This window comes from Acetobacter sicerae, from assembly GCF_011516765.1.
Taxonomy (GTDB): domain Bacteria; phylum Pseudomonadota; class Alphaproteobacteria; order Acetobacterales; family Acetobacteraceae; genus Acetobacter; species Acetobacter sicerae.
In genome coordinates, this window is the sequence record NZ_JAAABN010000006.1 from 114825 (window position 1) to 172495 (window position 57671).

A 57671-nucleotide genomic window follows, 5' to 3' on the forward strand; every position below is an offset into this window, starting at 1 on the left:
GCGCTGTGACGGCCACCGCCTGCTATCTGGGCAGGCGCTTCAGATGCCCGGCCCTGAAGACCGTCGGCACGGCAAGCGGCCTGTTCTTCGGATTCTGCCTCTACTTCTTCCGTGACCCGGAACGTATTGCTCCGGCGCGGGAAGGTCTGGTGCTGGCGCCAGCTGACGGACGGATCGTGTCGATTGAAAAGATCGCCCCTCCTGTCGAGCTTGGCATGGGCGAAACGCCGGTCTGGCGTGTGGCGACCTTTCTGTCCGTGCTGGACGTGCATGTGAACCGCATGCCCGTCGCCGGAACCGTCACGCGCATTGCCTATCATGAGGGCAAGTTCCTCAACGCCAGTCTCGACAAGGCTTCGACGGACAACGAGCGCAACGCCATGAGCATCACGCTGCCCGATGGCCGCATGGTCGCCGTTGTGCAGATCGCCGGGCTGATCGCACGCCGGATCGTCTGCTCCGTCAAGGAAGGCGAGCGTCTGGAAGCCGGTGAGCGCTTCGGCCTGATCCGCTTCGGCTCGCGGACAGACGTTTATCTGCCCCCGGGTGTCGAGCCGCTGGTGGAAGTCGGTCAGACCATGATCGGCGGCGAGACGGTCGTGGCCGAGCTTGACGCCTGATCCAGTGCTGACCCGTCTCTTCCCCGCGACGCGGGAGCATTTCGTTCATGGCTGAAACAACAAGGCGCAGACGCCGTCGTCTGCGTGGCAGCCGTCCTGCCCGGACACGTGTGCGTGGACCGTCCTTCAACCGGCTTATCCCTAACCTGCTGACAATGCTGGGGCTTTGCAGCGGTCTGATGGGGATGCGTTTCGCGCTTGATGGTCGTTTCCATCATGCCGCCCTCGCCCTGCTGGCTTCGGCGATCATTGACGGACTCGACGGCCGGATTGCGCGCCTCCTGCGCGGCTCCACCCGCTTTGGTGCGGAGTTCGACAGTCTTTCGGACTTCCTCTGTTTCGGTGTAGCCCCGTCTTTCGTCCTGTATCTCTGGGCCATGAAAGACGCCGGCCGCTATTCTTTCCTGCCCGGCATTCTCTTCACGGTCTGCATGGCGCTGCGTCTGGCCCGCTTCAACGCCAGCCTCGACGGCGAGGAAGAACGTCCGAAATATGCGAGCAACTTCTTCACGGGCGTCCCGGCACCAGCAGGCGCAGGACTGGCTCTTTTCCCGCTTTTTCTGGGACTGGAAGCAGAAAAACTCGGCTATACCAGCCTTTACGAGATGACCCGCCTGCCCTGGCTGCCGATATTGAGCCTGATTGGGACCGGGTTTCTTCTGGTGTCCACCCTGCCGGTCTGGTCCTTCAAGAACTTCAAGGTTCCCGCCAAATATGTCCTGCCGATGATGCTGGGCATGGGAGCTTATCTCGTCGCGCTCGTAGCCGACCCCTGGGGTGTTCTGGCGGGGATGGGCGTTGTTTATGTCGCCCTGCTTCCTGTCAGCAGAATGAGTTTCCAGAGGCTCAGAAGAGCTGCCGAAGCTCTACAGGAAGATGAGGACGAAACACCACTCGCCGAGCATGCTACCCACCAATAAGGGCGGAACCCTGATATCGACCCGATCAGCGCACTGACAACGCCCGCTGGTCGGACTTACGCCTCCATGATGGGCGCAGGGGTCGGGGAAAGAAGGCTCACAATTCCCTGCAGGATGGCGTCAGGCGTCGGCGGACAGCCGGGAATGGCGCAATCCACGGACGCCCGCTTTTCCAGCCCGCCAAGAACAGCGTAATTCTCGGCAAACGGCCCTCCGTCAATCGCACAGGCTCCAACGGCAAGCAGACCCTTGGGCTGCGGCATCGCTTCCCATGCAGCCTTGACCACAGGGGCCATCATGCGGGTGCAGGTGCCGGTCACGAGCAGCATGTCAGCAACCCGGGGCGCGTCTGTAAACACAATCCCCGCTTCAGCCAGACCGTAATCGCCCTTTCTGAGCGCTTCCACCTCAAGGCTGCACGCTTCACAGCCACCGCTGTCCACATGAAAGAAAACCAGCGGAGAACGGGAGACAACCGGCGGCAGCGCAGGACCGGCAGGCGCAAGCAGGGATGTGAACAACGCGCGGATCAGAACAGTCGACACGGTAACCCCCTCCCTCTTGGCCTGTCACAGAAATGTGGCGGCAGCCGAACTATTCTTACAGATCAACGGCCGCGACAGAAACACCGAACGAACAACGCACGGCATCAAATTTAGAGGGGCTGCATCCCTGAAGCGCCGTTTCCTGCACGCTCTGCAGCACACCGGCCGGTTCTGCAATGAACGTACGCTCCACCTGTCCTGCCTGTAAAATCACGACATGACAGATCAGCCCGTCCGGCCCTTCAACGGCGGCATATCCCTCACATCGTTCTTGAGGAACCTGCACCGGCGTAAAAAATGAAGCACGCTCCGCTTCATCTTCAGCCGTGAACATGGCGCTGAAAGCGGCAATCATCCGCAGGCTTTCCGCAATGTCTTCGAAACGGATCCGACAACGGGCGGCGGCATCGCCTTCAATCGCGACAGGCGTGCGGATTCGCACACCCGAATACGCTTCCATGGACTGGCGCAGGTCGGCTCCCCTGCCGCAACTCCGGCCAACCGCACCGCCCAGCATGAGAGCGTCAGCCAGAGACCTCGGAACCTGTCCCTCGCCGACCAGAGCAGATGTCACAACGCCGGTTGCCCGCCAGAGCGCCTGAATATCAAGGAAATCTCCCGTTCCGAAGACGGCGATTTCCTCGCAGAGGGTTCTGAGCCCCTCCAGCACGACGTCTTCATGCAGTTGCTCATGCCCGGCAATGGCGAGCGTGACACCGCCCGGCGCCACACAGTCGAGCAGCAGACGTCGCCCGATGGCCGCCTGACAGACGCGGGAGAGGATATCGCGCGCCTTATACAGCCGGGCCGCCAGCATCTCCGCTCCAGCGGCATCCGCCGTTCGCGCCAGACAGGTGAGATGGGTGTAAATCCTCTCGATCTCACACAGCATCGCACGGATGTGCCCGATCATCGGCGCGACCGTCATGCCGACCGCCTGCTCGACCGCAGCGCTAAAGGCCCATTGATGGGCCAGCGTCGCGCCCACATGGATTCGTCCACTCAGTCCAGCCGCATCAGCGAGCGAGACACCCGCCATCCGCGCTTCCATCCCCCGATGCGCAAAGCCGGTCAGCGTCTCAACAGTGCGGACCCGCCCGTTTGCAACACCGAGGCGAAAATGCACGGGTCCCTCGGTCCCTCCGGATGCCGGTCCACGCGAAAAAACCATTCCCTGTGCAGCGACCAGCGGATCAGGCGTGGAAAACTCGGGCATATCGGTCATGCCCGAGGCGGGGACCGGACGTTCCGCCAGCGGGGCCGTCACCGTCCACGCACCACGATCCACCAGCGGCCGCGTGTCGGCCGCGTCCATGGCCTCGATCCCCCAGAGATCGCGGATCATGCGTTCGAAGGGCGCTGCGCGGCGACGGATCGCTGAAAATCCGCGATAGCGGGGTCCCTCCAGCGCCAGAGACGCCATCAGCGGCCTGAGACCGACCTCACCTCCCGGCACGCCACCTTCATTGAAAAAGGCATGCACAGCCTTGCCGTCACACCAGAGGCCCAGCAGAACCGCCGGATCGTCACGCAGGCATTCCACCAGATCAAACCATGCGTCTTCGGTCAGCTCAAAACGCCAGGCCGTTTCAGTCTTCTGGCCGTTGCGAACGAGCGCCCGCACTGAAGGTCTGGACGACTCCTGCGTTACAAGAGCGCCGCCGAACAGGATGGGTGGGATACTCATGAGCGTCCTTCCCTGCTGTCTGATCTGGCGCCACTGACTTTGGGAAGCACTACGCCTGACGGGAAGAGTCGGACACCAGGCCGCAACGCGGGCCATATCGCCGCAATCAGCAGCAGGGCGAGCGGCAGGGATGTTCCCGCCACCAGCATCACAGCCAGAAGCAACGCTGCGAATCCCGGCAGAAGAAACGCCCTGTCCGCCAGCAACGTCACACGAGAATCCGGTCTTCCGGACAGCGAAAGCCATGGCGTGGCGACAAGTGGACCAAACACAGCCAGATCAGCCACCAGAGGATGCGCAAGCCCGGCAGAAACGGCGGCAAGTCCCATCGAAGCCTGTGTCAGCAGCGAGGTCGCCTGTGCGGATCTCAATCTGAGACGTAAAGCTGCCAGCGCCAGAGTGGCGAGACCAGCCGCAAAGAGCAGCCCCCGCAGACCCAGCGCAGTCACCGGCAGCAGGGGGAAGGTCACCAGCAACGCCACTACGGCCAGCGTTGCGGCATTGGCTCTCAGGATTTCCGATGAGTCGCCTGTTCGGTCTTTCCGTGTCGCATTTAGTGACAGCGTGCAAGGAAACAGGCTTGCGAGCAGGCAGAAGCCACACCCGGCGAGCATCCCTTCGATGATCGGATCAGGGTGCAGAAAACCGCTACAGACCAGCAGGGCTCCCGTGGCGGTCCGCCGCAGGGTGTTCCAGCCCGAAAGCGCACGGCCCGCGCCTGTATTGAGCAGAATGACGGCCAGAACGGGAGCCGACAGCAGCATGGCCGCCCGCGCGACAGGTTCCGAAAGCATCATGGCCAGAGACAGCAGCCCGGTGGTCCAGAACGGCACGGCATCCCGTGCAACCAGAGCCCGTTCCTCTTCGGGCAGCGGTGGCGCGAAGCACTGTGACACCAGACTGACATGCAGGATCAGACAACCGACCGTAGCCAGCGGCGCTTCGATCATCCATCCCAGTTCAACGCCCTGTCCGGTAGTGGCCAGATAAATCGAAAGCGGCACATTGAGCGCAGCAAGTCCCACCGCGACAAGGGAGAAATTCGCGGCAAGCTGGGAGAACCGGCTTTTCGTCTCCTCATCACCCGTCCGACTTTCCGGACCGAAGGCCGCGATGATCGCACCGGCAAGAAATGGCCAGACAAGGCTGAGAAACAGGATGATATCCGCTGTGATGATCATCAGAATCCGCCCTCCCCGCGTTCTGTGGATTTCAGTCGCAGAAGGGACAGACGTCGAACCAGCCAGGTTCCGGCCCCGGCGAGCAGGAGAACGCACACACCGATGAGCCAGCCCGCATAGGGGTTGCGAATGTTGGCTGCTGTCAGCAGCAGGCCGTTACAGGCCGTCAGAAGACCAGCAAGCTGGTAGCGTGCGCCGGAACGCAGCGACAGCGTGGCCAGACCGATAAAGGTCACACCAAGCGCCACCGTCACCACTGCCGCATCAATCGGAATAAATGGCGCTGCGAGAAGCGCTGGATTCTGGAGCATGTCCTCCGATGGAAGACTGAGGCTGCCCGCAATCAGAAGCGCCAGAGACAGGACCACCGCTCCAGCCACGCGCGACGGACCGGTTTCGTCCGTATAGCGTCCCAGCCACCATGCCGGACCGATCGAGAGAATCAGCGCGCTCACCGCCGCGAAAAGGATGACGGCAGGCAGAGGTTCGGACGTCGCATGACGCAGAAGCAGGATGGAAAGAGCCGTCAGAAGCCCCGTCGCTGGCGTCACCATCAGCCCGGCGAGAAGCGTCAGTAGAGCCAGCAGAGGCAGAAGGGCAAGCGCGAGCGTCATCGTTTTTCGATACCCGTTCGACGGATGGTGGGATGCGCCGAGGGTGTATTTTCTGAAACCCTATTGTCCTCCGGCATGACGCCGACCGGCGGCATGAGACGGGCGGCGGTCATCAACTGAAGCGCCAGCACCGCCAGCAGCAGCGCGGACGCCGCCCGCAGACGCACCGCAGCCAGATCTCCAAGCGCGAAAGCCCGGCCGGTCGCAAGAATGACCGCCAGTAGAAAACTACGCAGAAGCCAGCACAGAACGCCGAGCGCCAGCGCACCGCAGCCACTCAGAAAAGAAGAACAATCAAGGACCGAGGCCAACGAGCCGGGCCACATGAAATCCCCGGCCAGAGTAAGCCATGTGAGTGCCGCCATGTCCCGCGACAGCATCAGAAGCGCCCCATCGCTTCCCTGCTCTTCGGAAGCCGACTTTGCCACTGGATCGACAGCCGCCAGCATGGCCGCTCCGGCCAGCACAAAGGGCGCGCCTTCCACAAACGGGTTTTCATGGCTCATGCCCGCCAGCACGGAAGCGAGGTCGGTCGTCGCTCCAGCGCTGAACAGAAGCGCCACCAGCAGAAACAGGCAGGGCAGCACCAGCGCCAGTGCGACGGCCCGCCCGAACGCGAACGTGGCGAGCTCCGCAGGTTGGGCCAGTTCGGGCAGCAATGCGGTAAAACGGGCCAGCACCAGCAGCAGTCCCACGAGCAGCAGATCAGACCATGAGCGCGTCAGAAGCCCCAGTGTGAAGGCTGGAACAAGCAACGCTGCGCACACGGCGGCGGCCAGAGAAAACGGCGCAACAAGCCCGGCGATCATCCCGGTGACCAGCGGCGGCGCATCACTGTGCGGAACAGGCGGCGCATGCCCCCATTCACGACCGATAACGAACCAGCGACGCAGCACAGGCGGGGCCGGAACACCCGCCATCCTTGCCGAGATGAAACTGCGGAACCCGCTCAGAAGCGGCCCGACGAGCACCACCAGCGCCAGTTGCAGCACCGTCAGCAGAGCGGAAAGGACGATCTGAAGGAGGGTCATGACATCAGCGCCGACAGAGAAATGCCCAGTGCGACCAGAACAAGCACCACGGCGGTCGCGTGGTCCGCAAGAGGAGCGGTTCCCCGGAGCATCCGTCTGAGACGATGCAGCCAGCGTGCGCCGCAACGCAACATCCGGGCACGGGACATGATCCTGCGACGTCCCCGCAGAAACAGCACCGAGCGCAACGAAGACGGGGCCATATCGACACCCGACCAGATCAGCGGTTCGCCAAAGGGCAGCCAGGGAGCACGCGTCGTCAGCCCACCCAGCCACGGCGTCGTCTCACCGGTGTGAATGTCGGACAGAATTTCGCGTTTCAGCACGGGAGCACTGGTCCGTGAACGAAGAGCCTGCTGCTGCGCCATTCTGATGACCAGCACGACCATCAGCAGAAGCGCTGTGACGCCAACGGGCATCCACGACGACAGCCCATCGGGTGCAACCAGTGTAAAGAAAGGTTGTGGTGTCAGACGGGGCGCGGCCGTCAATTGCTGCAGGACAGGCTCGGCCAGACGCAGCACACCGCCCGGCACAAACCCGGCCACAACGGCAAACAGCAGCGAGCCGGAAACTGGCGCCAGAGCGGGCCAGATCGCATCCGGGCAGGCCGCCATGCGGGGACTGCGTGCGCTGCCCAGCAAGAGGAGTGCCGCCAGTCTCAGCGCGGCCAGTCCGGTCAACGCAACAAGCACGCCAAGAGCCAGCAGAAAAGCGAGCGATGGCAGGGCGGCGGCAAATCCGTCCGGCAGCAGACCAAGAGCCGTCTCAACCAGCAGCCACAGGATGGTAAAACCACCCGCAGGCGGAAGAAAAGTGAGAATCAGCAGCGTTGCGGCGAATAGCCCCGCCAGTCGCGGCGCAAACAGGATCAAACCACCCAGACGGCCGAGATGGTCCGAACCCGCGCCTTCTGCGATCAGACCACCGGTGCGCAGAAACGCTATGGCGACAGGCCAGAGCGTCACCAGCCCCAGCACAAGCGTGCCGGCTGCCGCATGCGCCGTCAGGGCAGACCCGGAAGCACCGGCAAGAAACAGCAGTCCAAGAGAAGTGATGCTCAGCGCGGCGGGAAGACCGGCCAGCCCCGCATTTGCGGTGCTGCCTTTTCGCGTGGTGAGCGTGGAGAACACGCGCACGAACGCCAGCATCATCCCACCGGCAATCAGCGTCGCAGTCATGGCGGGCGTGATCACGCTGTCGGACCTGAGAAGAATGCGACAAAGCAGCAGCAGACCACAGCCGGATTCCAGCATCGGGGCGACCGCAAAATCAGGCTGGCGACGCCCCGCCCCCGCCGCACAGACCAGAGCAGCGACGATGGCCATCCACTCAGAGCCGTGGACCGCGCCGGGTGAGCAGGCCGCCGCGAAAAGAAGAGCCCGCAGACATCCGGCTGATGCCTTCTGACGTTCCGGAAACGCCAGCACCAGCGCCAGACAGCCCGTCACCATCAGGGCGGCGGTATCACTGGCGAAAGCGGCCAGACACGCGGCTGCACAGGCGAGCGGCAGACGCCCTCCGGGCCTGATCCATCGCTCCGAACAGCAACCGAGGATGGCGAACACTCCCAGAAACAGACAGCCGAGCGGGTCCAGCGTGAAGAAGGGCAGAACAGAGCGCGCATCGCCCGCGCTCCACGGCAGCACGACCAGCGCACCCAGCACCGCGACCAGCCACATCCCCTGACAGGCCAGCCGCTGCTGCCCTGACGGCAGCCCGATCCATCGCTCCGCCGTGACCGAAAGCAGGCAGGCGAGGAGAACCGGCAACAGGATGAGGATCGTCAGGATGGGGAAATGTCCTGCATGATGCGAACCGACGCGATGCTGTGCGGGCTGTCAGCCCGCAGGGAAATCTCAGGCTTTCTTCATGGCCCATGGCGGGGCCGCCTTGCCGGTGGCGGCCCGCTTGCCGACCCACGGCTCAAGCTCGGCGAAACCGCGCACCCGCACGGCTCCCGGCCAGAGCAGCCCTTCTACGGCACTGAACACAACAGCCTGACGCAGACCGAGTTTCGCGCCGCCATCCGGGTATTTCTGGAGCGTGACGCCCAGCCCCTTCGTCATGACGGGTAGCTGATCGACGGGGAAGACCAGCAGCCGCTTGTCGCCGCCATAGACCGCGACGTGATCGCCCTGTGCCGGGATGCAGAGGCGCGCGCTTTCGTCGCCCTTGAGGTTGAGGACCTGCTTGCCGCTGCGCTTCTCGGCGGCGAAGTCGGTATCGGCCACGATCATGCCGCGTCCGACGCTGGAGGCGACGAGGCGCTTTTTGCCGTCCTCGATGACGAACACGGAGAGGATGTCTTCGTCGTTGGAGAGATCCATGAGCAGACGCACGGGCTGACCGTCGCCGCGACCGCGCGGGAGGTCGCCCGCGTTGACGGTGAAGGCGCGGCCGTCCGTGGCGAAGAAGCAGATGCGGTCCGTGCTCTGGCAGGACAGCGCGAGGAGAAGGCTGTCGCCTTCCTTGAACTTCTGGGCGCTGGCGTCGATGCCGTGGCCTTTCACCGCACGGACCCAGCCCTTTTCGGACAGGATCATGGTCAGCGGCTCGCGCTCGACCAGCGTGGCGGCGGACAGATCGATCTGCGGCGGTGGTGCGCCGAGCGTGCTGCGACGTTCGCCCAGCGCTCCGGAGCCGAAGTTCTTGCCGATCTCCTTCACCTCGGCGGCGATACGGGACCAGCGGAGTTTCTCGTCGCCCAGCAGAGCACGGAGTTCGTCGCGTTCGGTGGAGAGAGCGGTGTGCTCCTTGCGGATCTCGATCTCTTCCAGCTTGCGCAGGCTGCGCAGACGCATGTTGAGGACGGCTTCGGCCTGCATTTCGGTGAGGCTGAAGGTCGCCATCAGGCTGGCCTTGGCGTCGTCTTCCTCGCGGATGATGCGGATCACCTCGTCGAGGTTGAGATAGACGGCGAGGAAGCCTTCGAGGATTTCGAGGCGTTTCTCGACGGCCGCGAGACGGTGGGCGCTGCGGCGCTCCAGCACTTCGTGGCGATGGTCGAGCCACGCCTGCAACACGGAACGCAGATCCAGCACGCCGGGGGCGCGATCCGGGCCGATGACGTTCATGTTGAGCGAGAAGCGGCTTTCGAGCTGGGTCGCCTTGAACAGCGTCTCCATCAGCACTTCCGGCTCGATGGTGCGGTTTCTCGGCTCCAGCACGAGACGGATGTCGGACGAGCTTTCGTCGCGGATGTCAGCCAGCAGAGGCAGTTTCTTCTGCACCAGCAGGTCGGCGATCTGCTCGATCAGGCGGGATTTCTGCACCTGATACGGGATTTCGGTGACGACCACCTGCCATGTGCCGAAACGGCCCTGCTCGACTTCCCAGCGGGAGCGGATGCGGAAGCCGCCACGCCCGGTTTCGTACGCTTTCAGGATCGCGTCAGAATCCTCGACGATGATGCCGCCAGTCGGAAAGTCCGGGCCGGGCATGTGCTGGAGGAGTTCGGCCACGGTGGCGTCGGGCTTGCGGATCAGCAGACCGGCGGCGGCGCAGATTTCACCGGCGTTGTGCGGCGGAATGCTGGTGGCCATGCCGACGGCGATTCCCGCAGCGCCGTTGGCGAGCAGATTCGGGAAGGCGGCGGGCAGGACGACCGGCTCGGCGTCCTCGCCGTCATAGGTGGGGCGGAAATCGACGGCGTCGTCATTGATGCCTTCGAGCAGCGCCTGCGCGACCTTGGTCAGACGGGCTTCGGTGTATCGCATGGCGGCGGCGTTATCGCCGTCCACGGAACCGAAATTGCCCTGCCCTTCCACAAGCGGGAATCGGACGGCGAAGTCCTGTGCGAGCCGCACCAGCGCTTCGTACACCGAGGCGTCGCCGTGCGGATGGTATTTACCGATCACGTCACCGACGACACGTGCACACTTTTTAAACCCGGATGCGGGATCAAGGCGAAGCTGGTGCATGGCGAAGATAAGACGACGATGCACCGGTTTGAGACCGTCCCGCACGTCCGGCAACGAGCGGGACATGATTGTCGACAGCGCGTAAGCCAGATACCGCTCGCTCAGGGCGTCGGTAAGTCGGGTGTCCTCGATATGGCCTGCGAACGTGTCACTCATGTCCTGTGTCCTCCGTCGTGCGCACCCATAACGGAGAGATACGCTTTGGCCAACGTCCTGACCGGTTTTTCACGCCGTCCGGCATTTCGATTTGCCTCTCTTTTCGCCGCTCTGGGCAGCCTTGCCGCCTGTTCACCGGCGGATCGCTACCTCCGAACCGATGAACAACTCGCTTACAGCGGCTTTACCGCCCATCCCGCGGACACCACCGCCCGTTACGAACTCATGAACATTCTGCCCGCCGGGATGCTGACCTATCGCCCCACCAGCACCGGGCCTGTCTATCTTTACGCCGACCGCATCGGCTGTGGCTGCGTCTATATGGGGAGTCAGGCTGCTTTCGTGGATTATTCGCATAAAACACTGAAAGGGGTGCCGAGTCAGGCCGCCATGACCGCAGAAATCAACCAGCACCCGGGCTGGGACTGGACTGTCTGGTCAGAAAGTGCCGATCCGGGCCCAAATCAGCCGAAACATATGATCGGCGCTGAGTGGTAATCGGCTCCAGACGGGCAGAACCAGTCGGATCCGACAGTCTTCCAGCCTTTTCCAGCACCTGATCAGAAAACTGTCCGCTGATGCACAAGAGGCCCGCCAAAAATTACTGACGAAGGATCTGTTTCATTTTTCAGGCGAAAAGCCAGTTAAAACCGGGAATCACCGGATTTCCACTCCTTTCGCCTTTCGTCTGACCGGATTAACGCATTATAAATCGCTACAAAGTTTTACATCCGGATACAGACAGGTTCATGCCCGAAAACCATAGCAATCCGACGAACTCCCTTACACTGGCGCGCACCCTGCATGTCGTCCGCAAAGGCGAAGCTCCTCCCATCATTTCGCTCCCCTCCCATTTCATCCCGGATTCGGAAGAGGCCGCCTATGATGTGCAGAATCACGTCGTCGCTCTGAGCGGCCCCGTGCGTGGCTGGAAAGTCGGAGCATCCGGGCCTGATGCAGAACCTTCCGCCGCTCCGCTGCACGCTGAAACATTGTTCTCGGATGGCGCCGTTCTGCCTGCGGATTTTTTCCATCACCGCGGTGTGGAAGCTGAGATCGCCTATCGCTTCGACAGAGCCGTAGGTCCGGATCTGTCACCGGATGCCGTGCTGTCCGCCGTCGGCAGCGTGCATCCGGCCATTGAGGTGGTGGACACACGTTTCATCGAACCCGGCTGCCAATCCAGTCTGACGCATATGGCCGACCAGCAGAACCACGGTGCGCTTATTCTCGGTCCGGCTTTCTCAGACTGGCGGAAATTCGATCCGGCGCAGGAAAAGTTTGTGATGAGGATCGACCATCGCCGCGTATCCGAACAGGTCGGCGGTAACGCAGCCGGTGACCTGACGCGGTTGCTGGTCTGGCTGGCCGGTCATGCAGCCCGACGCGGACTGCCTATCGAAGCGGGAACAGTTGTGACAACCGGCTCTCTTTCTGGCGCGTTTTTTGTGCCGCACCGGACGCATGTCAACGTGCGGTTCGATACACTCGGTACGGTCACTGCGTTTCTTGAATAGCCTGTTATTTCAGCCAGCTATATGTTTTTCAAACACGAAAAGATCTGTCTTCGCATCTTCTCGTCATCTGCTGAGAGAGGCTTCGGGACTCCGCCCCTTGCCTCGGCCAAAGGCTCGCCTTTGGTAAACGCAACGCACCAACCGAAATATCCGATCAGTCGCCCTCCGGACCTGTCACAAAAGACTGCACAACATCCGCCAGTCTGATTCGTGCCGCAGGGAGTGGACGATGAAGAGGACCAAAAACGTCTCGCGACAGGAAATGTCCTGTCAGACGCAGACCGTCCCGCCAATCCTCCGCTGTGCCATAGTCCGATTCATCAAGTAGAAAAGCGGGTAATGGCAAAAGACGCGAAGCCCATTTTCCCGCGCCTTCCTGAGACACAGCGCGCCCTGTGCGGGGTGAAACGTAAATCAGATCGTCCGTCTGCCCTGTAACGGCGCAGCAGGACAGATCCAGTGCAAAACCAAGATCCCGCAGCAGGATCGTCTCCCATCGGATGAGAGTCGGGATTTCTACCTCAGGCCCCTGTGTTCCAAGCATCGCAAGCACCTGCGCGCTGTCCTGACATAGTCCGGGATAAGGCTCACCCTCCGCCAATGCGCTATCCGCAACAGCGCAAAGAGAAGTCAGGCAGGCAAGGCTGGAACGTGACGACAAAGCACGGGCCGCATTGGGTCCTGCCATTTCGCCAGTGACAGTCCCGAGTTGCCCCTGAATACGCGTCCGCCACTGGGCCTGCACAAGGTTGCCGTTCTGCCACGTCGCGGCATTCCGGCGACCAAGGCCGCCTTTGACCAACCCATGGGAAACGCCCTGAGCTGGAGAGAACAGATGCACAAGAGCGTCAGCCTCCCCAAAGGGAGCGACAGATAAAACAAGGGCGGGTGCTTCCCACTCAAGAGATGCCCCGCCCCCATTCATATCAGAACGACCTGACCTTAGCCGCCAGCAGCCTTGGCCACTTCGCTGGCAAAGTCGTTTTCTTCCTTCTCGATGCCTTCACCAAGCTGGAAGCGATCGAAACCGACCAGCTTGACGCCAGCCTTGGAAAGAACGTCCTTCACGCGGCTCTCGCCGTCATGCACCCACACCTGCTCCAGAAGAACGACTTCTTCATAGAACTTGCGGATACGACCATCGATCATCTTCTCGACAATCGCTTCCGGCTTGCCAGAAGCCAGAGCCTGCTCCTTCAGCACCGCGCGCTCACGCTCGATGGAAGCAGGGTCAACGCTGCTGACATCAAGAGCTGCCGGACGCGTTGCCGCAACATGCATGCCGACCTGACGGCCCAGAGCGATGATGGCGTCGCTCTCGGACGGTGCTTCAATGGCTGCCAGCACGGCGATCTTGCCGAGACCCGGCTTCAGAGCGCCGTGAATGTAGGTAGCGACAACGCCAGACGGAACTTCCAGCACGCGGGCGCGGCGGATCGACATGTTCTCACCAATGGTGGCGATGAGATGCGTCAGTTCCTCGGCAACCGTGCGACCGGAGGCAACCGTCGCGTTCTTGATCTTATCAAGGTCTTCACCGACCTTCAGCGCAGCCTTGGCGACTTCCTCGACAAAACCCTGGAACGCTTCGTTACGGGCCACGAAGTCGGTCTCGGCATTGACCTCGACCATCGCAGCGCGCTTGCCTTCGGAAACAGCACCCACGAGACCTTCGGCGGTCACACGGCCAGACTTCTTCGCAGCGGCAGCGAGGCCCTTCTTGCGCAGCCAGTCAATGGCGCCTTCGATCTCACCGGCGGCTTCGTTCAGCGCCTTCTTGCAGTCCATCATGCCTGCACCGGTCTTCTCGCGAAGTTCTTTCACGAGGGCAGCAGTGATTTCCGCCATGATTCTCTCTCCACAATAGCAGCAAGCACGTCACCCTGCGGGACGTGCTTGCAATCTTTCATCAGCCGGGTCTGCAGAAATGATCCACAGACCCGCTGCCTTGAATCAACCGGCTTCGGCAGGGGCCGCAGCAGCCGGAGCTTCCGCTGTTTCTTCAACAGCAACCGTCTCGGACACAGGCAGTTCTTCAGCAGCGCCGAAGTCACGGCCCGAAGCGCTCATCTCGGCGGAGATACCGTCAAGGACAGCGCTGGAAACGAGGTTGCAATACAGTTCGATCGCACGGATGGCGTCATCGTTACCCGGGATCGGGTAGGTCACGCCCTCCGGGTTCGAATTGCTATCGAGAATGGCGACAACCGGGATACCAAGCTTGTTGGCTTCTTCGATCGCCAGCTTCTCTTTTGTCGTGTCGATGACGAACAGGATGTCAGGCAGACCGCCCATTTCCTTGATACCACCGAGGGAGCGCTCAAGCTTCTCCTTGTCGCGGGTGATGTCGAGGATTTCCTTTTTCGTCAGGCCCTGCGTCTCGCCGCTCAGCATGTCTTCGATCTGACGCAGACGCTTGATGGAGCCCGTGATGGTCTTCCAGTTGGTCAGCATGCCACCGAGCCAGCGGTGATTGACGTAATACTGGCCGCAACGCTGAGCTGCTTCAGCAACCTGATCGGAAGCTGCGCGCTTGGTGCCGACGAACAGAACACGACCACCGCTTGCGACTGTGTCACGGATGACCTTCAGGGCGCGGTCAAGCAGAACAACCGTCTGCTGCAGGTCGATGATGTGAACCTGGTTACGCACACCGAACAGGTACGGCGCCATACGCGGGTTCCAGCGGCGGGTGTGGTGACCAAAGTGAACGCCAGCCTCAAGAAGCTGACGCAGTGTGAAATCAGGCATCGCCATGATTCAGAATCCTTGCGTTCCGGTTGTTCCTCCGCAGCGCACCAAATCCGAAAGAACGGACACCAGTGCGGACGCTGCGTGTGAAGTCCCGTGTCACTGGACACAGGCAGGCGCGGTATGACTATTTTCCGCGAAAAAATCAACCCCGAAGGTCAGGCTGCAACGGAACAGTCATTTCCCGGACAACCGAACGAAAGACCTGCTCCCCGACGAACACAGATTCCGACCGGTTGATCACTCAGATCCCTCCAGCATCGAAACCTGTTTCCAGTCTCAGTTTTCCGTCTGCAACGGAACGCCAGAGCGGATCAGCAATTCTCTCAGATTACGCACGACCGGGAAGACTTCGACATTGTGGTCACCGCCGAGTTCTTTCCACGCCTGCTGTTCCATCTCCACGATTTCCTTATCTTCCATGAAGATGCGGTTGGTGAAGATGCCCAGAACCGGCCATGCCAGATCGAGCAGGAACTTCCACTTCGGACGCTTGACCGAGAGCAGACCATAGCTCTGCGTGATCGCTTCGTCTTTCCCGTGCGGCACGTAGGCCACCCAGAGATCCATGACGAGATCACCGTCCTTATCCCTGATCTGCAACGTCTGATAAGGATAGGTCGTGCGTATGGTGACGATTTCATCGACCGGCTGGTCTTTGACATCGATATTCTTGTCATGCTTGCCAAAGATAAGGCGTTCGGCCAGCGGCTGATCGCCGCCTTTGCGGGCGAAACTGTAGCTGGCTTCTACGAAGTTCTCACCCTTGCTCTGTCCCATGAAACGGGCCGTGATCTGCCCCATCTGTTTCCGGTGCAGGAACTGATGATTCATGTCCATCAGGTTTTCATGCATGAAGGAATAGTGGCAGTTCACCAGCGGATCGAAGTGACGCGTTTTGAATTCAGGATTATCCGCCTGACAGGGCACAGGAACCGGAACCGTCTTCGCCAGTTCCGGATCGCCGGGGAAAATGAAGACCAGACCGCTCCGCTCCTGGCAGGGGTATGTCTTTACTCCACGTCCAACACCCGGCTTATTGAGATAGGGCACCGTGACACAGGAGCCTTTTCGATCAAATGACCAGCCGTGATAGCAGCAGCGGACAACATCCCCATCCACGGTTCCCTTGCTGAGGGGAACCTGTCGATGAGCGCAACGATCCTCAAGCGCATAGATGGGAGAGCCGTCCTCGGGACGAACAATCACAATCGGATCGCCAGCGAAACGCGTTGCGAACGCCTTTCCGGGCTTGATCTTCCTGGACCATGCCACCGGATACCAGAAGTCAGGATTGAGACTGACACGACGCAGATCGGGACCGGTGCGGTGGTAAAGTTCGCTTGTAACCGCAGCAGTTCCCCGCTCCGCGTCACCCTGAACCTCAGCCGCCTGATTCTCCCGGCTTTCCTGCTGCGTCAACATATCCTGTATTCTCCCGCCTCACCCGCACGATTGCCGTTCCAACATGTGGCAACGCCAGCTCTACGCTTTTTGGCAACGTGCAATGACAGCGTAAAAGGATCAACCTCCCACATAACGAATACAAGACGCTGATATGCATACCAGCACAACCGGATTGTGCTTCGGCCTTGATATCAATCAATATCCTGCGTGGGCAGAAGGATACTGAATCAGCTCTGGGACAAACCGTAGAGTGAATATTGCTGCATCATATGGCTGGTTGGATACTGATCAACGACTTCGCCGGTCGTATTATAGGTCTCGACCACCACGATACCGAGAGCCGGATCAATATGGGAAGCGGGGTTGATGACTGGCAGGGCATTGAGATCGGCCACAGACTTGCTGACGCTTGCGGTTTTACCAGCCGACGCATCGCTTTGCGCGTCAGCATGTGTCGAAAGCGCTACAGCAACCTGTGCAGTGGCGGCGTTACTGGCAATTGTCGAGATATCCATCCTGCTTCTCCGAGGACAGTTCAGTTATTCAGGATTCAACCTTTGTCACTCTGTGGATAAAAATGCAACTAAAAGTTGCATCACCTTATCTCGATAGCCGTTATACCAGAAATCATCTTCAGGGCTTGCCCGACAACCGGGCTTAACCGGTAACCGGTGCGCAGACGCACCTCGAGTTCCTGCGTGTCCGAAATACGCGGCAACAGAACAACCTTGCCTTTACCACCCTGCTGTCGGGACAGGACGGCCTGAATATCACTGACAGCATCGGCATCCTCCAGCCAGATCCGCATTTCTCCACCGGTCTGGGAGGCGACATCCTCCAGTTCCACAAGATCGGAGGCCGTAATGCGCATCGCCTCCCCTTCCAGTTTCAGATCAGCCGTTACAAGAACCGCTCGACCCGCCACCAGAATTTCTCTGACGCGCCCCAGCACCTCTGAAAACAGCGTCACCTCACAACTTCCGGTTGCATCTGAGAGCCGCAGCCAGGCCATCTTGCTGCCACTCCGGGTCGGACGCTCCTTGCGGTCCACAACGCATCCCGCAATCTTGACCCGCGTGATTCCGCCTTCCGCCGTCGGCAGCAGCTGAGACATAGGCACAACACCCAGTCGCCGCATGACCGGCTTATAGGAATCAAGTGGATGGCCAGTCATATGAAAGCCAATCGCATCGGCTTCGTAGGACAGTTTTTCAAACTCGGGCCAGTCCTGCTCCTTTGACAGAAGCAGCGGCTCCGGCTCGGAAGGGCCACCAAACAGGCCACCCTGCCCGCTGTTCATCTCCTGCACACGGGTATGAGCCCGTTTCAGAATCATCTCGATGGCGCTGAACACGCGGGCACGGTTCGGCTCCATTGAGTCAAAAGCCCCGGCCCGCGCGAGGTTTTCGAGCTGCATCTTGTTGAGGTTTTTCGGGTCCACACGGGCGGCAAAATTCGCAAGATCACGGAACGGCTTCCCGCCACGCGCTTCCATCAATCCCTGCATGGCGACAAAACCGACCTTCTTCACCGCCGCCAGCGCATAACGGATGGCGAGCGTGCCGTCTTCCTGCTTCTCGACCTTGAAGTCGGCATCGGATTTGTTGATGTCTGGGGGCAGCACGCGGATGCCGAGGCGTTCGGCCTCCTGACGCAACGCAGCAAGTTTTTCCGTCCGCTCCCGCGCCAGCGACATGCAGGCGGCGAGGAACGACACCGGGTAGTTCGCCTTCATCCACGCCGTTTGATACGACACCAGCGCGTAAGCGGCGGCGTGGGACTTATTGAAGCCGTAGTCGGCGAACTTCGCCATCAGGTCGAAGACTTCGACGGCTTTGTCCTTGGGGATACCGCGACCCGTCGCGCCCTCGGTGAAGATCTCGCGCTGCTTGTCCATCTCGGCGCGGATCTTCTTGCCCATCGCACGACGCAGAAGGTCAGCGGCGCCGAGGCTGTAGCCCGCCATCTTCTGGGCGATCTGCATGACCTGTTCCTGATAGACCATGATGCCATAGGTCTCTTCCAGGATGTCGCGGATTTCCTCGTGTGGCGGCTCCCATGCCTCGCCGTGTTTGCGCCGACAGTAATCGGGGATGTTGGCCATCGGACCCGGTCGATAGAGCGCCACGGCGGCGATCAGGTCTTCCAGCCGGGTCGGGCGCATCTGCTTGAGGACGTCCCTCATGCCCGCGCCTTCGAACTGGAACACGCCGGCGGTGTCGCCGCGTGACAGCATTTCGTAAGTCAGCTTGTCGTCGAGCGGGATTTTCGCGAGATCGACCTCGATGCCGAGGCCTTTCAGGAACCGCACGCCACGCTGGAGGATGGTGAGCGTGGTCAGGCCGAGGAAGTCGAACTTCACCAGTCCCGCCTGCTCGACATATTTCATGTTGAACTGCGTGACGAGCATGTCGCTCTTCGGATCACGATAAAGCGGGACAAGATCGACGAGTTTGCGATCACCGATCACCACGCCGGCGGCATGGGTCGATGCGTGACGGTAGAGCCCTTCCAACTGCTGCCCGATTTCCATCAGACGGCGCAAAGCCTCGTCCGTATCACGCATTTCCTGAAGTTTTGGTTCGCCGGCGATGGCGTCCTTCAGAGTGGTGGGTTTGGCGGGGTTGTTGGGGATCAGTTCCGCGACGCGGTTGACCATGCCGTAAGGCAGACCAAGCACGCGACCGACGTCACGAACCGCAGCGCGGGCCTGCAACTTTCCGAAGGTGATGATCTGCGCCACGCGGTCGCCGCCATATTCGCGGCGGACGTAGGAGATCACTTCATCGCGGCGGTCCTGACAGAAATCGATATCGAAGTCAGGCATCGAGACACGTTCCGGGTTCAGGAAGCGCTCGAACAGCAGATTGAACGGAAGCGGGTCGATGTCGGTGATGGTGAGAGCATAGGCCACCAGCGAGCCTGCGCCGGAACCACGCCCCGGCCCTACCGGAATATCGTGGGCCTTCGCCCACTGGATGAAGTCCGCAACGATCAGGAAGTAGCCCGGAAATCCCATGCGGGAAATGATATCGAGTTCGAATTCCAGACGTTCTTTGTAAACGGCACGGGTTTTCTCATCAGCGCTGATGGCGGCGAGACGAAGCTCCAGTCCTTCCCGCGCCATGGCCCGGACAGTCTCGTCTTCGGTCTGACCCTCACGCACTTTCGGACAGATAGGCAGCAGGGGTTTGCGGGTTTCGACCTTGATGGCGCAGCTTTTCGCAATAGCGAGCGTGTTGTCACAGGCGTCCGGCAGATCGGCGAACAGCTTGCGCATGTCGGCTGGCGGCTTGAACCAGCATTCGGGAGAAACTTTCCAGCGGTCTTTCTCCGCCATGGTCCGTCCCTGCGCAATACAGATCAGCGCGTCATGCGCCTCGTGCATCTTGGGCTGCGGAAAGAAACACTCATTGGTCGCGACAATCGGCAGACGCATCCGGTCTGCAAGCGCCAGCACGCCGGGCTCGACGGCTTCCTCTATCGGGAGACCGAACCGATTGAGTTCTACAATGAGACTGTCGCCAAACCCCTCGTGCAGTTGAGCCAGCCATGCCTCTGCCTGCTCCTGCTGCCCCTCAGCCAGCATCTGATAGAGCGGCCCGCGCGTGCCGCCGGTCAGCAGGAAAAGCCCCTTGCTGCGTTCGCACAGCATATCGAGCGTGACCGTAGGATCCGCCGTGTCGCCTTCAAGAAAACCTGCCGAAGACAGAAACTGGAGATTCGCCAGTCCTTCCTCATTACGCGCCAGCAACACGATCGGTTCTGAAGGGGCACCGGGCCGATCATCACGTGGTGGCAGGCCAATCTGACAGCCAATGATCGGCTGGACGCCTTTTCCCGAACAGTATTGCGAGAATTCCAGCCCTCCAAAAAGATTGCCTGTGTCGGTGATGGCGACAGCGGGCATCTCCATGCCACGGGCGAGCGCAACCAGTTCGGGGATGCGGATGGCACCCTGACTGAGGGAGTAGGCGGAATGAACGCGAAGATGGACGAAATCAGCGTGTGGCATGACGTATATCATAGCACAGCGTGACAGGCGCTGGGGAGATATCTCATTTCTTATAAAGAAAGCACAATAAAAAATATTGATATTAAGTGGATGCAGCAATATCAACTACATAGGATTGAATAAGATCACCCAAATGACAAAAAATAAGATTAATTCCGTTTCTGATAGCCTCGCAAAGATATTAGAAAACTGCCGTGAAGACTACCCTGAAGCCTGCGCGCTTACTGATGCCTACATAAAGGCATTACCTGATATGAACAGAAATATACTGAGCGGCAACCTGAAAACTCCCGAACTCATCACCTCCGGTATTCTGGTGGCGGGCATGGGTACGTTATTTTATACGACGGCCTCATCAAGCTTCTTCCCTCCCTTCTATTCGATTGCAAAAAGCATAAGCGAGTTTGTGCTTTTCTCATGGCTATTCACCGCTTCAGTCATTGTATTCTTTGCAGTTGAAATTACAAAAATCTTCATAACGTCAGATACACTCAAACAATTGAACATCAATAATGATCTGACATCTTTTCTGACATTATGGGAAGAAATCGAAAGCAATAAACAAATACCGGCGGAAGCAACACGCAAAGTCCAGACAAAAATTACATTACTAAACCTTGAAAACGCTTGCAAATATCAAAAACATATTCAGATCGTTTTCTGGTTTGCCCGCTTCTGCACAATTATTCAGGGACTGACGATCGCCCTAGCCGCTTTCTCAGCCGGGTGGATCGAACAGGCCCACAAACAATACCCACACTGTTTTTCGGATGTCACGCCCGGTGATGTTGGCAAAGCTGAAAAATGCCAGTCCGAGATCAGGTTATGGGAACAGCCACTTCGAAAGCCCCAACAGGAAACCTACCCTTCACACCATTAAAAGCTTCTCGATCGCCAAGAAAACTATCGATTCCATCATACACGGACCAAGGTTCCTCTTTATGAAGCACTTACTTTTCGTCCTGCTGCTTTTCGTGCCGGTGCTGGCTCATGCAGCGCCCCAGAACGTCATACTGAGTGCCGGCAACACCACCTCCCGCCTGCATGCAAAGACCCTTTTCACGCCCGTCGACGGCACCTTCGAGAAAGTCGTTGGAGATCTTTCCTACGATCCCGAAACTCAGGTTTGTCACGTCGATCTCAGAATGGAGGTCAACTCCCTGAAGGTTGGCAGCGCCCTTCTACGCACAGCGATGCTGTCCGGGCTTATGCTGGACAGTGATGACCACCCCTCCATGCGCTTCGCTGGTGACTGCCAGCCAAAAATCACCAATAACAAGCTGGAAACCTTGCTGGTGGGCAAACTCACCATGCGCGGGCAGACGCATCCCCTCACATTCAAGGTCAGGATGCATTTTTCGCGCAACACACTGACTGAAATCAGCAGTTCCGCGACCTTCGACCAGCGCCAATGGGGCATGAGCACAATGCTGGGCACAGTGCAGCCGCTCGTTCAGGCCGAAACGAGTATCATGCTGAAGTAATATAAAAAAACAGATGAATAACTTACTACTGATCGCAAGTCAGTAAATTCAATAAAATGAAAATGCCGAAGATGAATCCATCCTCGGCATAGCAATGACAGTAAATTTATTTTCTCTGCGGGTGCATGGAAGAACGCTTCCTCCATGCACCCGCAGATTTATGTCAGCTCTGCTTCGGGCAGAACAGAACATGCAGCGACCGCACGCCCTGCGCACCGTGGATCAGCACACCTTCAATATCCGCAGTCGCAGACGGACCCGTCTGGAAAACAGCATATTTGTGCTCGCGGAGTTCCGGGCGTCGATAGGCGTTATGCAGGTTGGCCACGATCTGCGAAGGATCAAGCAGAACGATCAGATGCTGCGGGAGATAACCACTCGTATTGACGATCAGTTCATCATCCGTGAGGCAGAGCGAGCCTGTCTCAGCCACGCCGAAAGCCGCACGCACAACACCGATTTCCACATCGGCGAGAGAATGCGGGTCCATGTCCGGCAGAATCTGCCGAATCTGAAGCGACGCATCGCCATGCAACTCCGGCACACAGGTAGCGATGATGCCCTTTCCTGCCACGGCGGCGCGCAGAGCCGACACCGGATCCTGCCCCTGCGGATCAAGCACTTTTCCGCCCATCTTCACGAGCATTTCGGAAAAAGCCGTCACCAGATCGGACAGTGCTTTCTCATCGAACAGCGGCACGTCCGGCAGCGGGGGCTGAATTTTCGGACGGTTGGCCCGGATAGCGGCGAAAATCGCCGCACGGCTATCTGTGCTGCTCATCACTTCTTCTTCCCATCCATGCCACGTGTACGCTTGTACCACTGATGGAATGTTTCCTTTGGCACATGCGGCATTTCACGACCACGCGTCCAGGTGTTCAGCTTGTTATACAGAACAAAGCGCGGCAGGTGACGCAGGGCGCTGTCGGCCATCGGCAGGCTCGCACGATACAGCTTTGGTGACGCCAGAAGCGCGCCCGCCGCTTTCATCATGCTCTTCTTGAAAGCCGGAATTTCATGATTCTCGGCCAGAACCTGACGCCAGTCGGCAATCTGCTCGTGAATGTTGATCTTCACCGGACAGACGTTCGTGCAGCTTCCGTTCATGGTCGAAGAGAATGGCAGCGTCGAGTATTTGTGACGGTTAAAGGTCGGATCGATAATCAGCCCGATCGGACCCGCATAGGTCGCGCCATAGCTGAGACCACCGGAACGACGGAACACCGGACAGGTGTTCATGCAGGCGCCGCAACGGATGCATTTCAGAGAGGTCCAGAACTTCTCCAGACCAAGACGGTCCGTGCGGCCATTATCGACGATCACGATGTGCATCTCGGCCCCACGACGTGGGCCACGGAAATGCGAGGTATACTGCGTGATCGGAGAACCCAGAGCGCTGCGGGACAGCATCCGGACGAACACGGCCAGCGAGTTCAGGTTCGGGATGATCTTCTCGATACCCATCGAGACGATGTGCAGACCCGTGGTGTTGGCCGACAGATCCGCATTGCCTTCGTTGGTGCAGACGACAACCGAGCCGGTTTCCGCGACTGCGAAGTTACAGCCCGTCATGCCCGCATCCGCTTTCAGGATCAGCGGACGCGTGTGCTCGCGCTGCTGCTCGGTCAGATAGCTCACGTCTGAATTATTCGGGTCAGAGCCGAGTGTTTTTGCAAACACCTCCGCCACGTCCGTCCGCAGCTTATGAACGGCGGGCACCACGACGTGACTGGGGTTCTCATTGTCGAGCTGCTGGATGCGCTCGCCGAGATCAGTCTCGACAACCTGCACCCCTGCTTCCGCCATCGCTTCGCGGAAGCCGCATTCCTCGGTGAGCATCGACTTGCTCTTGATGAGGCTTTTGGCGTTCTTCGAGCGCAGGATTTCCGCAACGATGCTGTTATGCTCGGCAGCATCCTTCGCCCAGTGAACCTTGACGCCATTCGCAATGGCATTCTTCTCGAACTGTTCGAGATAGGTGTCCAGATGCGTCAGCGTATGCGTCTTGATGTCGGATGCAAGCTGGCGGAGATCTTCCCACTCTTCGATGATCTCTTTCTGACCATCCCGCTTCTGCCGCAGATCCCACAGACGCTGGTCATGCATGGCCAGATGCTCAGGGGCAGCCATAAAGCGACGCGCCGCCTCCTGCTGATCAATCGGGCGATTACCCCGAATGATCGCACCCCGCGGCTGCGGCTCAGGACCGCGCGCTGGCATGGTGACGGAAGCTCCAGCGCCATGCGTCAGATTGGCGGGCGCTCCGTCGTTGGTGCGACCGGCCGGAGTGGTCGGCGCCGCCTGATTGTCGATGCTCATACCCGTTCCCCATTCAGGATCTGCGAAATGTGGATGTATTTCGTCGGCAGACCGAGCCGCTTGGCGCACCCTTCCTGATGCATCATGCAGGAACTGTCTGACGAGGTCACATATTCCGCGCCGGACTTGGCCTGATCGCGGGCCTTGTCCTGTCCCATGCGGGCGGACGTCGCCTCCTCGAACACGGAGAAGGTGCCTCCGAAGCCGCAACATTCATCCGGACGGGTGATATCGACAAGCTCGAGCCCCTTCACCATGCCGAGCAGATCACGCGGCTTGGAGAATTTCTTCTCGCGCAGTTCCGTCATGCTGGCGATGTTGAGGCCGCGCAGGGCGTTGCAGTTATTGTGCAGCGCAACCTTGTGCGGGAACTCGGCCCACGGAAAACCGTCCACTTTCAGCACGGCATGCAGAAACTCGACCAGTTCATATGTGTGCTCGCGGACGTGCTTCACGTCATCGGTCTGCGCCACGGCGTCGAAGTTGTTGCGGATGTGATTCACGCAGCTTCCGGACGGCGCAACGATATAGTCATAATCCTTGAAGTTGCGGACGAAGAGTTCCTCCGTCGCCTTCGACTCCTTGTGACAGCCCGTGTTGGTCATCGGCTGACCACAGCAGGTCTGGTCGAACGGATACTCAACCTCGCAACCGAAGCGCTCCAGCAGTTCGAGCGTCGCCTGCCCCACCTCGGGGTGAAACGCATCAACGTAACACGGAACAAACAACCCAACTCGCATGGAACGCTTCCTCACAGAGATGACCCCGCCATTCTCGAAAGGGGGTGTCACCTTATAGCTATTACAGGTGCCGGAAATGCTCTTTTCGCACACTCCTGTCGAGTTCAGATCCGCCCGTTTCAGACAGAAATTCCCGCCAGACCCGGCAATGAAACCGGCATTTTGATTCGGTCGTGACTATTACGTCAGGATCGCCACAAGTAAACCGATGCAGATCAATACTTCGATACTCAGGCCCCCAGACGACATCGCCCCGACGAAATTGCCGGGGCGATGAAATCACCGATCCTTTAAAACCGTGCGCCTCAGTTTTTCTGCGGCGGACGACTGTTGGCCTTGGCGACCTTCTTGCCCCACTGAACCAGTGTGTCGGTGCAGTCTTCGGTGGCGATATGGCACTCGATAAAGGTCGGGCCCTTCTTGTTGGTCTTGGCCTTCGCAATGGCGTCGGCCAGCTCCGCGCCGGTGCGGGCGTGCAGACCCAGACCGTGACCGTCCTCGGCGTTGAACGCCTTGATGAGACCGGCATAGTCCCAGTTCTTGATGTAGTTGTACGGGCCGTCGTGGATCTTGATCTCGATGACGTAACCACGGTTGTTCACAAGGAACACGATGACCGGCACTTCGTAGCGGATCATCTGCGCGACTTCCTGCGCAGTAAGCTGGAAGGAGCCGTCACCAACCATCAGGATGTGCTGACGGTCAGGCGAACCGATGGCGTTACCGAGAGCAGCAGGCACCGACCAACCGATGGAACCCCACTGCATTTCCGTCTCAACGCGAGCGCCGCCCGGCAGATGCATGCGGACAGCGTTGAACCAGCTGTCACCTGTCTCGGCCGTGATTGTGGTGTTTCCATCAATCATGGCGTTGATCTGACGCGCCATTTCATCGTTGGTCAGAGGCACAGTCGGAGCGGTTTCCGGAATCTTGACCGGTGTGTAGGTCGTGTTTTCAACCGTAGCCGGACGGCTCGGAGCTTTCTCGCTCAGAGCGGCGATGAATGCACCGAGGTGGAAGCCGGCGAAGCTCTTGCCGTCAACTGTCACTTCGGCGAGATCAGCGATCAGGGCCTGTGATGCAGGCGGCTTGGACTGCCAGCCAACCGTTGCGTAATCGTTGAAGATCGGAGCGAGACAGATCACGCCGTCGGCCTTCTCGACCAGTTCCTGAGCGCCGGGTGAGCTGACTTCACCCCAGTAAACGCCACGGAACGCCTTGTGATCTTCCGGGAAGAAGCTCTTGGCCGCACTCATGACCGTCACGGCGCAACCAATACGGTCCGCAAGCGCCACGATCGGCTCAAGCGAGCCCAGCGTGCGGACACGGCTGCCGACGAGGATAACGACGTTCTTGCGCGTTTCGATAAACGTGCAGGCGGCCTTAACAGCAGCGTCAAGGCTGACCTTGTCAGGCGTTGTTTCCGCAAGCAGGGTGCCGACCGGACCCGGACGGACGCACTCGGCGGAAGCCAGATTGCAGGGAATCTCAATATAGCAGGGCTTGCGCATACGCAGAGCCGTGCGGATGGCGTGATCGATCTGGGCCGGTGCGTTCTCGGCGGAGAGAATGACTTCCGTGGCGCAGGTGACCTGACGGAACATCTCGGCCTGATAGCCGTAGTTCGAGTTGCCGATCGTGTGATGCAGGATATGGCCTGAACCCTGATCATTGGTGTTCGGTCCACCGGACACGAAGATCACCGGCAGGCTCTCGGCGTAAGCGGAGCCAATGGCGTTGATGGCCGAAAGAGCGCCGACATTGAAGGTGACAATCATGGCAGCCGCACCGTTGGCGCGGGCATAACCCTCGGCGGTGTAACCACAGTTCAACTCATTGCAGCTGTAAAGCTGCTTGGTGGAGCCTTCCTCCAGAAGCTGATCGAGCAGGACGAGGTTGAAATCACCTGCGACCGCAAAATGGTCTTTCAGACCGATCTGGCCCAGACGCTCCGAGAGATAATGGCCGACAGTATATGGCTTGGTCATGAAATACCTCCTCTAAAGGATTTGCCGGGTTTCCTGCCCGACACCCCAATTTGGAAGGCAGTCTGACGAGAGAGTCGCCTCATGACCACTATATGGAAACAGCGCGATCCATATATAAAAAATATGGATCGCGCTGTTCGCAGAAAAGCGCCAGATCTGGCGGAAGCCTCAGACCTTGTTCACTGAAGCGTCATAAATCCTGTCGATCGTCTTGCCGAGAGTGGCGTCAAATTCGGCGTCGGACATGCCGTCCTGCAGGCCTCCAAGCAGAGCCCGGGAGAAGCTGGCGATCATGCCGTGATTCTTCTTCAGACGCTCACAGGACTCATCAAGCGAGTATCCGCCCGAAAGCGCCACCACACGCTCAACGCGCGGATGCTTGCTGAGATCTTCATACAGGTCGGCAACCTCGGGGATCGTGACCTTCAGCATGACCTTGTAGTCGCCCGGCATCGCGTTGAGCGCCTTGAGCAGTTCATCGTGCAGGATGGCTTCAGCGCCCTTCTTGTCAGGGCTTTTGACCAGAACTTCCGGCTCGATGATCGCAACCAGACCGTGAGACGCAACCTGATGGGCAATCTCGAACTGCTGCTTCACGATGGCGGCAATGCCTTCCTGATTCGGAAGGTTGATGACCGAACGCTCCTTGGTGCCGTAAATACCAAGTTTCGCAGCGCGCTCCAGCAGCGCATCAAGGCCGGGATTCGGCTTCATCAGACGTACGCCGTTGGCTTCGTCCTCAAGCCCCTTGTCGATCTTCAGGAACGGCACGACGCCACGATCTTCCCACAGATACGCAGGAACCGGCTTGCCTTTTGCAAGTCCATCCATTGTGCGCTCGAACAGGATCGCACCGATCACCTTCTCACCGGAAAAGCTCGGAGCCGTGATGATCCGCACACGCATCTCATGAATAAGGCGGAACATATCCTCTTCGGAAGAATAGGCCGTCTCAGGAATGCCATAAGCCTTCAGAGCGCCCGGCGTTGAGCCTCCGCTCTGGTCGAGTGCCGCGATAAAGCCGCCCTTTTCCGAAATCTGGCTTTTCATACGGTCGTTGGACATTCTTATTACCCTTTATTCTTAACGTATGGTGCGTGCCTGGGAACGCCCGAACAGCCGATGCCATCCTCTATGCTTCGGGTCATGCCGCGACAGAAGAACATCGACCCCACACCCTTCCGGTTCCCTGCATGCACACCGACGAAACCCAAAAGGACTGAAATCCGAGTGGCCCAATCCAGACAACGTGACATTTACACGGAGTGATCGGCTGCGCCACCTCCCCCGTGGAGAAGATAATATTAAAAATCCTAAAAGCGGCGTCATCAGGGCGTTTCCGGCTGCTCCTTCATCACCATGTCCGTCAGTATGGATGATCCGGGCGTCTCAGGCATCAGCATGGGCGGCTTTCTGGGCGTCAGATACCAGCCGACCACAAAAACGATCACCAGCAGAGGCGTCGCCCCGACAGTGATGGTCCCGGCCGGATAATCGCACGCCATCAACACGACAACGGCCGCCAGAAAAGCCAGTGTCAGCCAGGATGTGAACGGCGCGCCCGGCATGCGGAATGTGGGAGCGGCAATGTCTCCCCGACTGACAGCCCTGCGAAAAGCGAGCTGACTCAGTATGATGATGCCCCATGTGCAGATAATGCCGATTGCCGCAAAACTGAGAACAATCTCAAAAACACTCTGCGGCACGATATAATTGAGCACGACACCGACAAGATAAAACGCCGCGATCAGCAGAATACCGGCATAGGGCACGGAATGGCTGTTCATGGCGCCCAGAAACCGCGGCGCTGATCCGCCAAGCGCAAGAGCGCGCAGGACACGACTGGTGGAATAAACGCCCGAGTTCAGGCTGGACAAGGCCGCCGTCAGCACGATGAAATTCATCACGCTATCGGCATAAGGCACGCCCAGCGCATTGAAGAATGTCACAAACGGACTTTCGCCCGCCTGATAGGCGGTCCATGGCAGCAGGCACACCAGCAACACGACCGACCCGACATAGAATACGGCAATCCGCCAGATCACGCTGTTGATGGCTCGGGGCAGAATCTCGCGGGGATTGTCACATTCTCCCGCCGCCGTGCCGATCAGTTCGATCCCGGAGTAGGCAAACACCACCCCCTGGGTGAGCGCGAGCGCCGCCAGCATACCGTGCGGAAAGAAACCGCCATTATCAGCAATGAGGTGAAACCCGGTTTCATGTCCCGCGACAGGCACGCCAGTCCCCAGAATGACCGAACCCGCAATCAGAAAGACAATCAGCGCGACAACCTTGATCATGGAGAACCAGAATTCCATTTCTCCAAAATATTTCACGCCGATAAGATTCATGCCCGTCACAAGACACAGGGCAATCAGCGCAAGCAGCCATTGGGGGAAAGAAGCGAAAGCGCTCCAGAAATGCATATAAAGAGCGACGGCCGTAATATCCGCGATTCCGGTCATCACCCAGTTGAGAAATGAAACCCAGCCCGCCACATAGGCCGCCTTGTCCCCGAGAAACTCACGGGCATGGGACACGAAACTGCCGCTGCTCGGGCGATACATGGTCAGTTCGCCAAGCGCCCGCAGAATGAAGAAGCTGAAAAGTCCGCAAACCGCATAAACGATGGCCAGCGAGGGACCGCCCTGCTGAAGGCGACTTCCTGCACCAAGGAAAAGGCCGGTGCCGATACAGCCGCCAATGGCGATCATCTGCATCTGCCTGCGACCCAGGGTCTTTTTATAGCCTTCGCTGGTGCTGTTCCGGCTGATTGTCGATTCAGTCATTCCATCCCGATCCCGTCTCTCCTGCAGGAGCATTACGGAACAGATTGGTTCGAACCCGGAATGTTGTCCATCGAAAAACAACAGATTTTTTCAGGAAACAGGCAGGAAGAAGACGTCAGAAAACCGTGTTGATGGCGAACTGGGGAGAAACTTTTATGCCGGTATTATGTCCAGCATAGTAAACCGCCGATCCCGCGATAACGCCCCAACGTGCATTCCAGTTATATTCTATGGCGGGCGCCACCTGCCAGTCTGTCGAGGCGGAGCCGGTTCTGTTGATGGTCTGGCCCGACGCGTAGCGTCCCCGCAGACGGGAGCCGTTCGACCAGTCCCGCGCCACATCCGCCGCCAGCACCCATTTCTGGCTCAGGGCGTATTCCAGCGAAAAGCCCACCTGCCCGCTCATGCCCGGACTTCCACGCCCGACAAAGCCTTCCGATGTCCCGTAACTGGTGACATCCCGCAAACGCGCCGAATTCAGCGCGTGCCGGAACCAACTCCAGACGCGCAGACGCAGTTCATGCCCACCCGGCAATGTATAAGTGGACTGCTCGGTAAGGGCCATTCGGAACACATAAGCCCCTGTCCCGAAGCCGTCCTGCGACGCTCCCAGACGGGAATAGTCGCCCGTTGGAAAAATGACGCCCGCGAAAAGGTTCAGATCAGGAATGTAGCGTTTCGGGTTGGCGCGCATGAAACGCCAGATCATGTCGATCGGGAAATCGCCGAATTTGGGTCCATGCGCATGGCCTGCCCCATGCTTCCAGCCATAACTGATCACCGTATGCGCCTGGATGCTGAGATCATCCAGAATGCCATATTTCCACATCGTGGAGTTGGAAAAGGTCTGCTGACGCGGGTGCAGCGGATGCCCCGTGCCGTTGGACGCAAACGTGCCGACGGGCTGACTGTATGAGAAATAGGGCTCGATGCCCGCGTCTCCGGCATGATTCTTGGCGCCCGATGGCGAGACCAGCGATCCCGTGTACCATTGCCCGGCTCTGGCATGTGGTATGCCAATCGCGAACAGGAGAAACACCCCACAAACGTAACCACCCGTGTTCCGCACCCAAGCCCCGCCAGTCATCTTCATCATTGCGCCAGATCAGCCACACCCACTGTGGCCAACACTACAAACGACCTGTTTATACAAGTATTTACGTTGGTGTAGTAAAAACAGTTCCTTAAACCACAACTCAAAGTAAAGATTAGAGAATCACGAGAAACAGAACTCACCCGATAAAATAATTTTATTACTTTGACGTATCAACAGTTTTTCCTCTATAAGGCCGCCACGCGTCTAACACCACTCAACGGAGAAGAAAAGTTCGATGGCCGCAGCCCCACCCCAGGTCAATACAAAAAGACGCACCTACGCCATCCTTGTCGCACTGTTTCTCGGTGTTCTGAGCGGGCTTCTTCTCCACACGCTCGGCGACAGCGCCGTCCATGGGGCGGAGCAGGCAGGAAAGCTGATGACCGGGCTTTTCCTGCGGCTGATCAAGATGGTCATCGCGCCACTTGTCTTCGCAACGCTCGTCAGCGGTATTGGCAAACTGGGTGACGACACGCTGGTTCTGCGTGTCGGGGGGCGCATCCTGCTCTGGTTCATCGCCATGTCCTTCGTATCTCTCACGATAGGCCTTCTGGCGGCCAACATCCTGCAACCGGGTATCGGCTTTTCACCGCCACCGATCACTGACATTGCGTCTCTCAAGCATCCTTTTCAGCCAATCGATTTCATCCTGCACATTGCGCCGACGAGCATTCTGGATTCCATGGCGCGGAACGACATTCTTCAAATTGTCGTGTTCTCGGTGCTGTTCGGGTTAGCCCTCCCCGCCGCGGGCAAGGCCGGTAAAACCATGCTCAACTGGACCGAAGAGCTTGGTCACATCATGCTCCGGATGACCGACATGGTCATGCTTCTGGCTCCCATGGCCGTCTTCGGTTCGGTGATGGGAAGCCTCGCCAGCGGCGGCGGAGCGATGCTGCTGCATTACGGCCGTTTTCTTATCGAATTCTACAGCACCATCCTCATCCTGTGGTGTGTTCTGACGGGCCTGGCTTTTCTGGTGCTTGGCCCCCGGATCAAGGATCTCCTCAAGGAACTTTTCCAGCCCATTATCCTCGGTTACGCCACGGCGAGCAGTGAATCCGTCTATCCGCTCCTGCTCGAGAAACTTGAAAACTTCGGCGTGCCAACGCGCATCAGCGGCTTTGTGCTGCCCCTCGGTTACAGTTTCAATCTGGATGGTTCGATCCTGTTCCAGTCATTTGGCGCGATCTTTATCGCCCAGGCTTACGGGATCAGCCTTCCCTGGTCGCAGCAGGCACTGATGGTGCTGGTCATGATGTTGAGCAGCAAAGGCATTGCCGGTGTGCCTCGCGCCTCTCTCGTGACGCTCGTGGCCGTACTGCCCCAGTTTGGTCTTCCGGAGGCCGGTATCGCCATCATTCTGGGGATCGATCATTTTCTTGATATGGCCCGGACCGCCACCAACGTGCTTGGCAACGGCTACGCTGCTGCGATTTCGGCAAAATGGGAAGGCGAACTTTCAGACGGACCAACCAAGGATGTCATGTAGAAATGGTCCCCATGAAGCGCCTGACATGAAAAGTTTTTCTACAGTTACAAAGTAGCAATGCAACAGGGATTTCTGAACGCCGCCTTTTCTAAAGAGCGGCGTTATCCAAAGCTTTTTTTGCAAAAACCTTCACCAAAAACTCTCTTTTAATTTACAGAAACCTTCACGAAAATATTTCCAATAATATTATTAAAAAAATAGGTTACACAGAATTAAATTTTCAAAAAAAACAACTACGATATGCGGATTTTTATTACATAAATTAATTATAAATAATCACGAAAAACAAACAAGATTCTGCCTCTGAAAACATTCCTCTTTCCATGCTCTGTCAGCATCTACCTCGCTGTATGGATGGCAGCCTCTTTGACCCACGGCCTTGTATTGCAAATAATTCGCATTTCCGATACGGCCCTGCCCATACCAGTTATCAGGAGCCCTCAATGAAGTCCGCCATGCGCCGCAGCAGGGTTGTTTACGCCCTCCCTCTTTCGCTCCTTATGAGCGGCGAGGTCCTTGCTGCTGATCAGGAAGAAAAGCCCGGCATGACGCACTCTCAGCAAATACCCGCAGCGGTTCAGAAACCGGGAAAATCCGCGACACCTGCGACAAAAGTCGAACATCTGGAAGTGCATGGACGACGGTCATCGACCATCGCCTCGTCAGCCACGAAAACAAACACGCCCCTTATCGAGACGGCCCAGTCTGTCAGCGTCATAACCCGCAATGAAATGGACATTCGCGGCGTGCTGGATCTCAATCAGGCCGTTCGCTACATCGCAGGCGTGACACCCAATCTGCGTGGCGGGGTCGGCACGCGCTACGATCAGTTCCTGCTCCGTGGCTTTACGATTCCAACCTTTCTCGATGGTCTGAAACTGCAGGACAGCCCGACCGGCTATGCCACAGCACAGACCGACACATCCCGTCTTGACCGTGTGGAGATTCTGAAAGGTCCGGCTTCCGCGCTTTATGGTCAGTCCAGCCCCGGCGGACTGGCAGCACTCTCCAGCAAACTGCCGACCGATCAGCGCTTTTATGGCGGCGTCAACGCGACAGGCGGCAGTTTCAATCTTTACCGCGTGGATGCCGATGTTGGTGGATATGCAACAGATAACGGGTTTGTCCGCTACAGGATCTATGGCACCGCCAACGGACAGCACACCCAGCTTGCCCGCACAGGAAGCAAGCGTTTCTCCATCAGCCCATCCTTCACATTCGGCGGTGATGGACCGACAACACTGACTCTTCTGGGAAACTATCAGTATGATCCGGAGAACGGCACCTATGGCGGCGTGCCGCTGGTCGGATCACTGAAACGGGCTTCCTTCGGCTACCTGCCGCGTAATTTCTACGATGGCGACTCCTCTTTTGAGAGATTCAACCGAAAACAGGGCGCCATCACCTATATTCTCAATCATCGTTTCAATGATGACTGGAGTTTCTCCACGCGCGGACGCTATGACGACCTGAAAACCAGCTACCGCAGCGTCTATAACGCCGGTTACTACAGCAACACCTACACGGTGCCCCGCTATGCTTTCGGCACCGACGAGCATACGCACAATCTGGAGTTCGACAGCCAGTTCAAAGGCAAGGTACGCACAGGCTTCCTGCAGCACAATCTGATGTTCGGCTTCGATTACATGCAGCAGAGCGCTGGAGAACAGGGATATTTCGGCAACGCGCCCGACATGGATGTGCGTTATCCGGACTACCACATGGCGATTGCTCCCATGAGCCCGTATGTGGATTATCGCACCAACTCGCACCAGATCGGTGTGTATGGGCAGGATGAAATCCGCTGGCGCGGTCTGGTGCTGACGGGCAGCCTGCGTAACGACTGGTATCGTTCGCATCAGGTGGAATCAATTTACCACACCGACACCCATCAGGATCCAAGCCAGATCACCTGGCGCGCTTCCGGCCTCTATCACTTCGATTTCGGACTTGCTCCCTACATCAGCTATTCGACGTCCTTCCAGCCGCAATCGGGAATTGTCTCGAACGATGGTGGAAAAACCATGCGTCAGGCCAATCCATCCCTTGGCAAACAGCTTGAAGGCGGCCTGAAATATCAGATTCCGGGCACATCGGTTCTCTTCACGGTCGCCGGATTCCATATCGAACAGACTAACGTTCTCGTGGCGACAAATTCCGCTCTGGGCTTCAACACTGAAAGCGGGAAAGTCCATTCCGATGGCTTCGAGTTTGAAGCTCATGCCGAACCCTATAAAAACCTTGTCCTGACTGCAGCGATCAGCGTGCAGAAAGTCCACGATGACTCAACGGGAAAACCGCTGATCCAGTCCGGAAAAGGCAACGCCTCCCTGTTTGCGTTCTACACACTGCCTTCCGGTCCGGCCAAAGGACTCGGTTTTGGTGGCGGCATGCGTTACACCGCCAAGGCTTATGGCGGCGAAGCTTCATACGGCAGCGTATGGGTTCCGCAATACGCACTGTTTGACGGATCCCTGCGTTACGATCTTGCCCAGCTTTCTCCGTCCCTTCGCGGATGGACGGCGGCAGCCAGCGTCCGTAACATTTTCGACAGGCGGTTTGTCGCCAACTGTCTGGCCTATGCCTCTTATGGGCAGGAATTCTGCTATTACGGAGAGCGGCGCAACGCGCAGGCCTCCATTGGTTACACCTGGTAAATCGGATCAAGGAGAGAGTGGTGTTTCACGGCTCTCTCCTTTTTAACCAGCCGGGATCAAAGGGACTACGCCCCCTTGGGGAGACGGGGTAAAGCCCTGATAACCACCCCATATATACGTAAAATATATACATATTTTCCGACCAAATCCCCTTCCGCCGTCCGTCAGAAATGTTTGACGCAACCACAAAAAGAACATAACATGAACAAACCATGAAACGGACTTTCTCGGAAAAACTCGCAATCCTGTCTGACGCCGCAAAATACGATGCTTCCTGTGCATCGAGCGGCTCGGATCGGCGTGGGTCAAAGAAGGAGCCGGGACTGGGATCAACCGAACGGAGCGGCATCTGTCATTCATGGACGCCGGATGGCCGATGCGTCTCTCTGCTCAAGATCCTGATGACGAATTTCTGCATTTACGACTGCGCCTACTGCATCAACAGGGTTTCATCCGGCGTGGAGCGCGCCCGTTTCTCGGTCGAAGAAATCGTCTGGCTGACAATGGAGTTTTATCGACGGAACTATATCGAGGGCCTTTTCCTGTCCTCCGGCATCATCCGCTCATCCGATTACACCATGGAAGAACTGGTACGTGTCGCAAAAGTTCTCCGTCTGGACAGAGGGTTTCGGGGCTACATTCATCTGAAAGCCATTCCCGACGCCTCCCCCGACCTGCTGGCGGAAGCCGGTCTGTATGCGGACCGCCTTTCCATCAATGTGGAAATGCCCACCGAGACAGGACTGACCCAGTATGCGCCGGAGAAGGACTCCATCGGCATCCGGTCCGCCATGGGACACATCCGCAAAAAGATGGACGCGACGAAGGAGAAAACCCTTGCCGGACGCCGCCCGCCCCGCTTCGCACCCGGCGGACAGAGCACACAGATGATTGTCGGCGCGGATGCTGCAACTGATCAGGATATTCTCTCAAGCAGTTCGGCGCTCTATTCCGACTACCGACTGAAACGGGTCTATTATTCCGCCTTCAGCCCCATCCCACATGCCTCACAGGCTCTCCCTGCCCAGAAGCCCCCTCTGCTGCGCGAGCATCGCCTGTATCAGGCAGACTGGCTGTTCCGTTTTTATGGCTTCCAGTTTCAGGAGATCACCGAGAACAGGCCCGACGGCATGCTGGATCTGGAAGTTGATCCAAAACTGAGCTGGGCTCTGGATAACCGCGCTGTCTTCCCGGTGGACATCAATCAGGCGCCTCGTGAACTGCTGCTGCGCGTTCCGGGCCTCGGGCCGCGTTCCGTGAAGGTGCTGCTTGCAACGCGCCGTCATAAGACCATTCGACTGGATGATCTGGAACGACTGCGCGTCAGCATAAGAAAAATACGCCCGTTCATCACCACCCCGGACTGGCGACCCATCAAACTGATCGACCGGATGGACCTCAAATCCCTCTTTGCGCCGCCGCCCCAGCAACTGTCACTTCTGTGAAAGAGCATCTCGTTTCATTACCTGAGGCGGCGCCCTTTTCTCTGTGGCGCCTTCACGCCCGCTCCCTGCTGGCTGCGGGGATTGCACCCGAACATATCGTCTGGCGGAGTTCATCCGGGCAGGATGATCTGTTTTCACAGCCTGACCCATCACCAGAAACCGAAACATCCAAACCCCAGAAAATCAGCAGAAACTGTCTTCTGTTTCTCGAAACTCTTCTCTGCCATGCCAACCCTGAAAAATTCTCACTCGCCTATCGTATCCTGTGGCGAAGCAGGAGAGAGCGCTCCCTCCTGAAGACAGGGACCGATCCCGACATTGTCATGGCCAACAGAATGGCCCATCAGATTGGCCGTGAAGTGCACAAGATGAAAGCCTTTGTCCGTTTCAGGGAGAAAACGCCCCAAGGTAGCAACACACGCCACTTTGCAGCGTGGTTTGAACCGGAGCACCATATTCTTGAAAAGGCTGCACCTTTCTTCGCACGCCGTTTCACCGACATGAACTGGATGATCCTCACGCCAAAAGGGTCCGTCGGCTGGGATGGAGAAACCTGTGTCGTCACCAGAGAAGCCTGCACACGGACAATTTTCGAAGACGAGGCGGAGGCTTTATGGAAGACCTATTACCGCTCCATCTTCAATCCCGCCCGCGTCAAGGTGAAGGCGATGCGATCGGAAATGTCTCCCAAATACTGGAAAAACCTCCCGGAAACAGAACTGATTCCTGAAATGCTCGCTCAGGCTGCCCGCCAGACATGGTAAGACTGCGTGCCGGATGGGTGGGCAATCGATCCGTTCTGGCCTACCATTCCGCCCACAATGACGACTGACGCCGCCCCTCACCTGTTTTCTGCTTCCGTCGAGGCGCTTCTTGCCCGTGCGGACGAGCTGTGCGCCCAACGACATGTCCGGCTGACCGCCCTGCGACGTCAGATTCTCGGTCTGATGCTTGAGGCCAATGCTCCACTGGGTGCGTATGACCTTCTGCAACGCCTGCAGGCCATTCAGGGCAACGCCGCTCCGCCAACGGTCTATCGGACGCTTGAATTCCTCATGGAGTTCGGACTGATCCACAAAATCGAACGACTGTCAGCCTTCATGCCCTGCACGCACACGCTCGGTCGTGCGCCCTGTCACGAGCACGACGCCGATTGTGTCCACGCCAGCCAGTTCCTGATCTGCCGCAACTGCTCCAGCGTCACCGAACTTGAAGATTCCACGATTCTGGCCTCGATTGTCGCTGCGTCCCAAAAATCCGGGTTCCGGCTTCAGCATACAACCGTCGAAGTTGAAGGCCTGTGCGCGAAATGCGCGGCTCTCGCATAATATGACGAGGTAAAATCAGTCCGCGTTCAAGACTGACAGTGAAGCCGGAGCATACTATACGCCCCGGCTTCCGCACTGACTCCTCACTGTCCGAGATATGCCTGAACCGCTGGCAGACCCGGCTTGCCGTCCACTGTTGTGACACCATCCAGCCACTTCTCCACGGCTTCGGGATGCGCCTTCATCCAGTCCCTGGTCGCCTGCGCAGGCTTTGTGTGATTTTCTGAAATGGTTTTCATCATCTCGTTTTCGGAAGGGATGGTGAATGTCAGCTGCTTCAGCAGATGTCCCACATTCGGACATTTTTCCACGTAACCGCTGCCAACAACCGTGTTGACCTCGGCTGATGCGCCGAACTGCTTTTCACCACCTGTCAGATAGGTGAGATGAAAGTTCATGTTCATCGGGTGCGGTTCCCAGGCAAGGAACACGATCGGTTTCTGGGCAGGAATGGCGCGCGCAACCTGAGACAGCATCCCCTGTTCGCTGCTTTCATTGAGATGGAATTTCCCGAGACCAAAATCGTTGGCCTTGATCATATCCAGAATGATCTTGTTTCCGTCATTGCCGGATTCAATTCCATAAATCATATTATTTAACCTGGGGCCCCAACTCGCGATGTCCTTGAAATCTTTCAGGCCCTGTTGCGCAACATAATCGGGAACAGCAAGCGTATACCGTGCGCCGGTAAGGTTTTTTGTGATCCGTTCGACCTTGCCTCTTTTCAGGTAGGGGTCAACATAGGACGCGCCCGAGGGTTCCCAGTCACTAAGAAAGATGTCGAGCTGGTGATTTTCCAGTGAGAGATAAGCGACAGCCAGCGTCACCATCGTTTCGCGGGTTTTATAGCCCAGACCAGCGAGAAGGTTCATTGTGACGCCGTTGGTGACAGCAGCATCCGACCAGCCGACATCTCCGATACGCACCATCTGACAGACTTCAGGTTCAGCAGCCTGAGCCGGCAGAACGCGCAGCCCGACGCCAAGAAAAACCATGGAAGCGAGAAGTTTCTTCTTCATACCAGTGACACGTCCTTTTCCTGTCTGCCCGTTGCCGAAGTATGGGCGCACCTCAATACATTCCGCAACAGAAACAATTAAATCCTGCATGACTATGGCGCGACTTCCGCGCCGCAAGCTTTCTCTCCCCTATCAGAACTTGCATTATCCATGATCAAAACACGATCAATTGACTTTCGATGCGCGGGCAACTCCCGTAATCGCGCCGATCATGTCAGCGTCATCACACAATCCGATAATCTGACTGGCATCAGAAATCAGAACGGGCATCCCGCTTTTCTGGCGCAGAAGCGCGACTGTGTTGAGTGAAGCCGTAACCGGCACACAATAAACACACCCAGAAACGACCTTCAGCTCTGAAATATCGTCAGTGTCGTGAAATTGCAGGGGTATTTCCATGCCTGTCCTGTCCGACACGGTAGCCGTCACAGGGTTGAAACCATAATGGCCGGTTACGTCGAGTTGAATGGTACTATCATCCCACCGGGGACAAACTTCCAGAAGACGCATGACGCTTGCTGCATTCAGCAGCGGCAGCGGATTCATGTGCCTTACGAAATCACGGACATAATCATCGACCGGCGAGGAAATGATTTCCTGCGGTGGACCCGCCTGAATAATGCGCCCTTCCCGCATGATGGCGATATTGCTGCCGATCCGGAGCGCCTCATCAATATCATGACTCACGAAAACAATGGTTTTCTTGAGCCGTGTCTGAAGATCCAGAAGCTCGTCCTGAAGCTTGCGACGGATCAACGGGTCAAGCGCCGAAAAAGGCTCATCCATCAGGAGGATATCGGCATCCGTTGCAAAAGCCCGCGCCAGACCCACCCGCTGCTGCATACCGCCAGAGAGTTCCGAAACATAGGAATTGGCCCACCGTGTCAGACCAACCAGTTCCAGTTTTTCCTCGGCGATTTTACGACGCGCATTGGGGGTGAACCCACGAAGCTCCAGACCAAACGAGACATTTTCCCGTACCGTCCGCCACGGCAGCAGACCGAACTGCTGGAAGACCATGGTGACGCGGGTACGCCGCATATCGCGCAATGTCTCATCATCACAGTTGGCGATATCGACAAAAGCAGTGCCATTCCCGATCTCGACACTGCCTCGCGTCACTTTGTTGAGACGGTTGGCGGCCCGCAGCAATGTCGATTTACCGGAACCGGACAGTCCCATGAGCACGCTGATCTCACCGCGTCTGATCTCGAGGTTGGCATTCGCCACACCGACAGTCACACCCAGTTCAGCGGCGATCTGTTCGCGTGTGCCACCCTCATCCAGACGTTTGACTGCCTGGGCAATCGCACTTGACGAATTATTCCGATGAAAAAGAATATCCACGTTCCTGAAGGAGAGAGCAGCAGTTTTACCTTGTGGTTCTGTCCGCACGGCTTCCATACAGATAGTCTCCTCAGTGCGTTTTCTTGCGGCAGAGCCGGTCCAGAATGATGGCGACCAGAACAATAGCCAGACCGGATTCAAATCCGGTGTCGATTTGAACCGTATTCAGGGCCCGCACGACCGGCACACCCAGTCCACCCGCACCGACAAGGGCTGCAATCACCACCATGGAGAGACTGAGCATGATGCACTGGCTCAGACCCTCACGGATCATGGGAAGCGCCGCCGGTACCTCGACTTTCCACAAGCGCTGCCTTGGCGTGGCGCCAAATGCATCGCCAGCCTCCAGCAAGGCTTTGGGAACAGAGGAAATCCCGAGCTGCGTCATGCGAATGGGCGCAGGGATGGCGAACACCACGGTGGAAATTGTGCCCGGAACGGTGCCCAGACCAAACAGGATCAGGGTCGGGATCAGATAAACAAAGGTCGGCAGGGTCTGCATGAGATCCAGAACTGGATGCAGGATCTTCGCAAGCCATGGGCGATGCGCGGAGGCGATGCCGATCGGCACCCCGATCAGCATACACGTGAAAGTCGCAAAAAAGATGAGCGACAGGGTCGCCATCGTTTCCTGCCAGTATCCCTGATTGATGATGAACAGCAGGCCGAGCGCAACCAGCACGCACGTACTAATGGCACGCTTCCAGAACCACACGCCGATCGTCAGAAGCGCCACAAACAGGACGGGCGGCACCGAGGTCAGCAGGTTGGTGAAACCATCGGCGCAGGACCCGATCGCCTCGCTGATGACGTCGAAACCACCCTGACAATGATCCCTGATCCAGTCGACGGCATTCGACGCCACTTCACCGACAGGTATTTTATGCGATGTGATCCAGTCTTCGAGCCCGTTCATTGATCTCGCTTCACAGTCCGGAGATTTCAGGCCTGGCCAGGGCAGGCGGAAAGCCATGAGCAGGTATTCCCGTGAGCCGCGTCATACGGACCCCACCCTTTTTCAGTTCGACATCGTAACCGAAAGACGGAGGATATAAAGTTCTTTCGTGCATCACGTCAGAAAGCACATCCTACGCCGCCTGATCTGAAACCGTTCAGGCTGACTACAGTTTATTCACCGCCCCATCATTGCGTTCAAGAAACAGAAAGGAATTGATTTATTCCGACGTCGCATTGGATAAAGTCGCCGTCCGTTATCCTTTTCGATGAGCACCATAGGCCGCCTTATTGAATCAGCGATCAAAGGCGGTCCACCACCGTAAAAACAGCTACTTCTTGAACGAAATCGCCAGAAAATTGACAGGAAAATTCATCTTTCCGTTTGCTGATTTCCTGTGGACATTATTTTTTCGTTTCGACATAAAGATAATATTGAACGATCATTCAAAGGCATTCGAATCCCATGATGCAGCCCCCCGCTCCTTCCGCCATGGCACGACTGGATGATGAGCGTCGCCGTAGTTTTGTTGCCGCAACACTCTCGGTTCTCGCCGACAACGGGTATGTCGGAACGACCCTCGCCCGGATCGCCGAGCGCGCAGATGTCTCCCCCAGTCTGCTGGTGCATTATTTCGGCGACAAGGACACTCTGCTCGGCACAGCCTTCTGGTATCAGTCCGAATCGCTGCGTCATGAGATCCTGAACCGCTTTTTGACAGCCCGCACCCCGCGTGAGCGTCTGCAGGCCGTCATTGATTCCCTGCTGGCCCGTGACCAGTTTCAGCAGGAGGAAGGCGCGACATGGCTGTCTTTCTGGGGACAGGTCCCTTACGTGCCGACCCTCAAACGTATCCAGCGGATCTACCAGAAGCGGATTCTGGCCAATCTGTCCCACGATCTGAAAGCACTTTTGCCCGGTCGGGACGTCCATTCCCTCGCCACCTCGATAGCTGCGCTGATAGACGGCACCTGGCTCCGGGCTGCCCTTTCAGACTGGGAAGAGGCGGACAGCACCGCTGCCCGGGCGCAGGTCACGGCCTTTCTGGACAGTCAGATCGCCCTGCATCAGGCGAACCTGCCTGCGCCATCCTTTCAGATCAGGCGGCAGGAGGTCTGCTCCAACTGGATCAACGGGCGTCCCATGCCGACAAAGGGCGCACGCTTCGAAACGCGCAATCCCGCCACTGGCGAAGTGCTTGCAGAAGTGGAAATCGCTGGTGAGCAGGAGCACGCTACGGCGATTGAAAGCGCCAGACGTGGACAGAAAATCTGGGCACGGATGACCGGCACAGAACGGGGCCGGGTTCTACGCAAGGCCGCCGATCTTCTCCGCCGTGACAACGACATGCTCGCCCGCATCGAGACGCTCGACACCGGCAAGCCGATTGCCGAGACGGCGGCAGTGGATATTCTCTCAGGCGCGGATGCCCTCGAATATTTCGGCTCAGTCGCCAGCGCGATCAACGGCGAGGCGATGGATCTCGGCGAGCAGGCCTTCGCCTATACGCGCCGTGAACCGCTTGGCGTGACGGCGGGCATCGGCGCATGGAACTATCCGATCCAGATCGCCTGCTGGAAGTCCGCTCCGGCGCTGGCCTGCGGCAATGCGATGATCTTCAAAAGCTCCGAGATGACGCCGCTGACATCGGTGCGGCTGGCCGAGATCTACCGTGAGGCCGGCCTGCCCGACGGTGTCTTCAACGTGCTGCACGGCGCGGGAGATGTGGGACGACGTCTGTGCGCCGATCCCGATATTCGCAAGGTCAGCCTCACAGGTTCCGTTCCCACGGGCAAGGCGGTGATGCGTGAAGCCTCCAATACGCTGAAATATGTCACGCTGGAACTGGGCGGAAAATCTCCGCTCATCATCTTTGACGATGCTGACGTGGATAACGCCGTGTCCGCAGCACTGCTCGGCAATTTCTACTCGGGCGGTGAAATCTGCTCGAACGGAACACGGGTTTTCGTGCAGTCCGGAATCCGAGACCGCTTCCTTGCGGAACTGAAGCGGCGTGTCGAAGCCATGAAAATCGGCGATCCACTCGCGACGGATACGGATGTTGGTGCGCTCATCAGCGTGCCGCATCTGGAAAAGGTCATGGCTTACGTGGAAAGTGGCATTGCTCAAGGCGCGCAGCTTCTGACCGGCGGTCGTCGTCTTACAGAAGGAGCATTCGGCAAGGGCGCGTTCATGCAGCCGACCATCTTTACCGGCTGTCATGATGACATGAAGATCGCCCGTGAGGAAATCTTTGGTCCGGTCATGACCGTTCTCGATTTCCATGACGAGGATGAAGTCATTGTCCGCGCCAATGCAACAGAGTTCGGTCTGGCGGCGGGCGTGTTCACAAACGATCTCACACGCGGCCATCGCGTTGTCGCCGCTCTGGAAGCAGGCACCTGCTGGATCAATCAGTACAACATCACGCCGATCGAAATGCCCTTCGGTGGCTACAAACAGTCCGGACTTGGTCGTGAAAACAGTCAGGCTGCACTGGATCATTACACACAGATCAAGAGCGTCTATGTGGCGCTCGGCAATGTCGAATCCCCCTACTGAGGAGGCAGGCCATGGAACAGGAATTTGATTATATCGTCGTCGGAGCCGGGTCTGCCGGATGCGTGCTGGCCAACCGCCTGACGGAAGACGGCAAGGACAATGTGCTGCTGCTGGAATTCGGTGGCAGCGACAAGTCGATCATCGTGCAGATGCCGACAGCGCTGGCCATGCCGATGCATTCCAAACGATTCAACTGGTTTTATGAAAGCGAGCCGGAGCCTTATCTTGGTGGGCGACGCATGTTCACGCCGCGCGGCAAGGGGCTTGGCGGCTCCTCCTCCATCAACGGTATGGTGTATGTGCGCGGCAATGCACTCGATTTCGAAGACTGGGTGAAAGAAGGCGCTGTCGGCTGGTCCTATGCCGATGTTCTGCCCTATTTCAAAAAAGCCGAGTCCTGCACGGAAGGTGATGATACCTATCGTGGACGGACGGGGCCATTGCATACCCAGTATGGCACGGTGGACAATCCGCTCCATGCGGCATGGCTGAAAGCGGGATATCAGGCCGGTTATCCGGTCACGCATGATTATAACGGCTATCAGCAGGAAGGCTTCGACAAGATGAGCATGACCGTCAAGGACGGTCGGCGCTGGAACACAGCGAACGCTTATCTGCGCCCGGTCATGCATCGGAAAAATCTTGAGGTGCACCAGCAGGCTCGCGCAACGAAGATCCTGTTTGAAGGCAGGCGGGCTGTCGGCATTGCCTATACCCGCGCGGGCAAGGAATGTGTCGCACGGGCCCGGAAGGAAGTGATCCTCTCCGGTGGTTCGATCAATTCGCCGCAACTTCTGCTTCTTTCCGGAATCGGACCTGCCGATCAGCTTCGGGCGCTCGGGATTCCTGTGATCGCAGACCGTCCGGGTGTGGGCGAAAACTTGCAGGATCATCTGGAGTTCTATTTCCAGATCGCCTGCAAGAAACCGATCACCCTCTATTCGGCCATGAGCCCGCTGGCGAAACTGAAGATCGGTCTCCGCTGGATTCTGCGAAAAGATGGTCTTGGCGCCACGAACCATTTCGAAAGCTGTGGTTTCATCCGCAGCAAGGCAGGCGTCCCCTACCCTGACATCCAGTTTCACTTCCTGCCGCTGGCTGTCACCTATGACGGAAAAGGACTGGCGTCGGGCCACGGCTATCAGGCGCATGTCGGTCCGATGCGTTCGAAGAGCCGGGGTCATGTGCGCCTGAAATCGGCAAACCCGGAGGATAAGCCGAAGATTCTCTTCAACTACCTGAGTCATCCTGACGACTGGGAAGAGATGCGCGCCTGCGTTCGCCTGACCCGTGAACTGTTCAATCAGGAGGCATTCCAGCCCTTCCACGGTCATGAACTGCAACCCGGTGAAGATTGCACGTCCGACGAGCAGATTGACGAGTTCATCCGCCAGAAGGTGGAAAGCGCGCTCCACCCCTCCTGCACCTGCAAGATGGGCGCACTCGACGATCCGATGGCGGTTGTCGATCCGGAAACGCGTGTGATTGGCGTGGAAGGACTGCGCGTGGTGGATTCTTCCATCATGCCGCGCGTCACCAACGGCAATCTGAACGCGCCGACGACGATGATCGCCGAAAAAGCTGCCGATCACATCCGTAACCGGCCTATGCTGCTTCCGTCGCATGCACCGTATTATGTCGCTCCACACTGGGAAACCCGACAGCGCTGACCTGTCGGACATGGAAACAGGAAATCCGATGTCATGTCAGTGACGATTGAGACCCTTACCGGAGAACGTCTTCTTTCGGTTGTCCCTGATCTCGCACGTCTGCGAATCACGATCTTCCGGGAATGGCCTTATCTCTACGACGGCAATCTGGCCTACGAAGAGAAATATCTGCACGCCTACATGCGGAGTCCCGGCACTGCTGTTGTCGTGGCAAAGGATGGTGACAAAGTTGTCGGCGCTTCGACCTGTCTCCCACTGAAAGATGAGATGGCGTGCATCCGTGCGCCCTTTGAAGAACGTGGTCTTTCCACGGACGATTTCTTCTATTTCGGGGAATCCGTCCTGCTGGAATCCTATCGTGGACAGGGTATCGGCGTGCGTTTTTTCGAGGAGCGCGAGCGTCACGCACGCTCCGCAAGTAACGCGTCGTTTGCCGTATTCTGCGCCGTTCGTCGCTGGAAAACCGATCCCCGTCGGCCGGACAATGCAAAGTCTCTCGCGGATTTCTGGATGAAACGTGGCTTTACGCCCCTGCCCGGTGTCTCCTGCCATCTGGGCTGGAAGGAACCGGACGTCCCCGGCCAGCGTGACCATCTTCTCGATTTTCATATCAAACCACTCAGAGGCGCCCCGATCCCCGAGGCACTCCTGCAAAAAGATCAGGACGAGGATTGATGAACAAACCCCTCCGATTAGGCGTTCTGGCCTGGGAAGTCGCGAAAATCGGCTCTCTGGAAGATTATGCTGCCCATCTCGACAGACTGGTGGCCGAGGGCGCGACGCAGGCTGACCTGCTGCTGATGCCGGAATATGCCTGCATGGAAGCGGCAGCGGCCGTCACAAAAGAGCCAGATCCCTCCGCCGAACTGGATGCAATATGCGCACACAGTGACGCCATTCTTGCCATCATGCGAGAGGCCGCGAAAAAGCATTCGGTCTGGTTGATGCCGGGCACCCTGCCCCGCCCCGAGGCAGCAGGCGTGCGCAATCGTGCCCCGCTGATCGCGCCTGATGGCTCCGTAGCGTTTCAGGACAAGCACGTCATGACGCGGTTCGAGAATGAATCATGGGGTGTGAAGGCGGGCAATCCACCCGGCGTATTCGAAACACCGTGGGGACTGATCGGAACGTCCGTCTGTTATGATTCGGAATTTCCCATGCTGGCGCGGGCGCAGGTCGAAGCGGGCGCGTGGCTGATCCTTGTGCCGACCTGCACGGATTCCATGCACGGCTTCAACCGCGTGAAGATTTCCGCGCAGGCGCGGGCGCTGGAAAACCAGTGTTTCGTGGCTGTTTCACCAACAGTCGGCGATGCTCCATGGCTGGCCACACTGGATGAAAATCACGGCTGTGCGGGTGTTTATGGTCCGGTCGATAGAGGTTTCCCCGACGACGGTGTGATTGCGGAAGGAAAACTCGACGAACCCGGCTGGATCTTTGCCACTCTTTCTCCAGACACGCTGGAAGAAGTGCGGGAGAACGGTGCTGTCCGCAATTGCCGGGACTGGCCGACCACCGTGCCTCCATCCGGGAAGAATGCTTTTTCGGAAACATAAAAATTTCCGCGTTTCCGGGCAAGGAGACGTCGCAAATATGAAAGTCTCGAACGGCTCCTTGTTCCTATATTTTCATGCAACAGCGGCAGATTAGAGAATGGCGTTCCATTCTTCTCCTGTCGAACTCCAGTTCAGGGCACGGCAAAAATCATGAGCACGGACACGTTGAAGAGTTTTTTCCAGTCTTCGTTGGCTGAGGTTGACGCCGAGGTTGCGGCGGCGATTGCGAGCGAGTTCGAGCGTCAGCGCGACGGGATCGAGCTGATTGCGTCTGAGAACATGGTGTCGGAGGCTGTGCTGCAGGCTCAGGGCAGCGTTCTGACCAACAAATACGCCGAGGGTTATCCGGGCCGTCGCTACTATGGCGGCTGCTCCGAGGTCGACAAGGTCGAGGTCCTCGCCATCGAGCGCGCGAAACAGATGTTCGGCGCGGGCTTCGCCAACGTGCAGCCGCACTCGGGCGCCAACGCCAACCAGGCGGCGTTCATGGCGGTTGTCGCGCCAGGCGACACGGTGCTGGGCATGAGCCTCGCCGCCGGTGGTCACCTCACACACGGCGCGGCCCCGAACTATTCCGGCAAGTGGTTCAACGCCGTGCAGTATGGCGTGCGCAAGCAGGACGGCTATCTCGACTATGACGAGATGGAATCGCTGGCCCGCGAGCACAAGCCGAAGCTGATCGTCGCCGGTAGCTCGGCCTATCCGCGCATCATCGACTTTGCCCGCGTCCGCAAGATCGCTGACGAGGTCGGCGCTTTCCTGATGGTGGACATGGCGCACTTCGCCGGTCTGGTGGCGGCCGGTCTGTATCCGAGCCCGGTCCCGCACGCCGACATCGTCACCACGACGACGCACAAGACGCTGCGCGGTCCGCGTGGCGGCCTGATCCTGACAAACAGCGAGGCGCTGGCGAAGAAGATCAACTCCGCCGTGTTCCCCGGCCTGCAGGGTGGTCCGCTGATGCATGTGATCGCCGCCAAGGCCGTCGCGTTCGGCGAAGCGCTGAAGCCGGAGTTCACCGAGTACCAGAAAGCTGTCGCGGCCAACGCGAAGGTGCTGGGCGAGACGCTTGTGGCGCGTGGCTTCGACCTCGTGACGGGCGGCACGGACAGCCATCTGCTGCTGGTCGATCTGCGTCCGAAGAAGGTGACGGGCAAGATCGCGGAAAAGGCTCTGGAACGCGCGGGCATCACGGCGAATAAGAACGCCGTGCCGTTCGACCCGGAGAAGCCTGCGATCACGTCCGGTATCCGTCTGGGCAGCCCGGCGGCGACGGCGCGTGGTTTCCGTGAGGCCGAGTTCCGTGAGGTCGGCGAGATGATCGACGAGGTTCTGACCGCGCTGGCCGCCGCTGGTGGCGAGGGCGATGTCGCCGTCGAGAACGCCGTGCATGAGCGCGTCAAGGCGCTCTGCGCGAAGTTCCCGATCTATAAAAAGTGATTCTCATCTGTTTTTTCATAAGATTTCAGGAACTGTCATGACACAGGCCACGACCCGGGCTCTGATCGAGTCCTATTATGCAACTTTCAATGCTGGAAACCGCGATGACTTCCTTGCCTTGCTCGCTGACGACGTCATCCATGATATCAATCAGGGCGGAAGAGAAATCGGGAAAGAAGCGTTCCGCGCTTTTCTGGGGCGCATGGACCGCTGCTACAAGGAAACCATTGCCGACATCGCGGTGATGGTGAACGAGGACGGTACGCGCGCCGCCGCAGAGTTCATGGTGCATGGCGAATATCTTTCCACAGATGACGGACTGCCTGAAGCAAAGGGGCAGACCTATCTTCTGCCTGCCGGGGCGTTCTTCTCCGTGCATGACGGCAAGGTGTCGAGAATCTCCAACTACTATAATCTCCCGGAATGGGAACGTCAGGTTACAGCCTGACACGACAGGAAGGCGACACGCACTCTGTCAGGACCGTGCGTGTCGCCGTTCGAATGCACCTTGTCGTTTTTACAAAAGTCCGTCCGCACATAGCTTGCAGTTTGAAAAAGCAATTGTTGGCTGCTCTTTATTCGTTCTAAAGTCAGAACAAATAAACCGACGGCAGTCAGTCGTTCGGAATCTGAACGGCTGGAGGTGCAGTATGTTGCAACGGAAACAGTCGCTACCAACCGAGACACCGAGCCTGCGTGTCGGAATTATTCTGGCGGAGAATTTTACTCTGTCCGCCTTCTCACTGTTCATCGATCATCTGCGCCTCGCCGCTGACAAGGAAGACAAGAGCCGTCCCATCCTGTGCAGCTGGCAGATCATGAACAGCCGTCCCGAATCCATCCGCGCCAGTTGCGGGATTTCCGTCAGCCGGACGTCAGACCTGATCAATCCTGCCGAGTTTGACTATATCGCTGTCGTGGGCGGTCTGCTGCATGGGCGCAGACAGGTGGATGAAGCGGCCATACGTTATCTTCAGAAAGCAGCCGGTCTCGGCATACCGCTGATCGGTATCTGCACCGGCGCTTTCGTGCTGGCCCGGGCAGGCGTGATGAGTGGCCGCACCTGTTGTGTCAGCTGGTACCATCGGCAGGATTTTCTGGAAGAGTTTCCGGATCAGCAGGTCACCAGCGAGCAGATGTATCTGGTTGATGGCGACCGAATCACCTGTTCAGGCGGCGGTGGGACCGCTGAACTGGCCCTGCATCTCATCGAAAAACACCTGAGCCGTCCGCTGGCGCGCAAAGCCAGTCATATTCTGCTTCTGGACCGCCCCCGTCGTGGCGATACCCCGTCCCTTCAGCCTCACCCGCCGATCAGCGAAGACATTGAGCATGTGGTCGATCAGCGGGTCAGACGGGCGATGATGGAGATGGAGCAGAATATGATCGACCCGCTCCCGATCAGCTCCGTCGCCAAGCGGCTCGGTATTTCTTCGCGCCAGCTCGAAAGACTATTTCAGTCGGTTCTGGGTATCCGTCCTGCGGTTTTCTACCGAATGATCCGACTGCGCTATGCCCGGTCCCTTCTCTCTCAAGGGGAAATGTCGATCACTCAGGTCGCGATCGAAACCGGCTTTTCCGATTGCGCGCATTTTTCACGCCAGTTCAAAACCATGTTCGGTCATTCACCAAGCTCAGTGAAAGGGCGGAGCGAGCAGCCTCTGCTCTCCCTCTCTCCCCTTCTTGCCGATCTCAAATCCCGGGAACGTGCGGGAGTGAGATTGTTTGAATCCACGTGAGGTATGGAACTGATCATGCGAAAACCATGAGGTTTCGCATGATCGGCTCTCTCCGCCTTATTCCTTCTCCGCCGTTACTTTCTTTGTCCGACGCGGCGCTGATTCAGCGGGAGAAACAGCGGGCGGTTCCCCCTCCCCATCATGACGGGGCGTAATCCGGTTCCATACATCCAGAGCCGCACTTTTATAGGCTTCGGCAAAGGTTGGATAATTGAAGGTCGCCTCAATAAAATACTCGAAGCTTCCATCAAAGTTCAGAACAGCCTGACCAATATGGATCAGTTCGGTCGCAGCTTCTCCGACAATATGCACACCGAGAAGTCTGTGTGTTTCCAGACAGACGATGATTTTCAGAAAACCACCGCGTTCGCCCATGATCTGACCACGGGACGTTTCGCGGAAACGGGCAATTCCCGTTTCATAGGGAATCTTCTTTTTCCGGACTTCTTCCTCCGTCATCCCGACCATGGAGATTTCGGGAACCGAGTAGATTCCATAAGGAAAAAATTTTGGTGCGGGAGGCACAGGCTGACCACAGGCGTGACAGGCTGCAATCCGCCCCTGCTCCATGGATGTGGAAGCCAGAGCCGGGAAGCCGATCACATCGCCAGTCGCGTAGATACTGGGCACACTGGTCTGGAAAGTGACCGGATCAACTGCGAGGCGCCCGCGGTTATCCGCTTCCAGACCTGCCGCAGAGAGATTGAGACCCGCCGTCGCACCCTGCCTGCCGCCGGTATAAAGCAGCACGTCCGCACGCACTCTCCGTCCGCCTTCCAGAATGGCGACGGGCTGTTCGGCTTCAATCACAATCGACTCAAGCGCGCTCCCGAGACGGAAATTGACGCTCTGATCACGTAACTGATGAACGAACTCGTCCACCACCTCGTGATCGATGAAGTCGAGAATATGCTCACGCTGGTCGATGATGGTGACACGCACATCAAGAGCGCTGAAGATGGTGGCGTATTCAATCCCGATCACACCCGCGCCAACGACCGTCAGCGAACGCGGGATACGATCCAGACTGACCATCCCGTCACTGTCGATGACGCGTTTTCCATCAAACGGAATATTCTTCGGTCGATGCGGCACAGATCCCACCGCCACAACGATGGCTTTTCCGCTGACCCTGCGACGATTTTTGTCTTCACTTTCAATTTCGACTGTATGCGCATCCACAAATCTGGCGTCACCATATTCCACAGTAATGCCATTGCGCAGGAACTGATGTTCCAGGATATCAACCTCGTCCTGCAGGGTTTTGCCGAGACGCATATCCAGATCCTGCGCCCCGATGTCCTGTTTGACCCGGTAGTTGATCCCGTAGATCCCTCGCTCCCGCCAACCGGTCAGATTGAGCACCGTTTCCCGCAGGGTTTTTGATGGAATGGTCCCGGTATGGACGGAGACGCCGCCCAGTTGCCCGCGTCTGTCGATGATCAGTACGGACCGTCCGAATTTCGAGGCCTGAACGGCGGCGCGCCGACCTGAAGGTCCACTCCCGATGACGATCAGGTCATAATCAAACGATCCAGCCATGCGCTCTGTCCACCTGTTTTAAACATGACGCATAGCCGCATGAAGGGTTGCCGCCGCCAAATCAACAGATGGTGTAAAACGCTCTCGTGACAGGTCTGAACCATATGTCATCAGTCACTGCGTCGTGTGCTCTTCCCCCAGCGCTCAGGAGAAAGATAAACCGTTCACACGCTTTTCAGCCTCGCTCGTGAAAATGCCTCGGGAGACCCGGAACAGCGTCTCGCGCAGCCACCGATGCACCGGGTCCGTATCGCGCCGTGGATGCCACGCCTGAAACGCCTCGACATAGGGCAGAGACAGGGGGAACGCGAAAGCCGCCAGACCGAGCGCGTCCATGGAGATATGCTGCAACACAAGATCCGGGACCGCCAGAATGAGGTCCGTATCCTTCATGCTCTCGACCATGGCGTGATAATTCGGCACGACCATCACGATACGTCGGGTCAGTCCGTAATGGTCGCGCAACGCCCAGTCGATCGGGCCGCGCGCCCTGCCCCGTCGGGACACGCTGATATAGTCGTACAGCACCATACTCTGCGGCGTAACCGGCTCGGCCAGAATGGGATGGCCTTTCCGGACAAGTCCGTACATCTGGTGACGGAACAGGGTCTGCCTCCGGATTTCGGGCTTCATGCTGTCGGTCGCGCCAATATAAAGATCGATACTGTTGTGACGCAGAGGATCAGACGCCGGATCATCAACCTCCGGCGCGAAGACGATCTCGCACTTCGGGCATTCCTGACGTAGCGCGCGCAACAGAGGCAGGCCGAGCGCGGCGACGATCAGATCGTTGGCGCGGATGGTGAAGGTCGGCTCCATGTTGGCCAGATCGGCCATGACCTGCGTCTCGATCAGACTGTCCGCCGCCCGCACGACATCCTGCACACGGTCCAGAATACCGGCGGCGAAGGAGGACGCCGTCATCCGCCGCCCGGACTGAACAAGGATGGGATCGGAAAAAACAGTGCGCAGCTTGGCCAGATGACGGCTCATCGCCGGCTCGCTCACCTTGAGGCGACGCGCAGCGACCGAGACGCTTTCCTCCTCGATCAGCACCTGAAGGTAGCGTAGCAAATCAAGATCATAGCCTCGCATCCTTCCAGATATAGACTTCGTTCAGCGAAGCGACCAGCACTAACCATTCCGGAAAGTGGAATCATTACCTATCCGAAGTGAGGGTTTTCACCGGCGGTTTCCTGCTGATTATGCACCGCCATGACCATCGCAGCTTCCGCACCGGCAACCGGCGCGCCCGTCATCCATGCCGCGCCGCCGATGCCGTCCTACATCCCGCCGTTCGGCCTGCGGACCGTGATCGGCTGCCTCGGCATGCTGCTCGCGGTGCATGTGGCGGGATTCAACGAGCATGTCACCGAGATCGGCCTGTCCGACATTCGCGGCGCGATGCACATCGGCCACGATGAAGGCACGTGGGTCATCGCCATCTACGAGGCGTTCAACATCGCCGCCATGGCCTTCACGCCGTGGTTCTACATGACGTTCTCGATCTACCGATTCTCCATCTTCATGACGGCGATGCTGGCGCTGCTCTCCATCCCGGCCCCGTTCATGCCGGACGTCACATCGCTCTGCATCCTGCGCGCCTTTCAGGGACTCGCGGGCGGCTGCCTGCCGCCGGTGCTGATGACCGTCATGCTGAAATATCTGCCGCCACCCATCCGCGTGTTCGGCATCGGCGGCTACGCCATGAGCGCGACCTTCGGCCCGAATCTCGGCCTGCCGCTGGAGGCGTTCTGGTTCGAGCATGTCGGCTGGCACTGGCTGTACTGGGAGATCATCCCCACGGCGGCGCTCGCCATCGCCATGATGGCCTACGGCCTGCCGAAAGACCCGATGCATTTCGAGCGGTTCGAGAAGTTCAACTGGTTTGGCATTCTGGTCGGCCTGCCCGCCATCTGCTCGCTGGTCATCGTGCTGTATCAGGGCGACCGGCTGGACTGGTACCGCTCTCCCATCATCACCAACCTGACCTTCTGGGGTCTGGCCGCCTTCATCGTGTTCGTCATCAACGAGGCGTATCACCCCAGCCCGTATTTCCGCATCCAGTACTGGAAATCCCGCAACATTCAGGCGTCGCTTCTGTCGTTGGTCGGTATCCTCGCCATCTGTTCCATCATGGGCGAAATCCCGGCGACCTATCTGGAAGCGGTGCGCGGCTACCGGCCCATTCAGGCAGCCCCGGTCTCGCTGGTTGTAGCCCTGCCGCAGCTCATCATGCTGCCGCTGATCGCCGCCATCTGTAACAGCCGCAAGGTGGACTGCCGCTTCGTGCTGGCGGGCGGGATGCTCTGCCTCGCAGGGTCGGCATACCTTGGCACCTGGCTGACGGTGGACTGGGTGCGCGACAATTTCTACCTGCCGCAGATCCTTCAGGTCTTCGGCCAGCCCATGACCGTCATCCCCACGCTGATGCTGGCGACGATGGCCATGGGACCGGCGGACGGTCCCTTCATCTCCGGCATGGTGAACATGCTCAAGGGACTGGCCAACGCCGTCGCCTTCGCGCTGTTCTCCGCCTCCACGCGCCGACGCGAACAGTATCACTCGACCATGCTGCTCGATCACCACGGCACGCACGGTCTCGCCCTGCAGGGCATGGGCGACCCGATCAACCAGCAGCTATCGGTCACGTCGCCGGACAGCGCCCATGTCGCCCGCAATTCGCTTCAGGTCTTCCACACCTATGTGCATGAGCAGGCGCTCGTACTGGCGCTGAACGACATCTATTACGTGCTGATCTGGGTCTGCCTCGGTTACGCCGTCATGAATCTCATCCTGCCGCACCGCGTCTATCCGCCGCGTGCCCCTTCACCCAACGCTCCAGCCCGCTGAATCCGGAAACAGCCGTCATGATCTATAAAAAACCCCTTCTCTATGCCGGATGCGCGGCCGTGGTGCTGGCCTGCGTCGCATGGGGCGGAACACGCTTCGTCAACGGCGACGGGATCAACCAGTACACCAACGACGCCTATGTCACCGCCGACTTCACAACCGTCGCGCCCAAGGTCGCCGGACGCATCGACCGCGTGATCGCGCAGGACAACGAACAGGTCCGCGCGGGCGAGGAACTCGCCCATATCGAGGATGACGATTACCGCGCCGCCCTCGACGTGGCGAAGGGCAATGTGATGGCCGCGCAGGGCGACGTGACCAATCTGGAAGCGGAACTGGCCCGGCAGGACTCCGTGATCGCCGAGGCCCGTGCTGCGGTTCTCGCCGATCAGGCCAACCTGCTGTTCGCACGCCAGAACACCGCCCGTTATCGCAACCTGTCGGCTGGCGGTGCGGGCACCATCGAGCAGAAACAGTCTTCCGAAGCCCATGAGAAGGAAGAACAGGCCGCCATCGCCCGCGATCAGGCTGGCGTTGACGCCGCCATCCGGCAGATCGCCGTTCTCAAGGGACAGCTTGAACGGGCACGCGGCGTTCTGCTCCGGGCACAGGGCGATGAGAAACAGGCCGAACTGAACCTGTCCTACTGCACCATTCCTGCCCCGGTTGACGGCGTGGTCGGCGAGCGTGGCGTGCGCGTGGGCGCCTACGTCCATCCGGGCACCGGCATCCTCGCCGTGGTGCCGACACAGGCGGCCTATGTGCTGGCGAACTTTCAGGAAACCCAGCTGACGAAAGTCCAGACCGGACAACGCGCCACCATCTGGGTCGATACGTTCCCCAACCATCCGCTGAAAGCGCATGTGGACTCCCTTGCCCCCGCGACGGGCGTGGCCTTCGCACCGATCCAGCCTGACAACGCCACCGGCAACTTCACCAAGGTCGTGCAGCGTATCCCGGTCAAGCTGACCTTCGACGCCGACCAGCCGCTCGCCGCCAAGGTGCGTGTCGGCATGTCGGTTGAAGTGAACATCGACACCAGCTCGAAGCCGGAAGGCCCACATGCCGGAGATGACCGCTATGTCTGGCGTTAAGTTCTCTGGCGCTCATCCGTTGCGACAGGCCCTGTTTTCCGGTCCCACGTTTCTGGCTGTGACGCTGCTGGCTCTGGCGGGATGCACGGTCGGACCGGACTTTCACAAGCCGCAGGTGGCCACGCCGGAGAAATGGCGCGATCCGCTGCCCGCCGCCGAAAGCCGGGTCACGACCGCGTCCACCGATCCGGCCTGGTGGAAGCTGTTCAACGACCCGATCCTGACCCGTCTGGAAAACGACGTCGCGGCCTCGAACCTCGACCTGAAAGCCGCCTCATTCCGGCTGGCGGAAAGCACGGCGGAACGCCGCATCGCCAGCGCCGCGCAGTTTCCGCACATGGAAGCCAACGGCTCCTATGCCCGCGAACGCGCCAGCACGAACGGTATCCTCGGCCTGATGGGCACGATGGAGCGGGCGGAGGCCGGAAGCATTGCGAGCGGCACACAGGGGTTCGGTCCGGCCGCATTGCCCGGCGGCGTCGGCAATCCATCCTTCAATCTGCCGCAATACGGTCTGAACGCATCGTGGGAAGTCGATCTCTGGGGCCATGTCCGCAGGCAGGTCGAAGCCGCGACGGCCGCCATGCACGGCACTCAGGAAATGCAGCGCGACGTGCTGGTCTCGCTGATGGCGGAGACAGCGCAGAACTATATCGATCTGCGCGCTACACAGTCGCAGATCGATATCCTGAACCACAATATCGACATCGCCCGTCACAGTGTGCAACTGACGACGCTGCGGTTCGATCAGGGCGCGGCGACACGACTGGATGTGGCCGAGGCGACCGGGCAGCTTCACAGCTTTGAATCCCGCCTGTCGCCGCTGAAAAGTCAGGAAATCCATCTGCTCAATGCGCTGAGTTTCCTTGTGGCGCGGGAACCGGGCGCTCTGAATGCGGAACTGGGCAGGCCCGCCGCTGTCCCGCCCGTCCCGGCGGAAGTGCCTGCTGGCCTGCCCTCGGAACTGGCCGAACGACGCCCCGATATCCGCATGGCTTCCGAGCGTCTGCATGCCGCGACAGCGAATATCGGTGTCGCCATCGCTGATTTCTTTCCGCGTGTCACCCTGTCCGGCAGTCTGGATGTGCAGGCGCTTCAGTTCAGCGGACTGGGCTCATGGGCGTCCCGGCAATATGGCTTTGGTCCGACCGCCACGCTGCCGATCTTTGAGGGCGGCCGTCTGACAGGACAGCTTCGTCTGAGAAAGGCGCAGCAGCAGGAAGCCGCGACACTCTTCCAGCGCACCACCCTGAAGGCGTGGCAGGAAATTGACGACGCCATGGCTGCTTTCACCGCCGCCCAGAACCAGCGCGACCGGCTGGCGGAAGCGGTGCATGAAAACGAGATCGCTGTGCAGACAGCGAAAGCACAGTATGTTGAAGGATCTTCGGACTTCCTGAACGTCCTGACCGTGCAGAATGCGCTTCTGGCCTCCCAGAGCGCTCTGGTCGATGCGACGGCGCGCGTGGCGGTCTCTGTCACCCATCTTTACCGTGCGCTCGGAGGAGGCTGGGAAACCATCTACCCGGCGGCAGCCAACAGGAAAATGCCCGCATGAACGCAGCCAGAATGACCGTCCGGCGGTCTGAATCACTTGGCAAAGCGCATTCCGGCGGCATGACGCTCCGATGCCACTTCGCCTTTGCGGACTGGCAGGACGCCGCGCATATTCATGAAGGCAGTCTGCGCGCCGTGAACCTCCTGTCGCTGCCTTCGGGAGAGCGTTACCAAATCGGACCTGAATCCAACGTGGAGATCCTTACATGGGTCGAGCGTGGATCACTGACCGCCAGAATTGATGATTTTTCTTCTGAAAATCTGAAACCGGGTGATCTGCACCTTGCCAGCACCGGTCAGGGATGCGCCTCTCTCGACTGGAGCGCTGAACAGGGTGCTGCGGACTGCCTGCAGTTCTGGCTGCTTCCGGATCAGAACAACAGTGAGCCGACTCAGGAAGTCCGGCGTGCCTTCCCTGAAACGCAGGACGGCGCTTTCCGAATCCTTGCCTCCGGTTTTCCGGAAGATGATCCCGAAGAAGGAGAGACCGTTGCGGACGGCTCCCCGATTGCCCTGCAAACCCGCGCCCGTCTGTTAAGAGCAACTCTTCCGACCAATGAAGGCGCTGTCTACCAGACAACGCCGGGGCGCGATCTTTATCTGATCGTCGTCTCGGGGCATGTCACGATCAA

General features: G+C 58.5%; 47 protein-coding genes (2 of these 47 cut by a window edge). 22 read left to right on the top strand and 25 right to left on the bottom strand.

What is annotated here, in order from left to right:
• Both GVI59_RS08640 and GVI59_RS08645 read left to right on the top strand, forming a co-directional pair.
• On the top strand, window positions 1-620 hold the 3' portion of the coding sequence (locus GVI59_RS08640) for a phosphatidylserine decarboxylase (protein WP_173573878.1). It extends 76 nt beyond the left edge of the window; only the last 620 of its 696 coding nucleotides appear in the window; the start codon falls outside the window, past its left edge; its stop codon occupies window positions 618-620.
• Window positions 621-667: 47 nt separating this feature from the next.
• Window positions 668-1540: a CDP-alcohol phosphatidyltransferase family protein gene (locus tag GVI59_RS08645; RefSeq protein ID WP_173573879.1), complete on the top strand. Its 873-nt coding sequence runs from the start codon at window positions 668-670 to the stop codon at window positions 1538-1540.
• A gap of 56 nt (window positions 1541-1596) precedes the next feature.
• On the opposite strand, the gene GVI59_RS08650 is transcribed toward GVI59_RS08645, so the two are convergent.
• From GVI59_RS08650 to parC, 7 genes are all read right to left on the bottom strand, one after another.
• Window positions 1597-2085: an NADH-quinone oxidoreductase subunit B family protein gene (locus GVI59_RS08650; protein WP_173573880.1), complete on the bottom strand. Its 489-nt coding sequence runs from the start codon at window positions 2083-2085 to the stop codon at window positions 1597-1599.
• Between the two features lie 55 nt (window positions 2086-2140).
• Window positions 2141-3772 (bottom strand): NADH-quinone oxidoreductase subunit D-related protein, encoded by a 1632-nt coding sequence (locus GVI59_RS08655; RefSeq protein ID WP_173573881.1) that lies wholly within the window; start codon window positions 3770-3772, stop codon window positions 2141-2143.
• Window positions 3769-4953 (bottom strand): hypothetical protein, encoded by a 1185-nt coding sequence (locus tag GVI59_RS08660; RefSeq protein WP_173573882.1) that lies wholly within the window; start codon window positions 4951-4953, stop codon window positions 3769-3771. Before GVI59_RS08660 ends, GVI59_RS08655 begins: the two co-directional genes overlap by 4 nt.
• A complete protein-coding gene (locus GVI59_RS08665) occupies window positions 4953-5567 on the bottom strand; it encodes a hypothetical protein (RefSeq protein ID WP_173573883.1) in 615 nt (204 codons plus the stop codon). Before GVI59_RS08665 ends, GVI59_RS08660 begins: the two co-directional genes overlap by 1 nt.
• Window positions 5564-6598, bottom strand: coding sequence for a hypothetical protein (locus GVI59_RS08670; RefSeq protein ID WP_173573884.1), 1035 nt, complete (start codon window positions 6596-6598; stop codon window positions 5564-5566). The genes GVI59_RS08665 and GVI59_RS08670 overlap by 4 nt, the downstream gene beginning before the upstream one ends.
• The gene (locus GVI59_RS08675) at window positions 6595-8370 is read right to left on the bottom strand and encodes a hypothetical protein (RefSeq protein ID WP_173573885.1); all 1776 of its coding nucleotides are present in this window, start codon (window positions 8368-8370) and stop codon (window positions 6595-6597) included. The genes GVI59_RS08670 and GVI59_RS08675 overlap by 4 nt, the downstream gene beginning before the upstream one ends.
• 87 nt (window positions 8371-8457) lie before the next feature.
• Window positions 8458-10677, bottom strand: coding sequence for a DNA topoisomerase IV subunit A (gene parC / locus GVI59_RS08680; protein ID WP_173573886.1), 2220 nt, complete (start codon window positions 10675-10677; stop codon window positions 8458-8460).
• Between the two features lie 45 nt (window positions 10678-10722).
• Here parC and GVI59_RS08685 point away from each other — a divergent pair, with 45 nt between their 5' ends.
• A complete protein-coding gene (locus tag GVI59_RS08685; RefSeq protein ID WP_173573887.1) occupies window positions 10723-11175 on the top strand; it encodes a hypothetical protein in 453 nt (150 codons plus the stop codon).
• Between the two features lie 251 nt (window positions 11176-11426).
• Window positions 11427-12194 carry a 2-keto-4-pentenoate hydratase gene (locus tag GVI59_RS08690; RefSeq protein ID WP_173573888.1) on the top strand — a complete coding sequence of 256 codons (768 nt, stop codon included), beginning with the start codon at window positions 11427-11429 and terminating at the stop codon, window positions 12192-12194.
• Between the two features lie 154 nt (window positions 12195-12348).
• Here GVI59_RS08690 and recO read toward each other — a convergent pair whose 3' ends face one another.
• The 6 genes from recO to dnaE form a co-directional block, all read right to left on the bottom strand.
• Complete coding sequence (gene recO, locus GVI59_RS08695) at window positions 12349-13119, bottom strand: DNA repair protein RecO (protein WP_173573889.1); 771 nt, start codon at window positions 13117-13119, stop codon at window positions 12349-12351.
• A 17-nt stretch (window positions 13120-13136) separates the two neighbouring features.
• On the bottom strand, window positions 13137-14042 hold the full coding sequence (gene tsf / locus GVI59_RS08700) for a translation elongation factor Ts (protein ID WP_173573890.1): 906 nt from the start codon (window positions 14040-14042) through the stop codon (window positions 13137-13139).
• 105 nt (window positions 14043-14147) lie between these two features.
• Window positions 14148-14951: a 30S ribosomal protein S2 gene (gene rpsB, locus GVI59_RS08705; RefSeq protein ID WP_173573891.1), complete on the bottom strand. Its 804-nt coding sequence runs from the start codon at window positions 14949-14951 to the stop codon at window positions 14148-14150.
• A 273-nt stretch (window positions 14952-15224) separates the two neighbouring features.
• Complete coding sequence (locus tag GVI59_RS08710) at window positions 15225-16370, bottom strand: aromatic ring-hydroxylating oxygenase subunit alpha (RefSeq protein WP_242013028.1); 1146 nt, start codon at window positions 16368-16370, stop codon at window positions 15225-15227.
• A 209-nt stretch (window positions 16371-16579) separates the two neighbouring features.
• On the bottom strand, window positions 16580-16867 hold the full coding sequence (locus GVI59_RS08715; RefSeq protein WP_173573892.1) for a hypothetical protein: 288 nt from the start codon (window positions 16865-16867) through the stop codon (window positions 16580-16582).
• 80 nt (window positions 16868-16947) lie between these two features.
• A complete protein-coding gene (gene dnaE / locus GVI59_RS08720; protein WP_173573893.1) occupies window positions 16948-20367 on the bottom strand; it encodes a DNA polymerase III subunit alpha in 3420 nt (1139 codons plus the stop codon).
• A gap of 133 nt (window positions 20368-20500) precedes the next feature.
• On the opposite strand from dnaE, the gene GVI59_RS08725 reads away from it, so the two are divergent.
• Together GVI59_RS08725 and GVI59_RS08730 are read left to right on the top strand one after the other, a co-directional pair.
• Window positions 20501-21247 (top strand): hypothetical protein, encoded by a 747-nt coding sequence (locus GVI59_RS08725; protein WP_173573894.1) that lies wholly within the window; start codon window positions 20501-20503, stop codon window positions 21245-21247.
• Window positions 21248-21308: 61 nt separating this feature from the next.
• The gene (locus tag GVI59_RS08730; RefSeq protein WP_173573895.1) at window positions 21309-21851 is read left to right on the top strand and encodes a YceI family protein; all 543 of its coding nucleotides are present in this window, start codon (window positions 21309-21311) and stop codon (window positions 21849-21851) included.
• 163 nt (window positions 21852-22014) lie between these two features.
• Here GVI59_RS08730 and GVI59_RS08735 read toward each other — a convergent pair whose 3' ends face one another.
• From GVI59_RS08735 to GVI59_RS08765, 7 genes are all read right to left on the bottom strand, one after another.
• Window positions 22015-22632, bottom strand: a complete 618-nt coding sequence (locus GVI59_RS08735) for a LutC/YkgG family protein (protein WP_173573896.1) — start codon at window positions 22630-22632, stop codon at window positions 22015-22017.
• Entirely contained in the window at window positions 22632-24071 is a 1440-nt protein-coding gene (locus tag GVI59_RS08740) for a lactate utilization protein B (RefSeq protein ID WP_198912153.1), read from the bottom strand. The genes GVI59_RS08735 and GVI59_RS08740 overlap by 1 nt, the downstream gene beginning before the upstream one ends.
• A gap of 95 nt (window positions 24072-24166) precedes the next feature.
• Window positions 24167-24910, bottom strand: a complete 744-nt coding sequence (locus GVI59_RS08745) for a (Fe-S)-binding protein (RefSeq protein WP_173573898.1) — start codon at window positions 24908-24910, stop codon at window positions 24167-24169.
• 305 nt (window positions 24911-25215) lie between these two features.
• Window positions 25216-26898, bottom strand: a complete 1683-nt coding sequence (locus tag GVI59_RS08750) for an alpha-keto acid decarboxylase family protein (RefSeq protein ID WP_173573899.1) — start codon at window positions 26896-26898, stop codon at window positions 25216-25218.
• Window positions 26899-27066: 168 nt separating this feature from the next.
• Window positions 27067-27963: a fructose bisphosphate aldolase gene (locus GVI59_RS08755; RefSeq protein WP_173573900.1), complete on the bottom strand. Its 897-nt coding sequence runs from the start codon at window positions 27961-27963 to the stop codon at window positions 27067-27069.
• 263 nt (window positions 27964-28226) lie between these two features.
• A complete protein-coding gene (locus tag GVI59_RS08760; RefSeq protein ID WP_173573901.1) occupies window positions 28227-29687 on the bottom strand; it encodes an amino acid permease in 1461 nt (486 codons plus the stop codon).
• 115 nt (window positions 29688-29802) lie between these two features.
• Entirely contained in the window at window positions 29803-30783 is a 981-nt protein-coding gene (locus GVI59_RS08765; RefSeq protein WP_242013029.1) for a hypothetical protein, read from the bottom strand.
• 235 nt (window positions 30784-31018) lie between these two features.
• On the opposite strand from GVI59_RS08765, the gene GVI59_RS08770 reads away from it, so the two are divergent.
• The 5 genes from GVI59_RS08770 to GVI59_RS08790 all read left to right on the top strand — a co-directional run bounded on the left by GVI59_RS08770 (window position 31019) and on the right by GVI59_RS08790 (window position 37705).
• Complete coding sequence (locus GVI59_RS08770) at window positions 31019-32275, top strand: dicarboxylate/amino acid:cation symporter (RefSeq protein WP_173573902.1); 1257 nt, start codon at window positions 31019-31021, stop codon at window positions 32273-32275.
• Window positions 32276-32730: 455 nt separating this feature from the next.
• Window positions 32731-34932 carry a TonB-dependent siderophore receptor gene (locus tag GVI59_RS08775; protein WP_173573994.1) on the top strand — a complete coding sequence of 734 codons (2202 nt, stop codon included), beginning with the start codon at window positions 32731-32733 and terminating at the stop codon, window positions 34930-34932.
• 212 nt (window positions 34933-35144) lie between these two features.
• Entirely contained in the window at window positions 35145-36377 is a 1233-nt protein-coding gene (locus GVI59_RS08780; protein WP_173573903.1) for a putative DNA modification/repair radical SAM protein, read from the top strand.
• Window positions 36374-37141 carry a TIGR03915 family putative DNA repair protein gene (locus tag GVI59_RS08785; RefSeq protein WP_173573904.1) on the top strand — a complete coding sequence of 256 codons (768 nt, stop codon included), beginning with the start codon at window positions 36374-36376 and terminating at the stop codon, window positions 37139-37141. Before GVI59_RS08780 ends, GVI59_RS08785 begins: the two co-directional genes overlap by 4 nt.
• Before the next feature lie 57 nt (window positions 37142-37198).
• Window positions 37199-37705: a transcriptional repressor gene (locus tag GVI59_RS08790; RefSeq protein WP_010666606.1), complete on the top strand. Its 507-nt coding sequence runs from the start codon at window positions 37199-37201 to the stop codon at window positions 37703-37705.
• Between the two features lie 83 nt (window positions 37706-37788).
• On the opposite strand, the gene choX is transcribed toward GVI59_RS08790, so the two are convergent.
• From choX to choW, 3 genes are all read right to left on the bottom strand, one after another.
• The gene (gene choX / locus GVI59_RS08795; RefSeq protein WP_173573905.1) at window positions 37789-38724 is read right to left on the bottom strand and encodes a choline ABC transporter substrate-binding protein; all 936 of its coding nucleotides are present in this window, start codon (window positions 38722-38724) and stop codon (window positions 37789-37791) included.
• A gap of 165 nt (window positions 38725-38889) precedes the next feature.
• Window positions 38890-40071 (bottom strand): choline ABC transporter ATP-binding protein, encoded by a 1182-nt coding sequence (choV, locus tag GVI59_RS08800; protein WP_338422086.1) that lies wholly within the window; start codon window positions 40069-40071, stop codon window positions 38890-38892.
• A gap of 70 nt (window positions 40072-40141) precedes the next feature.
• Window positions 40142-40987, bottom strand: coding sequence for a choline ABC transporter permease subunit (gene choW / locus GVI59_RS08805; protein WP_173573907.1), 846 nt, complete (start codon window positions 40985-40987; stop codon window positions 40142-40144).
• A 504-nt stretch (window positions 40988-41491) separates the two neighbouring features.
• Here choW and betB point away from each other — a divergent pair.
• From betB to GVI59_RS08840, 7 genes are all read left to right on the top strand, one after another.
• Window positions 41492-43588, top strand: a complete 2097-nt coding sequence (gene betB, locus GVI59_RS08810; RefSeq protein ID WP_173573908.1) for a betaine-aldehyde dehydrogenase — start codon at window positions 41492-41494, stop codon at window positions 43586-43588.
• Window positions 43589-43599: 11 nt separating this feature from the next.
• Complete coding sequence (betA, locus tag GVI59_RS08815) at window positions 43600-45258, top strand: choline dehydrogenase (protein WP_173573909.1); 1659 nt, start codon at window positions 43600-43602, stop codon at window positions 45256-45258.
• A gap of 33 nt (window positions 45259-45291) precedes the next feature.
• Window positions 45292-45933 carry a GNAT family N-acetyltransferase gene (locus tag GVI59_RS08820; RefSeq protein WP_173573910.1) on the top strand — a complete coding sequence of 214 codons (642 nt, stop codon included), beginning with the start codon at window positions 45292-45294 and terminating at the stop codon, window positions 45931-45933.
• The gene (locus tag GVI59_RS08825) at window positions 45933-46814 is read left to right on the top strand and encodes a carbon-nitrogen hydrolase family protein (protein ID WP_173573911.1); all 882 of its coding nucleotides are present in this window, start codon (window positions 45933-45935) and stop codon (window positions 46812-46814) included. Before GVI59_RS08820 ends, GVI59_RS08825 begins: the two co-directional genes overlap by 1 nt.
• A 150-nt stretch (window positions 46815-46964) precedes the next feature.
• Window positions 46965-48254: a serine hydroxymethyltransferase gene (gene glyA, locus GVI59_RS08830; protein WP_173573912.1), complete on the top strand. Its 1290-nt coding sequence runs from the start codon at window positions 46965-46967 to the stop codon at window positions 48252-48254.
• 37 nt (window positions 48255-48291) lie between these two features.
• The gene (locus tag GVI59_RS08835) at window positions 48292-48702 is read left to right on the top strand and encodes a ketosteroid isomerase-related protein (RefSeq protein WP_173573913.1); all 411 of its coding nucleotides are present in this window, start codon (window positions 48292-48294) and stop codon (window positions 48700-48702) included.
• Window positions 48703-48904: 202 nt separating this feature from the next.
• A complete protein-coding gene (locus tag GVI59_RS08840; RefSeq protein WP_173573914.1) occupies window positions 48905-49993 on the top strand; it encodes a GlxA family transcriptional regulator in 1089 nt (362 codons plus the stop codon).
• Between the two features lie 57 nt (window positions 49994-50050).
• Here the strand turns inward: GVI59_RS08840 and sthA are convergent, their stop codons facing one another.
• Together sthA and GVI59_RS08850 are read right to left on the bottom strand one after the other, a co-directional pair.
• On the bottom strand, window positions 50051-51535 hold the full coding sequence (gene sthA, locus GVI59_RS08845) for a Si-specific NAD(P)(+) transhydrogenase (protein WP_173573915.1): 1485 nt from the start codon (window positions 51533-51535) through the stop codon (window positions 50051-50053).
• A 144-nt stretch (window positions 51536-51679) separates the two neighbouring features.
• The gene (locus GVI59_RS08850; RefSeq protein WP_173573916.1) at window positions 51680-52630 is read right to left on the bottom strand and encodes a LysR family transcriptional regulator; all 951 of its coding nucleotides are present in this window, start codon (window positions 52628-52630) and stop codon (window positions 51680-51682) included.
• Window positions 52631-52750: 120 nt separating this feature from the next.
• Here GVI59_RS08850 and GVI59_RS08855 point away from each other — a divergent pair, with 120 nt between their 5' ends.
• The 4 genes in view from GVI59_RS08855 to GVI59_RS08870 are tightly spaced (at most 17 nt apart) and all read left to right on the top strand, a layout consistent with a single transcriptional unit that may run on beyond the window.
• The gene (locus tag GVI59_RS08855; protein WP_173573917.1) at window positions 52751-54388 is read left to right on the top strand and encodes an MFS transporter; all 1638 of its coding nucleotides are present in this window, start codon (window positions 52751-52753) and stop codon (window positions 54386-54388) included.
• A gap of 17 nt (window positions 54389-54405) precedes the next feature.
• Window positions 54406-55482 carry an HlyD family secretion protein gene (locus GVI59_RS08860; RefSeq protein WP_173573918.1) on the top strand — a complete coding sequence of 359 codons (1077 nt, stop codon included), beginning with the start codon at window positions 54406-54408 and terminating at the stop codon, window positions 55480-55482.
• Entirely contained in the window at window positions 55469-57040 is a 1572-nt protein-coding gene (locus tag GVI59_RS08865; RefSeq protein WP_242013030.1) for an efflux transporter outer membrane subunit, read from the top strand. The genes GVI59_RS08860 and GVI59_RS08865 overlap by 14 nt, the downstream gene beginning before the upstream one ends.
• Window positions 57037-57671: the 5' portion of a pirin family protein gene (locus GVI59_RS08870; RefSeq protein ID WP_173573919.1), read on the top strand. Its footprint extends 112 nt past the window's final position; 635 of the gene's 747 nt are visible here — the first part of the coding sequence; its start codon is at window positions 57037-57039; the stop codon falls past the right edge of the window. Before GVI59_RS08865 ends, GVI59_RS08870 begins: the two co-directional genes overlap by 4 nt.

Coding starts and splice junctions, on each gene's coding strand:
- GVI59_RS08645 (WP_173573879.1), top strand. CDS start 668: ATGGCTGAAACAACAAGGCGCAGACGCCGTCGTCTGCGTGGCAGCCGT.
- GVI59_RS08655 (WP_173573881.1), bottom strand. CDS start 3,772: ATGAGTATCCCACCCATCCTGTTCGGCGGCGCTCTTGTAACGCAGGAG.
- GVI59_RS08660 (WP_173573882.1), bottom strand. CDS start 4,953: ATGATCATCACAGCGGATATCATCCTGTTTCTCAGCCTTGTCTGGCCA.
- GVI59_RS08665 (WP_173573883.1), bottom strand. CDS start 5,567: ATGACGCTCGCGCTTGCCCTTCTGCCTCTGCTGGCTCTACTGACGCTT.
- GVI59_RS08670 (WP_173573884.1), bottom strand. CDS start 6,598: ATGACCCTCCTTCAGATCGTCCTTTCCGCTCTGCTGACGGTGCTGCAA.
- parC (WP_173573886.1), bottom strand. CDS start 10,677: ATGAGTGACACGTTCGCAGGCCATATCGAGGACACCCGACTTACCGAC.
- GVI59_RS08690 (WP_173573888.1), top strand. CDS start 11,427: ATGCCCGAAAACCATAGCAATCCGACGAACTCCCTTACACTGGCGCGC.
- recO (WP_173573889.1), bottom strand. CDS start 13,119: ATGAATGGGGGCGGGGCATCTCTTGAGTGGGAAGCACCCGCCCTTGTT.
- tsf (WP_173573890.1), bottom strand. CDS start 14,042: ATGGCGGAAATCACTGCTGCCCTCGTGAAAGAACTTCGCGAGAAGACC.
- rpsB (WP_173573891.1), bottom strand. CDS start 14,951: ATGGCGATGCCTGATTTCACACTGCGTCAGCTTCTTGAGGCTGGCGTT.
- GVI59_RS08710 (WP_242013028.1), bottom strand. CDS start 16,370: ATGTTGACGCAGCAGGAAAGCCGGGAGAATCAGGCGGCTGAGGTTCAG.
- GVI59_RS08715 (WP_173573892.1), bottom strand. CDS start 16,867: ATGGATATCTCGACAATTGCCAGTAACGCCGCCACTGCACAGGTTGCT.
- dnaE (WP_173573893.1), bottom strand. CDS start 20,367: ATGCCACACGCTGATTTCGTCCATCTTCGCGTTCATTCCGCCTACTCC.
- GVI59_RS08725 (WP_173573894.1), top strand. CDS start 20,501: ATGACAAAAAATAAGATTAATTCCGTTTCTGATAGCCTCGCAAAGATA.
- GVI59_RS08730 (WP_173573895.1), top strand. CDS start 21,309: ATGAAGCACTTACTTTTCGTCCTGCTGCTTTTCGTGCCGGTGCTGGCT.
- GVI59_RS08735 (WP_173573896.1), bottom strand. CDS start 22,632: ATGAGCAGCACAGATAGCCGTGCGGCGATTTTCGCCGCTATCCGGGCC.
- GVI59_RS08740 (WP_198912153.1), bottom strand. CDS start 24,071: ATGCCAGCGCGCGGTCCTGAGCCGCAGCCGCGGGGTGCGATCATTCGG.
- GVI59_RS08745 (WP_173573898.1), bottom strand. CDS start 24,910: ATGCGAGTTGGGTTGTTTGTTCCGTGTTACGTTGATGCGTTTCACCCC.
- GVI59_RS08750 (WP_173573899.1), bottom strand. CDS start 26,898: ATGACCAAGCCATATACTGTCGGCCATTATCTCTCGGAGCGTCTGGGC.
- GVI59_RS08755 (WP_173573900.1), bottom strand. CDS start 27,963: ATGTCCAACGACCGTATGAAAAGCCAGATTTCGGAAAAGGGCGGCTTT.
- GVI59_RS08760 (WP_173573901.1), bottom strand. CDS start 29,687: ATGACTGAATCGACAATCAGCCGGAACAGCACCAGCGAAGGCTATAAA.
- GVI59_RS08765 (WP_242013029.1), bottom strand. CDS start 30,783: ATGATGAAGATGACTGGCGGGGCTTGGGTGCGGAACACGGGTGGTTAC.
- GVI59_RS08770 (WP_173573902.1), top strand. CDS start 31,019: ATGGCCGCAGCCCCACCCCAGGTCAATACAAAAAGACGCACCTACGCC.
- GVI59_RS08775 (WP_173573994.1), top strand. CDS start 32,731: ATGCGCCGCAGCAGGGTTGTTTACGCCCTCCCTCTTTCGCTCCTTATG.
- GVI59_RS08780 (WP_173573903.1), top strand. CDS start 35,145: ATGAAACGGACTTTCTCGGAAAAACTCGCAATCCTGTCTGACGCCGCA.
- GVI59_RS08790 (WP_010666606.1), top strand. CDS start 37,199: ATGACGACTGACGCCGCCCCTCACCTGTTTTCTGCTTCCGTCGAGGCG.
- choX (WP_173573905.1), bottom strand. CDS start 38,724: ATGAAGAAGAAACTTCTCGCTTCCATGGTTTTTCTTGGCGTCGGGCTG.
- choW (WP_173573907.1), bottom strand. CDS start 40,987: ATGAACGGGCTCGAAGACTGGATCACATCGCATAAAATACCTGTCGGT.
- betB (WP_173573908.1), top strand. CDS start 41,492: ATGATGCAGCCCCCCGCTCCTTCCGCCATGGCACGACTGGATGATGAG.
- betA (WP_173573909.1), top strand. CDS start 43,600: ATGGAACAGGAATTTGATTATATCGTCGTCGGAGCCGGGTCTGCCGGA.
- GVI59_RS08820 (WP_173573910.1), top strand. CDS start 45,292: ATGTCAGTGACGATTGAGACCCTTACCGGAGAACGTCTTCTTTCGGTT.
- GVI59_RS08825 (WP_173573911.1), top strand. CDS start 45,933: ATGAACAAACCCCTCCGATTAGGCGTTCTGGCCTGGGAAGTCGCGAAA.
- glyA (WP_173573912.1), top strand. CDS start 46,965: ATGAGCACGGACACGTTGAAGAGTTTTTTCCAGTCTTCGTTGGCTGAG.
- GVI59_RS08835 (WP_173573913.1), top strand. CDS start 48,292: ATGACACAGGCCACGACCCGGGCTCTGATCGAGTCCTATTATGCAACT.
- GVI59_RS08840 (WP_173573914.1), top strand. CDS start 48,905: ATGTTGCAACGGAAACAGTCGCTACCAACCGAGACACCGAGCCTGCGT.
- sthA (WP_173573915.1), bottom strand. CDS start 51,535: ATGGCTGGATCGTTTGATTATGACCTGATCGTCATCGGGAGTGGACCT.
- GVI59_RS08850 (WP_173573916.1), bottom strand. CDS start 52,630: ATGCGAGGCTATGATCTTGATTTGCTACGCTACCTTCAGGTGCTGATC.
- GVI59_RS08855 (WP_173573917.1), top strand. CDS start 52,751: ATGACCATCGCAGCTTCCGCACCGGCAACCGGCGCGCCCGTCATCCAT.
- GVI59_RS08860 (WP_173573918.1), top strand. CDS start 54,406: ATGATCTATAAAAAACCCCTTCTCTATGCCGGATGCGCGGCCGTGGTG.
- GVI59_RS08865 (WP_242013030.1), top strand. CDS start 55,469: ATGTCTGGCGTTAAGTTCTCTGGCGCTCATCCGTTGCGACAGGCCCTG.